This window comes from Spirulina sp. LEGE 11439 (assembly GCF_059821285.1).
In genome coordinates, this window is record NZ_JCAMRX010000007.1 from 129,987 (window position 1) to 184,877 (window position 54,891).

Here is a 54,891-nt window from a genome sequence, read left to right on the forward strand (position 1 = left end):
CGGGCTTCGACTCCTTCGACATTGGTGGTGACAGTTATAGGCTGAACCGATGCCAGTGTGCCTCGGGTTTCGACTCCCTCAGCATTGGCGGTGACGGTTATGGGTTGAACCGATGCCAGTGTGCCTCGGGTTTCGATTCCCTCGACATTGGCGGTGACGACGATCGCGGAAGTGAGATCGAGAGGATTGATTGCCCGTACTGAGTAAAAACTCACGGGTTCGGGATTGGCAAAAGCGCTAAAATTAAATCCCGATTTAATTGCCCGCCCCGCACAAAAACTCACAGCCTTGTTATAGGGTTTGGAGATCGCTTGCTCGGTCGTGTCTTGTGGGTCGGGTGTTGGCGGATCTTCGGCGGTGAAGGTTTCCACAGACCGCACCCCAGCTAAACCCATCCAAATGGCATCCGAAGCAAAAAGACATCGACCTTTTTGACCTTCTTGAACGAGGCTTAGGGTTGCCCCATTCATCAGGAATTTGTGTTCTTTACCATTTGGCTCGATCCAATGAACGGCGGCAAGGGGAGAAATCTCGAAAAGCGGATCGAAAACAGGACTGGCAAACGCTTGCCCCTTGTATTTCCCCCAGAGCATTGCCCCTTCAATTTCGGCAATTCTCCGCGCTTCTTCCTCCGAGGCAATCATTCCCGCTTCTAGGGAGTAATGCCGCTCTCGATCCCGGAATTGGGAACCAAAAACAGGCGGTTGGCGAACTTCCGCAACGATTGGGATTTCTGTCACTTCCGCATCGGCGGGAAATCTTTCTGGTGCGGGGGGATGAGCCTGTCCTGAATTGCTGCGAGTGGGATCGCGGTGCTTGACCCGGAGAGCCAACTTATTACTTAAACTTGGCTCCCGTCCGGATTCTTCCAAATCTTCTAGCGCTTCGGGTTTAGCGAGAGCCGTTGCTTCCTCCTCTTTTAAAAGTTCCTCCCAATCCCCTTTTTTGATTTTTGTCCAAGTTTGGGTTTCTTTTCTTGCGAGTTCGAGACTTGCAGGCAAAACCAAATTATCTTCTTCAGACAAAATTGCAGCAATAGGATAATAAGTTAAGGTTTTTTTCTCAACAAATTTATCTGAATATTTCCAAACAATGAGAATTTTTTCTGCGAGGATTAAACTTGTATCGCTAAATAAGCGATCTGGATTATTGCGCCGCCATTCAGCTAAAGCTAAGCCAAAAGGTTGATAACGTAAAAACTGCTGACTTTTTAAGCGTCCTTCATCAATTCCGCAAATATCTCCCGTTGCAGTTTCGTAAACTGCATCAACAAATTCTTTGACTTCAAACCAAAGCGATAGACCGGCAGTTGTTAAGTGTGGCAGTAACTCAACTTTAGGTTTCCAAACGAAATATTTTTGATGAATAGTTCGATTCGTTCTATTAATCTTTTCTTCGCGATATTCTCGCAGTGCAATGATATCGCCAAAAGCATTAGGAAGATAATATTCTGCCTTAGAATATTCCTCATTCCAATCGCTCCAACTATCCTTTGAAGGCGGCTTTTGAGTTTCGAGTTTCGTTCCCGAACATATGATTCTGTCGCAGGGTTTTTCGACTCCTGTAAGACGTTCGTAGCTAACTTCATGATGCCCAATCCAGCGAATAAAATGAGGCTTTGGACTTAAATTAATCGGTTTTACATGAATTCTACCATCGTTTCCTTGATAACAGAGCCGACCGTGAGCGTAGCAAATCTGTCCGATGGATGCAATACAACTCCCATTATGAAATTTACTTTGAGGAATGTTGGAAACACCCGGAATATTACCGATAAATCCATCGGTTATTCCAGCTTTTTCTAATAATTTTTCAACAACCCAATTATTTGTAACCTCATCTCCAATCGGAAAGCAGATTTGTTTTCCGGGCGGGGTATTAAAATCGAGTAAGGTAAGTTTGCAACCCAGTTTTATTTTTAATTCTTGTCTCCCGTCGTATTCCGAATCAATAATATAAGTTTCTCCGAGGATAGGAGCAAGTTTAAAAATCCCTGAAGTATCCGCTAACCAGAGATTAATTTTTTTTCCTCTAGCCCATCTACCGTTGCTTCTGTCGTCTAAATCTTCTGTAAATCCGAGGGCATTTTTAAGTGTAAGATTGCCATCGATTTTAATGATTCCCGATTGGCTTTCATAGTGATTAAATCCTCCTGTAATCTGGATTAATCCAGAGGAGCAATTCAAACTATCGATAATTAATTTATAATTCCGGGTAATAATATTGGCGGTCATGGTAAATCCTCCGATGGTGGGACTAAATCCATTTCTCGCGCTTTAATTTTAGTAATAAAATGATTTTTATCAATCTTACCAAACCATTCCGAAGGATTCTCAAACTTTAAAAATATATCGAACTGACACCAAAAAAATTGAAATCCAATAGGTGCAACAGGATTGGTTATAATATCGCCAATCTTTGCTCGTTTTCGAGGATTCTTTCCTCTAAAAATTACTCTTTGGTCTAGTAATCGCACGGCTAAATCGGGATTTTGTTCGCGGCTTCTATCCTGTTGTTCTTCCCAAATCGCTTCCAATAATTCTTTTTCTTCAGCATTGAGAAAAAATTCATATTCAAAGGTATGTTTAGGCGGGTAATGATTTCCTGCAATGATAGTTGCACCATCAAGCGACTCTGAAATAGTAGATTGTTGGCTAAAATCTTTGGTTCGTTTTGCTCCCAATCCATCCCCATTATTTCCGTAAAAGTTAGACCAGTCTAAATCGAGCCTCAAACTGTCAAGAATGAGGCTGAGTTTATAGCCGTAAGGAAAATCAAAATCACTCATTTATTGCTGCATCCTCCTGTCCTGCTAGTCGGCTCAAAGCCATTGCTTGAGCCATGTATGCCGTTAAATCGTCGCTTTCGAGATTAGGATATAAGGAGTAAAGTTGTTCCTGAAATTCGCTCAGATCGCCGTCAGAACTATTGAGAGTTTTCCGAATTTCTTCTACCCAATCATCAATAATAAATTGAGTATCTCCTAAGAGTTTTTGGTTGATTTGTTGAGAGGAATTCAAATCTGATTCTGCAAATTCTTGTAATTCCTCTTCTTCTATATCTTGGTTTTCTTCAGTTGGTTTTTCTTTTTTCTTTAAATCATCTTTCTGTTCGTTATTATTAAAGTTAGCTGCCGCATTCATCATTTTGTTGAGCCGCGAATTTGGAATAAAAGGAAATGCAGCCTTAATGACTTCAATTCCTGCATCGGCGGGTAATTGTTTGGCAGCAACCAGCGACAAAACCTCGACAACACTTTGAACCTGTGCGCCATTGAGAACAGTGGTGCTATCTTCGCTCTCATTTTCATCTCTATCCCAACCGTAAACCTCTTCTAAATAGTCGGGATTTGGTCTGAAGCCCCAGCCTACAATTTTGTCATCGCGATCGATCCGCTTATTTAAGTCTTCCTCATCCTCTAGCTTTCGCCAGACTTGCGGTAAAGCCGCACCCGGAAAATTAAATTCAACGAGCCATCGGATCGGACCCTGATTGAAGGATTGGCAAATTAGATCCGCGTCCGATTTGATAACCGCTTTACCTACTCGTTCGTGTACCTCGCTTTGAGATCGACTGGAACCGTTATCGGTTGTCATCGTTTGAGAAAGGACGATCTTGCTGATAGACGCATTCATGCGATCCAAAAATTCAGCATGATTGACCGTCCCACCTCGAGCCGTCAATACGTCGATTTGAGTCCCCAAAGGCGTAACAATTCCCCCGTTATTCCTTAGAGATTTAATCCCATCGGTAACATCATCAATTTCTTTTTGAGTGGGATTGCTGTTGTTGGTTTGCCCATGCAAGGGCGGGCTGGCAAATCGGTCTAGGAAGTTGAGCCAAAATTTCAAACCGTTGCGTTTGAAAAAACAAGGCCAATATAAAAAGTGAGCTAACCCTAATCCATAAGGTTCATCGTCATTGTCGGCACCACAGGAGAAATGCCAGAAATTTTTGGGCGAGAGGGTTTCTCCAAAAGGAGATTTGAATGTGAGGAGCTTTAGATTGCCGTCAAGATCGAAGGCAAAACGGCGTTGTTTCTTGACCTTGATTTTGGGAATTTCCCAGTATTTCCCCTTATTTTTCCAGATGAGTTCGCTAACGCCAAAGCCAAAGAAAACCCCAAATAACATTTTATTGGTGACATTATCAAAATCAATTTCTTTGAGCCAATTTTCGATGAATTTAGCCGCTTCTTTATCAAGTTTTCGATTGCCTCCCGGAACCACTTCCCAATCCCGACAAATCACCGCTAAACGACGCTGCTGAAAGCAGGATGCCACTTGGTCGTCTCTTAATAGTTCTTCATATATTTCATAATTTCCGCCTTTACTGGCAAGGATCGAGTCTTGAGGATCGAGGATGTCGAGAGGTTGGATGTACCCTCTCGTAATATCGCGTCCGTCTCGAATTGTCGCAATTTCACCGATTAGCGGTCTTTTTTCGGGCATGAGTGGATGATTTTAACTCATTCTTAGTGTTGCGAACGGTTCCGTAATTGGTAACTGCGAACTTTTTCGCAGTTACCAATGATGAAGTGCAAGGTTTATCTTTAAATCGGATAATCAATCTGGAATAGATCGATGGAAAAAATCAAAAACCAGCAATCTTTTTTTCAATGGTTATTAACAGTTCTAGAGAGAGAAGAAATATTTGATATTTTTGCTAACAGGAGCGGTAAGTTAATCTATGTACCTTGCTATGAGAATATCAAAGGAAAAAATCATTGGCTCGAAAAAATTGACCCGGAAATAGCGAAACAGCTTTCTTTTTTCTGGTCAGGAAACTATTATAGGATTCCAAGTAAATTAATTAGATATCGACGCAATCAAGAGATATTATCCCTTTCAGACAAATTGTCCAGTCAACAGTTGGCAGACAGGTATAAATTATCAACCAGACAAATTCAAAAAATTATCAAAAATGCCCGCTAGATCTATCGTTGAATCATTACCTGATGAAATCCGAAAAGAATTAAACCAATTATTAATTGAAAATCACTTCTCAGGATATGAAGGATTAAGAATATGGCTGTTGAAAAAAGGTTGCAAAATATCCACTACAAGCATTTGCAGACATTCGCAGAAATTACAAAAAGAATTAATCGAATTTCAGCAAATAAACGAGCAGGTGAAAACGATATGTGAGGAGATTGGAGACGATGAGAATAATCTTGCAGAAGTTTTGACTAGGCTGGCTCAAAAAAAATGCTTTGAAGTTTTGATGGATTTCCAAAACCCTGAAGAGATAAGCCTTACCGCTCTCATCCGCGCTATTTCTGAGTTGAACAGGAGTAGCATTGCTGTCAAAAAATATAAAGCAGAAGTCGCAGAAAGAGCTAAATCTGCTGCTGAAAAAATTAGAGGAAAAATTAGCAATGGTGGAGTTTCAGAAAAAACAATTAGAGAGATTGAAAGAGATGTTTTAGCTATCGCATGAGTTATTTTTTACCGTATCAAATTAAATGGCTTCAAGATAATTCTCGATACAAAATATGCGAGAAATCCCGACGAATTGGTATGACTTATGTACAAAGCTATGAAGATGTCAAAGATGCCTCAAAGAAAGAAAATCCAATGGATGTTTGGTTTTCTTCTGCTGATGAAACCGCCGCTAGAGAATACATTCGCTATTGCGAACAATGGGCAAATTTATTTAACATTGCCGCCAAAGATTTAGGCGAAAAAGTTATCGACAAACCCAACAATTTAAAAGGGAAAACAATTGAATTTGCAACAGGAAAACGAATTTATGCTCTTAGCAGCAATCCCAAAGCGTTTCGCTCAAAAGGAGGCAAATTAGTTCTCGATGAGTACGCTTTTCATGGCGACCAAGAAGCGATGTGGAAGGCTGCGAGACCGATCATTACATGGGGCTATCCTTGCCGAATCCTCAGCACTTACAACGGCAAATCAAACCGCTACTACCGAATGGTGGAGGAAGCCAAAAAGGGCAACAATTGGAGATTGCACTCGACAACGATCTACCAAGCCGTGGAACAAGGATTGGCCGATCGCATTCTCAACAGAACTCTCACTCCACAAGAACGCAACCAATGGATCGAGGAAGAACGAGAAACCTGTGGCGACGAGGAAACTTGGCAGCAAGAGTACCTCTGCAACCCGATCGATGAGGCGACTGCCTACCTCACTTGGGATTTGATTTTCAGTTGCGAACATCCAGAAGCTGGACAAACCGAATTGTACATTCCCTCACAAAACTTTTGCTTTGTGGGAATGGACATTGCGAGAAGACGCGATTTAACGGTGATTTGGGTTTTAGAGCAGGTTGGCGACGTGCTTTGGACTCGCGAGGTTGTTGCTCTGAAAAACGCAAAATTCAAGCACCAAAGAGCAGAATTAGAACGGATCATGGATCGCTACAAAGTCCTCAGATTGTGCTTAGACCAAACGGGTATGGGGGAAGACATGGCAGAATGGGCGCAAGATACTTTTGGGGCAAAAGCAGAGGGTGTTTTATTTACCGCCAATGCAAAGCAGGATTTAGCTCAGGGATTGAAACAAATCCTAGAGGATCGCAAACTGCGAAATCCTCCAGAAAAAGATATTCGAGAATCCCTCCATTCGGTTAGAAAAACAACAACAAGCTCAGGCAATCTTCGCTTTGATGCGGAACGCAACGAAATCGGTCATGCGGATTATTTCTGGGCAGAAGCCCTCGCCGTTCATGCCGCCGCCCGCCCCTTACTTCCCTTCCGATTCCAGAGTGTAGGACGGCAAAGTTGGCGAGATGAATTAGCCCTTTTCTGACACTGCGAATTTTTTCGCACTTATCAAGCGAAAATTTTTCTTTTACTCTGAAAGAAATGGACGAGAGTAAATTTTATTCCCATTTAGGAAGAAAGATGTGACCTTTTCATTACCTCTTAGTTTTAAATTTGGGCGCGACTCCGAACCCAAAAATGAGCAATCGCAATCAATTAAAGTCGCGAAAATCGAAACGACTTTAGAGAAAATCTGTCAAAGTATCGAAGATTTTTCTAATCAATTTAGCGAACTCACTCACGCTCTATCCGAAATCAAACAGAAAAATGTTCATCAGCAAACCATTATCAATGTAGCAGGTGGAATCGCTGCTGTTTTACTACCTTCTGTAATCGGTTTTGGGATTTATTGTCTCAATTCCATTTACGATTTACGAATCGCTGTTGAACTGTTAAAACATAGCTTGAATTGATATGTGGATTGAAGTCTTTAAGACAGGAACGCACACGGATATGTCTGGAAATTCCTCAACTTTTAATGAGGAAAATCTAGATGAAATTGTAGATGCGTACAATCAATCTTATCAAGAGCGAATCAACGATGCTCCTTTGGTTGTAGGTCATCCCAAGCACAATCATCCGAGATATGGCTCAGTTCAGAAATTAAGAAGAGTCGGTCAAAAAATTGTAGCGAAAATAGGGAATCTCAATTCCACTTTTGCAGAATGGTTGAAAAACGGGACTTATAATCGAGTTTCTTCCTCATTATTCAAGCCAAATTCACCGAGCAATCCGACTAAAGGCAAGTGGAATTTTCGCCATTTAGGATTTTTGGGCGGGGCTGCTCCTGCAATTCCGGGTTTGAAGATTCAGGATTTTTCAGAGTCAGATTCAGAAAATTTTGATGTTGCTTTTGCTGATTCAGAAGGATTTATTTCTTTTACAGAAGAAGGAATAAATTTTGCTACACCATTAAGTTCTCGGCTCAATCAATTGGTGACTGAGAAAGAGATGGATGTTAATAGTCTCGCATCTCAAATTGGAGTTACAGCAGGCACAGCAAGAGAGATTCTCTCGGGAGGAATTAAGCGCCCTCCTGATGAACGACTCAAAAAATTAGCTGAGGCTTTAGATGTTTCTTTTAAAGACTTACAAGCATTAGCAGATGAAGGAATGGAAACTTCAGATCATAGTGAAAATAAGAACATGGCCTTAGAAGCAGAATTACAGCAAGAACGAGAACGGAGCAAACAGTTAGCTAAAAAGCTCCGAAACTTGGAGTTTTCCGAGTTTCTCGGTTCTGAACAAATGAGAGGGAAAATCATACCGGGTATCAAGCCAAGAGTTTTGACTTTTGCAGAAAATCTTGATGATTCTGTGCCAATTTGTTTTGCTGAAGGGGAACCGTCGACCACCCAACTCGAGCAATTCAAAAACATCCTCAAAGACTTGCCCGATCAGATTGAATTTGGCGAACAACTTCAAACCGAAGATAACTTTGATTTTGCTGAAGATGCCAATGCTTTGAGTAAGGCTGCGAAGGAATATCAAGCTCAGCAAAAAGCTAAAGGAGTAATTATCTCGAATAGAGAAGCTATTGATTTTGTTTTGAGCAAGAGAGGACAGAAATGAGCGCACCTAATCTAATTCTGCCATTAATGGCTGAAGAAAATATCGGCGATCGCCTATTTATTCAAGCTGGTTTACAAGATGGGCAAGGGGCTGTGGCAACGGGGCCGGGCGATCGCATTCTTGGAGTCAGCAATTCTTTACCAACAGAAACCGGAGAGTTAATCGATCTGCACGTAGATGGTCTGGTGGAAATTTATTGTGGCGGATCGGTAAATCATGGCGACTTTGTAACTGCAAATCCTACGGGACGAGCTGTAGTCGCGGCAGCAGGTCAACGCCACGGCGGTATCGCTTGGCGTAGTGGCGTTGACGGAGACATTATCGACATTTTAGTTATTAATGGGGTTGCATAAATGACAAAACGACCATTTAAGCAAGATGTTCGGCGCTCTGGAATTTCGATTATTTATCGCAATGAGGAAGTTAACCTGATTGCTGACCAAGTTTCTCCCAGAGTTCCCGTGAGTGAGCGGTTCAGTTGTCAGGTCTATGACCTCCCAGAACGCTTCACCATTCCCAACACCAGAATTAGTCGCACAGGACGAGTTAATCGGGTTAATTTTAAAGTCGATGAAATCGAATATCGCACGGAACCTCATGGTCTTGAAGATGCGATTCCTTTCACTGACATTGAAGCCGCTAAAGCAGAAAATTATGGCTACGATCCTGAAGATCATGCCGTTGAAGCTCTCACAGATTTAGTTCTTCTGGATCGAGAAGTTCGAGTCGCTAACGAGTTTCAAAATCCCAACAATTATTTACCTGCAAATACGAGAGTCCTATCGGGGACGAGTAAGTTAAGTGATTATTTCAATTCCGATCCCATTGGAATCTTTAAATTAGCGGCTCGTAGCACGATTTTAAGAGCTAATTCTATTGCGATGGGAGATGAAGTTTGGGACGTTTTGTCAACTCATCCTAAATTAGTTTCTCTCATCTATCCAAACGGGAATGGACAAGGCATGATCGAGCCTCAAGAATTCGCGCGGAAACTCCGTTTCAAAAACATTTTCATTGGTGAAGGGCAGCTTAATACCGCCAAGAAAGGACAAGCAGCCAACATTGAGCGGGTTTGGGGAAATAATATTGCGATATTCCATCGAAATATGATGGCGAATAACCAACGTGGTACTACTTTTTCCCTTACAGGGGAATATAAAAAACGCAAAGTTATGCGTTTTGAAGACCCTTATATCGGAGAAGAAGGTGGTGTTGTCGATCGCGTCACTGAAAATGTCAAAGAAGTGTTTCCCGCTAAACCATTAGGATATTTGATTGAGGATGCTGTTTGATGAAAAGATACAACGTTATTCGGTACGTTCAACACAGCGGGAAATTATATTTACCCGGATCGACTATCGATCTAACTGACGAACAAGCCGAACGATTAAAAGATAAAATTCATCCGGCAATTGAAGGCGATGGCGTACCAATTCCCGATGATAGATCGGGAGGGAATGGGGATGAGGGATTGCATAATTTCGGCGAACCAATTCCTCTTTTCCGGATGGTTTATCAACAGTCTAATGGTCAAATTTATTTAGCCAATAATGACCAAGAAGAGCAATGTCGAACTGTATTAGGTATTGCTACGTCCGACGAAAATGAACAAACTCGAGTGAAATACGAAGGAAAAATAGTGAACTCCGACTGGAACTTTAGTCGAGGCAAACCATTATTTTTACATAGGAATGGGCAAATCAAACAAACCGTTCCGACATCAGGGCATATCTTACAAATTGGCGAGGCTTTAGGAAAAACCTCGATTAATTTGGAAATCAAAGAAGTCGAAATTCGCAATTCACAATCTTAGGAGAATAAATGGCTGAATTATTTGCAGTACGTGATACTACTACCGGAAAACTAATCCTTAAACCTCTTGAGGGAACCGGGACAATCACGGCATCAGAGGCTCTTGTGGCTAACGATCTAGTCAATATTTTTGATGATGCCGGAACTTTAAAAATACGTCGGGCTGATGCAGCAACAGGGAAGCCCGCTCATGGATTTGTTACAGCCAACGGCGCGCAAGATGCAGATGCAACGGTTTATTACAAAGGAGTTATTCCAATGGTGGCGAATGAAGGCTCTTACTTTACAGGAGATGCCGGAGCTTTGACCCAAGCGCCGACTTATGACGTAGGACATATGGTTCAATATGCTGGCTATGGCAGCCCCGACGGAGTTTATTTCGAACCGGATGAAGACGCAATTGTGAGTGCATAATGGCAACTTATTTATTAGGTATCAATTCTGACACTCACAAACTTATCCTGCAAAAAGCTCCCGATGCTGCGCTAATGGTGCCGATGATGGTGGGCGGAATGATAGCTGTAATGAGCGCTATTTTGCCCAATACTGATATTGTTGCGAAAAATGGTTGGTATTGGTTGCGATTGGATCGTGCCTTTGGGTCGATCGGGAGAGCATCCAGTAATGCTCAAATCAAGAGCGATTTATTAGAATATCTGTTCCTTGAATTAGGTGGATCGCAAGCGAATTGGGATGCAGGAGTTGCTCTCCCCATTCCCGATTATCGCGGGCGGGTTATTGCTGTATCAGGTCAAGGTAGTGGGTTGAGTCCAAGAGAATCGGGGGATATAGCAGGGGAAGAAGTCCACTTACAGACCGAGCAAGAAGTTGGGCCTCACGCCCACGTCTATTCTGATTGGGGATATAGCTGGGGGTCTGGTTGGCCTCCCTCTTTCACATCACCCGGGGGTCGTACTGGATTTCGATATCCATCCACCAATCTCAATAGTGGTGGGCAACCTTTTAATGTCATCCAACCCACCATTTACCACTCTTATCTCGTTTTTTTAGCGTTTCCAGTATGAAGATTTTGATTATTCAGACCGAAGGGGATATTAATCTTTGCGGAAAAAATTTCCCCGCACAATTTCTCATCGATAAGGGATTTTTTGCTCTTCCCTTTTTTAGTGTTTCTAATCAGGCGATACAAGCTAAAAATCTCATTGTTTACGAAACTTATTCGGTCTATTCTAGTGGCAGTTCTGTTTTAGGGCAACTCGCGGAAAGTGATCGCCTAACAATGATAGAGACATGGTGCGAGAATGTTGATGATTTCTATCAAGAATATCTGAACTCTCTACCAAAGCCAGAAAATATCGATCCACTACCAGAATCACCAAATTGGTCAGAATTTTCAGTTCGGGCTGCTGATTCTGATTTGTTTGCCATTGTAGAAGATTCTGGGAATCAAATATCTTTGAATATTTTAAATCTCATCATTGGGATAACGAATAATCCGGGACTCCAGAATGACCCAAACACCCTAATAGAAAATGGAAGGTTGCAGAAACGATTACAAATGCTAATTAATACAATTGATAATGATTTATCCGTTGCTATTTCGCAATTTAATGTAATTCTGAAAGAAACGTTAAACGCGAATTGGATTCTATGAATTACGCTAGAGAAACAGACTTAATGAACTGGTTAGGAGAAGGCGAAATCATCGCGCTTACGAATCCCGACGATCCGAATGCCAATGCAATTAATCAAGCCTCTCTTAATGAGGCTTTAACCTTTGCAACCAACCAAATCAACACTCATATTTACAGGCATTATTCATATCTTTTACCTTTTGATGATGTCATTAACCCTATTCCCTCAATTTTAGTAGAATGCGCTAAAAACTTGGCTCGATATCATCTGGATCGCCGGGATGATTTTCGCGAGGGATTGCAGGTAGATTTTGACCATTGGATAGCTTGGCTAAAGGATATTGAGTCAGGGGAGAGGATTTTACCCGTTCCCCAACCATCAAAAATCAAGGTATTCTACACCCCTGACGTATTTTCCGAAAACAAATTGAAAAGTTTTTGACACTGCGAATTATTTCGCACTTACCAATTGAATTTAATTGACTCATACTGAAAAAAGAGTTTTTAAATCATTAATGAAAACTTGGATTGCTGAAATCGCCTATAGAACTTTATTTTTCTTAATTAGAGAAGATAAACCAACGGCTAAACTTATCAAAGAAATGGCGGCGGCATTAGTCGCCATTTTAGCCACCCTTTGCATTGTCAGTATTTTGTTATTCTTCGTTAATTTATGATTGAAGAAATTGAAAATGCCATTGTGCAAAGATTGACTAATGAATTAAAAGTAGATAATGTTCGTGTAGTTTCCTTTGCTGATAGCATTGAAAGTTACAACAAACATAAAGGAGAAAAATTAATAATTGTTGGCTTTGCTGCTGCTAAATCTGACCCTCCGGCAAGCAAAATCATGCACGGAGTGACAATTCAAGATGAGAAGCTCGAATTCGATTTAATTTTCCGCCTGAAAAATCTGCGAACCCATCAACCTGCTTATAATATAGCGAACAAAATTCGCAATGCTCTAACTAAGTTTGCTCCTCTTCAAGAACGCAGAGAATGGCTTTATCAAACTGATTTTAGATTCCAAGATTTAGATGGGAATCGAGTCTGGAACTATACTCAAACGTTTTCTATTGAATTACCTTATCAACAATACAGGAGTTGATCATTTATGTTTTCTGGTGCCGGTGGATTATTTTTTGAAACACAAAATCTCTCTCTCCAAGGGATTGTCGATCTGTTGATTGCTGCTGAACTTTATAAGTTTTCTTATGATATTTCGATTGATTCCAAAAAAGCCATGAGTTGGCGCAATGGTGAATTGGTAACGGCGGCGGCGACAAAAGGTAAGCGGGAAAGCGAATTTACGGTTTCTTCTCAATACATGGATTGGGCGCACTTGCAGTTTTATTTAGATGAACTTGCGGCGGTTTCTAGTAATGTCATGCTGCCATTTCTGGAAACTGTTTTTGTCCCAGCTATTACACCTTTTGAGCATACCGATACGCGGCTCAATGCGACAAATGCTCCCAATGTCAAGATTTACTTAAATGAGTCTCCTTCGGTCATTCTCGTACCGGGTTGGCTGACGCAAGTGAATGCGATCCAAGTCGCCGATAAACGCAGTTTTGCGGTGGATGCCATCACTCAGAAAATTACTTTCTCGTCCGATCTCGCAGGTGCAACGGTCAGTTACTCGATCGGACGCGAGGCGGCTTCGGTGGAAAGTATGGGCTACGAAACGAACCCAATTTCTTTTGGGCGGATGAGTTTTTGGGGGATTGGCTATTTCTCCAATAAGACCGATGAAGATCTGCTCATTGGATTCCCCAACCTGTCTCGGACTTCTGTGGCTTCTCTGAAGGCTGAGGATGGGGTGGTGGAATATGAAACGAAATTTGAAGCCACGCCACCATCGGGTAAGTCGAAATCCTACCAGATATTTAAACTCTCAACGGTGGAATGGGCATAGATGAAATCTAAGTTTGTCGCGATCGAATTTGATACGGTGGATTTTCCGGGTGCAGATGGGAATATCCACACGATTCGGCAAGCGCCTCTTTCTCAGCGCGAGAAACTTCGGGACAGGCTCAATGCGCTTTACAAATTGGTTCAAGATTCCGAAGACGAACAGTTAACGATTGTTGATTTTTACGATTCTAATGAATATTTCCGCTTTCTCTGTAATCGATGTTTGGAGTTAGCGGGAATCGCTTTGGATTGGGTTAATCCCAATATGCTACTCTATTTTCTTTTTCCTCATAAGGAAGAAGAAAAATTCATTCCGGGTCATTTAGTGAGCTTGAATTTTCCTCCATCTAAAAAAACGGGAGATGGGTCAAGTTACGAGGAAGTTTTAGCTGTTTTATGGGCGGTAACGGGGGAACTAGAAAAGGCTTTGGAGTTGGCTCAATCTCATCCTGCCAATGAACTGCTAGAAATTCTTAATGCTCGCAATGAACTACAGAAAAAATCTACTCCTGAAGGTGCTAAAAAAGCGATGATTGAAACAGGACAGAATCGCGCTTTGGAGAAGATTCAAGAGATGAGAAAGCAGAAAGGGATTGATTGAAAATGGCAATGCAAGCAAGCATCAATTTTAGCGCAACTGGAGTCTCGGCAATTGTTGGAGATATCCGACAGCTAATTTCTGGAATTCACAATATTCCCAGCCCAACCATTAACACAAATGGAGTAATTGCTCTAGCTCAATCCCTCAATCTTAGTTATACAGAAGCACAGCGATTTGCTCAAAAATTAGGTCTTAGTGAAGATAAGATTAATAAAGCTGTTCAGCGCATTAAAGAACTCAATTCTGTTAACGCTACTAGCGCTCAAAAATTTGCAATTTTATCTCAAGAATTAGGAGTTACAGCCGAACAATTTAAAGAACTAGAGAGAGCCGCAGCACAAGCCCAAAATACAGGAGAGGAAGGAAATAAAGGATGGTTTTCTAGTCTGGGAGATTTTGCCAACAATTTTAATGAAATCCTCGGTTTTGTATCAACACTCAAAGATACGCTAACCCCTGCTTACGATTTATTAATTGGTGCTAACGAAGAACTCAACCAACAATTACTCGCATCTCAAGCCAATATCGCCTCATCTACCCGAATCTTTCGAGATGGCTTGGAAATTACCGATCCACTGGAGAAAGTTCAAGCAACAGAAGGAAAGCTGCGATCGTCGCTCAAAGAATTAGCAAAACTCACCCAAGATATTAGCGGTGTTACCGATGCAGACACTAATAATATTTTCTCCACAATCCTACAAGATATTGGTGAGTTAAATGGGCAGTCAAAGGTTTTCACCGATTCTTTAGATTCTGGTACGCAATTGGCGGCTGGATTCACTGCGACACTTGGTACACTAGGCATTCCGTTAGACGAAGCTAATCAAGAAATCGGCTCGATCTTAACGGGTCAAATTACCAGCGATTCATTACTTGCAACCGCATTAAAAATTAGCGGTAAACAGGTTGCAGAATGGAAAGCTCAAGGGATTTTAGTTGACGAACTCAATAAAAAATTCGAGGTATTTGTTGAGGCGAATGCGCTCGCTTCTCGGTCAATTACTGGGATTTCGAGTAATATTCAAACCATCTTTGAGGACATTGCAAGGCAAGCAGGTGAACCTCTCCTAGAACCGATTATTAATGGCTTGGCTCAATTAGAAGGATTTTTGAATGCGAACAAGGATAAAATTCTAAGTTTTTCTGAAGGTGCAATTCAAAAGTTTTTAGTTCTCGCCAAAAATATAACTGATGAAATATTAAAACTTTTTGACGGCTTTTGGTCTCTCGAACCCTCTTTAAATAACATATTAGAAGCTGGAAAAACTGGAACGACATTGTTAATTGATAACCTTCACTCTGCAACGATAGCAGTGGTTGCAATTACCAGAGCATTGTCGCCATTGCTGCATTTGGTAACGGGATTAGTTAACCTTGGGGTTAAATGGGTCAATACTTATCAAAACGTCATCCACAGAATTACAGGAGGATATAAAGCTGCAACAGAAGCAGTTCAAGCTTACAGTTCAACAACCGAACAAATGGGGATTCAAAATATCTCCATTCTCAAGAAAGTTAAAGCAGCGATTGAAGCACGTCAAAATGCCGAGAAAAACGGTTTAGAACTGACCGAACAACAGATTCGGAAAGAAAAAGCAGCCAGATTATTATTAAATGGTCAGATCGAGGCACTTAAAGAACAGAAAAAAGAGCTTCAAGGGGCTACCGTTGTAGGAAAAGAAAATAAGGAAGAATTACAACGAAATATTGGCGCATTAGAAAATCAAATTAAACTCTTAGAAGAGCAAAAAGAAGCCTTTGATAGCTCCTCTGGTTCTATCGAACTGCAATCGAAAGAACTGGAAGATTTAGGGAATTCTTATGAACAACTGGCAAGTAAAGCAGAAAACGCTAAGCGAGTTTTAGAACAAGGAGCAAATGGAAATTTAGAAGCAGCCACCGAAGCCGCCAAAGAACTCTTAGATGTAACCGAACAGCAACTCGAACTAGGACAGCGTAGCAGTGAACAAGCAATCGAACAATACGAAGCTATCGCCAGAAATACTCAACTCAGTTACGAGGAACAATTAGCAGCAGAAAAGGCGATTACCGAAGTCAAGGAACAGGAATTAGAAAATCGTGTTGAGGCGATGGATATTTCGGTTTCTGAAACAGAAGCTCTCATCGAAACAGGTCAACTCGATGAAATTGAAGGTGAAAAAGCAATTACCGAAATTAAGAAACAACAGTTAGAAATGCGCCTCGAAGCCGTGCGCGAAGCCCTCGCAAGGGAACAAGCATTAGGGCGCGGTGATGGTCAGCGTGCGCAAGAGTTAATATTAGAAGAAAGAGAATTACAAGCAGATTTAGCTAAGGAAGCTCAAGAAGGAGCAGAACGAATTGCAGATTTACAAAAAGAAGCTCTTGAAGAGCGATTAGATGAAGTACAACAAACCATCGAAGATGCAGAAGCAGAAAGGAATTTAGCACTCGCTAAAATGAAGCTAGAGGGTGCTTCTGAGACTGATATTGACCAAGCTCGATTAGAAGGGGTTCAAGAGCAAATTCAATCTGAAATCGAATTAGAAGAAAAGCGAATTCGAGAACTCAAAAAATTAAAAGCGGCTTCCCCAGAACAAGCCGAAGAAAACGAAAAAGAAATTCGTGAGGCTAAGCGTAAAACTGTCGAACTTGAAACTGAATTAATCGAAAATCGAATCGCCCTAGAAGAAGCGGCTCGAGCTATTATTATCGAGGGAATTGAGCGCGAAACCGACCTCAAAAACCAAGCCTTAGCCGATGAATCTGCACACCAAGAACTCGCATTAAGCAAACTGAAATTGCATGGTGAAGAAACCCTTGTTATTGAACAAGAACGGCTAAAAAATACAAAAGACCGCCTTGAACAAGAACTTGCCTTAGAGCAAGATAAAGCTGAAAAACTAGCCAAATTAGAGTTTACTTCACCCGAACAAGCCGAAGAAAACGAAAAAGCGATTCGTGAAGCTAAGCGTAAAACTGTTGAACTTCAAGCTGAATTAATCGATAATCAAATCGCCCTAGAAGAAGCGGCTCGAGCTATTATTATCGAGGGAATTGAGCGTGAAATTGACCTCAAAAACCAAGCCTTAGCCGATGAATCTGCACGCCAAGAACTCGCATTAAACAAACTGAAATTGTATGGTGAAAACACCCTCGTTATTGAACGAGAACGGCTAAAAAATACAAAAGACCGCCTCGAACAAGAACTTGCCTTAGAGCAAGATAAAGCCGAAAAACTAGCCAAATTAAAGTTTACTTCACCCGAACAAGCCGAAGCAAATGAGAAAGCAATTCGTGAAGCCAAACGCAAAACAACCGAACTAGAAGCCGAACTGGTTAATAATCGAATCGCACGAGAAGAAAATGCGAGAAATGTTATTCTTGAAGGCTTCAAAAAGCAAGTTCAGGAGCAGATCGCAGCGAATGACCTCTTAAACCAATCTTATCAGCGCCAGAAATCGTTACTCGAAAGTAAATCATCTTTATTCAAAGCACAATCTCAGCTTACTCAAACTCAAACTCAAATTGAGATCGACAATCTTAACCGAGCTATTCAAATTCAGAAAGAATTAGCATCAGGAGAGATTGAAAATGCTGAGTTAGAAAAAGCATTAAAGCAAGAATTGTCATCGCTAGGCATTAAAAGAGGTGCTGAAGAACTAAAACTTATCGAACAACGACAGGAAGAAGAAAGACGACTTTTTAAAGAGAAACAGGCTCAGAATGCAGCCGAATACGAGCAGAAGCAGCAGAATTTAGAGATTGAAGTCCTGCAAAATGCACTTCAGCAGCAGCGCTTAATTTTGCAAGCAGAAGAAGCTCAATTACAAGCAGAATTAAGTAAACTTAAAGCAGAACAAGCCTTGCAAGAAGCATTGGCGCAAAAGGATGAAGAAGCAATTACTCTGGCACAAAAACAGTTAGATATTGCTAGTCGTGAGATTGAACTTAGTGCTAAAAAACTTGAGAATGCTCGGGCTGAAAATGCAGCACAGGATGAGATTTTGACCAGAAAACAGCAACAGTTAGAAACAGAACGAAAAGCCGCTTTAGAGAAAGAACAAGCCGATAAGCGAGCATTACTGAATGCTCAAAACTTAGAGCAGGTTAAAGCCGGAGGGAAATCGACATCGACAAGAAATAATTTCAACAATCGCAGGACATCGACAACACGGACAAAAAATACCAGCCCTATTGTTGTAGATTCACAAGGCAATATTAGTAATATTCCTTCTCGAAATTTAGATACTTCCTTGATTCAAGGTGATATTTTCCCTCAGATTCAAGCTCAACTCAGCCAAGATTTTACTGATAAAAATATTGTTGGTAAATTAGACGAATTAGGTGGTAAGTTTGATAAACTATCAGGAGTAATGGCAAATCAATCTATCAATGTCAATCAAAACATTCACAATGTAACGCGAACGGGATCTAGTTCTGGGCGTACTGCTATTAATAGTGTAAATTTATAATATGGTACAATTCAACTTTAATCGTTTAAATTTCCAACAAGCCATTAATTTTTTTAGGCAAAAACAAAACATCCCCACCGAACGATGGGATGATTTATGGCAAGAGGAACATGATATGGCTTTTACCGTTGCTGGTGCGATGAGAGCCGACTTATTAAACGACCTCAGACAATCTGTAGATCGGGCTATTTCCGAAGGTATAACTCGCCGCGAATTTGCCCAGCAATTTGATGGAATTGTTGCACGCCACGGTTGGGCTTTTCGAGGTGAGCGGAATTGGCGACTTAATACAATTTATTCGACAAACTTGAGGACGGCTTACGCGGCGGGCAGATATGAACAAATGCGCGATCCAGATGTCTTACAGGCTCGTCCCTATTGGCAATGGATTCATAGCGATGCGCGGTTTCCTCGTCCTCTTCATAAAGCTCTGCATCGTCGTGTATTCAGGGCTGATGACCCATTTTGGGCTACAATGGCACCGCCTTGCGGGTTCGGCTGTAATTGTTACGTTGTTACCCTTTCTCAAAGAGATATCGATCGTGAAAATTTGGAGGTAGAAAATGCCCCTGCTGTTGGCTCGATTCTTGAAGCAAAAGATGAGCTTAATCGAGCCATTGCTGCTTCTGTAGAACCCGATCCGGGTTGGGGTTATATGATGGGGCAAACGCGCCCGGAACAGCGTCAGGAAATCTTACAAACTATTATTCGTAGATTATCTCCAGAACTCACTAATCAGCTACGGGAGAATTTACGGGATATCCTACCAATTACTAATGCTCAAGCCTTGGTTGGTGTTATTGTCTCAGAGATGAAAAGACAGAGTAAAGAGGAGTCTGAAAGTAATCTTCAATTGGTTATTGAGAGAGTTCAAAATAATCCCACTAGAGCAATGATTATCAACGCAGTACAGGAGCTATGAGCGTTAATATCCAAGTTGATACGAGAGACGTTATTAGAGTTCTCAATCGAGCCGCCCGCCGCGTCTCAAATTTGCGTCCTTTGTTTTCCCAAGTAGGGGAATATGTTGTTAGAAAAACTCAACTTAAGTTTGATGATGAGCAAGACCATCGGGGTAGACCGTGGGCTGCTCTTTCGCGTTTTACGATCGCCAGTAAGCAACGACGACGTAAGCGCTCTAAGATTTTGCAACAGGATGGAGATTTGCGGCGATCTATTGTCTACCGTTCCAGCAATCGTGAGGTTGAGATAGGGAGCAATCGTGTTTATGCTGCCATTCATCAGTTTGGTGGTCGGGCTGGTCGCGGTCAGTCTGTCACGATTGAAGCTCGTGAGTATTTGGGGGTAAATAGTGAGGATGAGGGAGCGATTCAGGAGATGTCAGAGGATTATATTGATGTTCAGAGGCGATGACAGATGGTTTTAGATCCAAAACCATGTGGCGTAAAGTCAAATTAGATCCAAAACCATGTGGCGTAAAGTCAAATTAGATCCAAAACCATGTGGCGCGCTACAATAAGGCTTCACGGAATGCTGCCAGCCCGGATAGAAATGGTCATATTGAACGGCGATATTCTTTGGGTTTATCTTCTGAGATTGCAAATAATTCGCCCAGCATTTCCCGACGCTGATATCTGGGATGGCATCGTCTGGCAAGATGTACCCTTTCGCTTCCAAGTCGGAAACGAGGTCGATGGTTTCACCGTAAATGCTGAAGTAACCATCGGGAACGACAGAACGAGCTTTGAATAATTTGAGCCGCCGGTACCAGTAAGGCTCGTAAGGATTTTGAATGGCGAGTGCTTGTTTGGCAATTTTCTCGCATTGGATAAAGTAGCGTCGGACTTCCTTCCCTTTAGAAGTACCCGCCATCATGCAGAAAGATTTGAAGGCATCGACGGTTAGCTTTATTTCGTTGTATCGCGTAGAACCCCTACCACGATTGCCTTCTACGCGCTTAACCATCTGGGTAAGCCGATAATCCGTACCCTCAATGAAGTTGTTGATAAGTTTGTTTTTTGCCTTTTGCTTTGTTGAATACCCAACCCAACGCCAGACTTTCTCAAAATCAACGGGAAACGGATCGTCCGAGTTGATAAGAACAATTGCATCATCCTGAGAGATGATATCGTGATTATCAGCCATTGCGTTACCTCTAATAACAATGTGGTCAGCAGTCGTTCGGTGTTCCCGCACCGTTCGGCTGCGTTATTTATTAGGGAATCGTGAGTAGCGGTGCGACCCCGATGAGGTTTCCTCATCTAGGGAACGCGCACCAAGAGAGGGAATCGGGAATTGTTGACTCCTTACGATTCCCTGTTGCCGATTCCCAATTCCCTCTATTCTATCACTAACTTCAGAAATTCAAACAACAAAATACTTACATCCCTTCGCATCCTTACTGCATCCCTGAAAAGCCTAAATTAATCCCATTGACTCCCCACAAAAACCAAAGTAAAATAATAAAAATAGTGAAATTTTGGGGTGAAAAAGTAGTAAAGGAAAGCGAAGAAAGTGACGGCATTAACGATTACAGAGACCGCAACTAAACTCGATACTAAACCCGAATGGACGTGGAAACGATGGAAGAAAGAATTTCGCACGGCAATCCCGTGGGACGAATATCAACTGCTGTCTTTCGAGATGGTCGAGCATACATGGGATAATCTGCTCATCGGCGCGGTTGCGGGGTCTGGAAAATCTACATTGCTAACCGGATGCGTGCCGCTTCTCCCGGATAGCATAGTCGTTGAGGACATTCGACGACCCATCAAAATAACCATACTCACCTTCAACCGCCATAATGCCGATAGTCTCAAGAAAAGTGGTAAATTACCGAGCCGGGTTACGATGAATACGGCGCACGGTATGGCGTTATCGCTACTGCAAAGACGCTTTTATGGTGCATTAGAAATCGACGACAGAAACGAGATATTATTTCGCTTAACGAATCGGTCTTATCAGAATATTTTGAGGTTGCGAAGCGACTATCTTATTTTACAGCAGAAACGCGATAATTCTGAGGAAAAAGTGAGGCACTATTACCAACAGCAACTCGATAATAAATTCCCAGTCAAACCGATTTATTTTGATGAAACAAACGAAAAGCAACGGCAAGAGCAATACGATTTCTTGGCACTCATCAGGAAACTCGTGAGTTTCGCTCAGAAATGTCTCGTCGAGCCGAACCTCGAATCTTTGACCGATCTCTGCAATCATTTTGGCTTCCTCATTCCCGACGAGGAACAGTTTTACTGGATAACCCGCAGCGTGGCATGGATTCTCAAGAATATCGAGCGCATTGCCGAATGCGAATGCCGCGTTAGCTTTGATAGCTTGCTGTGGCTCTGTTGGAAATGGCAGATTATCCCGCCGGCGAGGGATGTGCTGATTGTTGATGAGGTGCAAGATACTTCTCCGGCACAGAATGCTTTGTATTTGAGCTACGTGCGGCAAGGCGCGAGGTTTATTGGGGCGGGCGATGAATTTCAGGCAATCAATTCATTCAATGGCAGCGATCCTTATGCGTGGCAAAAGTTAGTATCAGATTATGCTCCAATGCAATTGCCGCTCAGTGTCTCTCACCGTTGTTCTAAGAAAATCACGGCACTGGCGCGACGCATCGTTGCCGATATTCAAAGCGAACCCGATGCACCCGAGGGAAACATTGAAGTTTGCGATGCCGATACCATGCTCGATCGCGTCACCGATGGCGATTTAATATTATGTCGCTTTAATGCGCCGTTATTGGGAATGTGCTTGCAATTGATTAAACAAGGCATGAGTGCGAAGATACGCGGTCGCGAGATTGGTAAAGAATTGGCGAGTTTTGCCCGGCGCTTCTACGATCGCAATTATTTCCCCGGTAATTTTCTGAATAACTTGAGTGAATATTGCCTGCCGCGCATTGCCGAACTTCAAGAGTGCGAATGCGATTTAGAGGCGCAGAACTTGCTCGATCGCTATCATGCGATTCTTTTTTGCTACGAGGAATTCGGCGGGTTATGCAAAGGTGGCAAAGAATTTGGCGATCGCATTCAGGCATTGTTCGACGACAATGGCAAGGTTAGCGTGTGGCTCAGTACCATCCACCGAGCCAAGGGAGACGAAGCCAAACGGGTTTTTATCTTGGGTTCGCAGGATATGCCGTTCATGGCAAAAGCGCAGGTTGATTGGCAAGTACGCCAAGAATGGAACTTATTATACGTTGCGATTACGCGGGCAATCTTCTCGTTATTCTTTGTTCCCTATGGGTTTGATAAGAAAGCAGTCCTCGAGGCGCTTAAAAAGCTCTACGGCGGCGCGTCGTTTCCCAAAGAACCCTTGCAGTCTTGGGTGACGGTAGAGGCTGAGGAAGTCGTTGAAGAAACCGAAGGCTTTGATTTTTGTGTTATCTTGCGACAAACCAATCTCGAACTCGATCGTTTGGGCTGGACGAACGAGCAAGGACGGCAATGCTTGCAAGAGCTCTATGGCAAGTCGTCGCGACAAATGTTGAGCGATGAGGAATTATTGGATTTTGTTGAGTATTTAAAGAAAGAACAAAGAAAATAGCGATCGCAGAAATGAAATAGTTACAAGAAGTCAAACAATGAAAAATTACAAAGGCTGGTGATATCAAATCTTTCCTAATCCTGCGGGTTATCATACGATTCGGATTCAGAAGAGGCGATTACGAGAGAAGTAGGGCATATTTCCGAGCAAGGATTGTAGAGATATTAAGTGATTATTCTGTGAGAAAAATATTGTTGTATTGCTGAGGAAGCCGACAAGTTAGGGTGATATAGAGATTAACGAAGACGCAAGCGTCTTATACATATATCATCCGCGTCGCTTGGGGGGGCTTAACCCCCCTGCACTCTTTATCGCCTCTTTCACTAAAGCGAAAGAGGCTAAAGTTGCGTGAATATATCACACACACAGGTTATTCCAGTATAGCACGGGCTAATAAGGACGCTTTGCGGTTTGTTATCTGGGGGAAACCCCCAGACCCCCATCGGGCTGTCAAGGGCAATGCAAGCGCGGGTATTAACTGTTATATCGAACATTTTCTGTGAGTAGCCCGCGCCCTTGACAGCCCATCGCCCGTGCTGCTTTTAACAGTGTTGTGTTTGCTGTTGGGGGTTGCCGTGGCTGTTTCTGCGTTTGTTGTTCCTGCTTCTCTTTCTCGGTTTTCGGTGGTTGGGTTTTCGGGGTCTCGTTGCTCTTCCGGGGGTGCGGCTTTGGTGGCTGCTTGCGGTGCGGTGCGTCCGGGTGCGGCGGTGCTGGTCGGCTGTGCGGCGGGGGTTGACTCGCGGGTTCGGTCTTTCTTTCCGGGTGCTTCGGTGTTTCGGGCTTCGTCGTTCGGTCGTGGGCGGTCGTCGTTTGCGCGGCGGTCTGCTGCTTTCGTGCGGGCGCTGGCGGCTCGGCGCGGTCTGCTGGTGTCGTTTCCGGGGCGGTCTTGTCCGGCGGGGTTGGTGCCGTCGTCTTGCTCTCGGTCTTGTTTCTGCGGGTTGGGGTCCGGGTCTTGGGCTTCGTTGGCTTTGGCGCTGGGGTTGGGTGTTTCGTGCGCGGTCTGGTTGCCGGCTGGGGTCGTGCCGCCTGCGTCCTTTGGCTTGGTTTCGGCGGGGGGCGGTTGGTGGCTGTCGTGGTGAGTGGTGTGGCGGGTTTTGTCCCGCATGGTTTTTTGATGATAGCGATCGCTTTTCCATCGATCGCTAAATTATTTCCGTTTGAAGAGAAGCAACGGCACGATCGCTAACCGACGAAGCAGGCTGGTGGGCTATATAAGTTAGGTTGGGATCGGCAGCAACACAGCTTTTTTTCAGCCTTTCTCAGTATAGCATGGGGCAAATTTAAGGATGCTTCGCGAATGTTGCTGGTGTCAAGGGTGCTGAAATTGCAAAAAGAAACCGTATTTTTGAAGAAGTTCTAAGCTCGTTCCTCACTAAGAAATGCTAGGAGAAATAGGCTTTCTTCGCAATTCCTAGCATCCCAGAGCATAGCTCTGCGAAAACCCTTGACATTTTCTTGCCCCATGCCGATCGGGTGGCTGAAGAAAAAAAGCGGTCGAGAGATGCTGAATTTAGTTCAGCTTATCTAATCGACTAAGACGAATTAGGAGAAATTACAATGTTTAGAGTTATCGTTGCAGGTTCGCGAAATTTCAATAATTACAATTTAATGCAGCAGAAACTAGATCATCTCTTGCAAAATAAAAGTAACATTTGCATCGTATCGGGAGCGGCGAGAGGTGCAGATAAACTCGGCGAATGCTATGCACGCGATCGCAATCTGAATTTAAAGCAATATTTCGCGAATTGGGATCTCTATGGCAAAAGTGCGGGTTATAAACGCAACGAAGTTATGGCGCAGAATGCAGATGCTTTAGTAGCATTCTGGGATAGGCAAAGTCGTGGCACGAATCATATGATCGATTTAGCGAAACAGTATGGTTTAGCAGTGCGAATTGTAGAGTTTTAAAGCGTTTTATCAAATTCGATGAGCCTATTGAAAGATAGGTTTATCGAATATTTTCTTTTTATAGCGTAACTCATCTCGTCGGGCAGGGCTTGTCCGCAAAGATGCGAACAAAACCCCGCCACTCCAAGATGAGTATGGTTTGGCTGGTGGGCTATATAAGTTAGGTCGGGATCGGCAGCAACACAGCTTTTTTTCAGCCTTTCTCAGTATAGCATGGGGCAAATTTAAGGATGCTTCGCGAATGTTTGCTGGTGTCAAGGGTGCTGAAATTGTAAGGGAAACCGTATTTTTGAAGAAGTTCTAAAGTCTTAAAAGAGCGAATAATAAAATCGTGCTTCTTACTACAATCCTTCTCGCTCTTTCAAGCCAAGAACTACTAAATCAAAAATAGGCTTTCCCAACAATTTCTAGCATCTCAGGCATAGCCTGCGAAAGCCCTTGACACTCTCTTGCCCCATGCTGATAAAAGGCTGAATAAAAAAAAGCAAAGAGGTGATTATGCTATTAATTAAGAACGGTAAAATCGACGGCTGGCTTGGGAAAAACAAAGTTTATATTGGCAGGAATAGCTATGGAATGCAAGGCAGTATTTTAGGCAATAAATTTAGCGTAAAGCAATACGGAAGGGAAGGATGTATTGAATTATATAAAAAATGGCTTTGGGAAGAAGTGAGGAAAGGAAAAGGCGAAGTCTATGATGAGCTAATCAGAATTGGCGAGATGATGCTAGATAGTGAAAACGATATTGAATTAGTGTGTTGGTGCAAACCGTTAGGTTGTCATGGGGATATCATTAAAAGTTGTATTAATTGGATGATAAAGGAAGGATTAATTATCGAGTTTTAAAAGAAAAATAAAGAAGAAAAAAGAAAAACAAAAACTTAATTGAAAACAAAGATAAACGGAGTCTACCATGCTCGATACTACATTACTCAATTCCTACAATCCTCAAGCTAACCCTGCCAGCGAAGCAGAATCGGCATTGCAAGAAACGCTCTCGCAATATAAATCATGCTTTTACGCGCTACGGCAAGTCATGTGGAAGCACCGCGATCGCAAGGCAACTTTCTGGGAAGCCTTGCAAGCCGGCGAACTCAATCAATTTAAAATCGCACCGGGACGGCGACAAAATGACGGCAGTTATTCTCAAGATGAATGGGATACGAACGCCTTGAATCTTTATCTCTACAATAAATTCAATGCAAACTTCGAGCAAGCCTTCGCTCTCGAAAATATTCAGAATCTTCGCAGTTTTAAAGAAGTCCGGCTGGCACTCAACGAACTACTCGAATATACGCTAGAGAACTACGGCAATCTACTCCTCGGCGACCGACGAGAAACCGAAGAGCAACCCGATAGCTTGCAAGGAATCGTGCAGTACGCGGCAAAGATCGGAGTGATTCAACTGCAAGCAACATTACGCGAGAACGAACGGCAAATTATTCTTACTTCTCCTAAAGTACCCGATGTCATCGTGATGCAAAAGCGCGGACGACAATCTTGGCAGGGCAGTATCAACCTCGATTCGTGGGGCATTGATAGCCTGCAATTTAACTCCCAACAAGCCGAGACATTCTCGCAGATGATGGCACTGGCAGCGAAGATTAACATCGGCATCAAGGATTTTATTGCCAATCCCGAAGCATTCTTGGGAATCGATGACACGAAGGCGCGAGTGCGAAATCTCCAGCGCATTAAAGAGATTCTCTTGCAAATGAACAAGGATTATCTCGAACGCCGCAACGCCCAAAAAGCACAGAAGCAAGCGCGAAAGCGTTACAACGATGCCACCGATGCAGCACATATCGCTGGCGAGCAATACCAAGCAGGCGAGATCGGCAAGGCAGAATTTGAGGCAGAAGCGAACAACGCCGATCGCATTGCTTCCGAGACAGAACGCGAGCGTCAGGCAGCACCGAAAGCCAAGCCGATGAGCGTGACTCGCATTAAGCGACAGCGCGAATCAGAAGCGCAACAATGGCTCAAACGGAATCCCGAATATGCAGAGGATATTGACCTTAATAACGGTTTTCAAGTTGTCGATGTAAGCGATGCAAACAAGATACCATTTTATAACAAATAAAACTAAAGCAAAACTGCACCTGCAAGGAATGAAAATAAAGAATAGGTGCAGTTATGATACTCCACGGGACAATTGGCTTTCTCATCGTTAATCTCGGCGATCGCATGAGATTTTCTTTGCAAACTAAAGATGGCTTTATAATTATCGACTCCCCGCTCGCTTCGGTTAAATCGGGAGATGAAATTTACGCTGCAATTGATTCGATAAAAGCTGGTTATTTCGTCGCCAGCGAAGTAATTTGAATGCAATAAAACAAGAAAAACAAGAAAATTAGCAATGCCTTGGGTGAAAACCTAGGGCATTTTTAAGTACCATGAAAATCAATACAGAATCCGGATTTACGCTGCTCGAGCAAATAATTATCATTATAATCATTGGAATTCTAGGAACGATTGCCGCAGCTTCATTTATTGGCATCGTGCAGCGCCAAAAAATCATTTCCGCTAACGACACAGTGCATCGCATTTTGATTAATGCCAAACACGAAGCCCGCAAGCAATCCCGCGATTGGCAAGTCAGTATCAAGCCCACCGATAGCGGCTTTGTCATCGCATCGCATCCGAAGAAAATGAATCCCCTCGACCTTAACGATGCCGCATGGCAATACTTTTACGGTGTTTACCTCGACCCTAAAGATACTACGGTTTATTGCCATCGCACAACGAAAATATGCCGCATTCAATTCAAATGGTACGGCGCGACCAACGGCAGGCTCGGTAAAATTACAATCAGCGATAAAAAACATAAAATCAAGCGCTGCATTATCATCTCTACACTTATCGGCACGATGCGCCAAGGGCAAATTAAAAGGATAACAAAGCACTATTCAACCTGCATTTCTTTCGGACAATGAAAGTCAAAATAAAATAAAAAGGCTTCCGCATGGGTAAAAAATAGGAGGGAACTCATGCAGAAGTCTACAACAATTCACAAGTCTAATTCTACTGCAAAAGCCGACAAAATTACGATGATTTATCTCGATGATTCTGCTAAACTAGAAAGCGTTAGCGAAGCTCTCCTGAAAGGAGCAGATAGCAATATTCAACGTCGCTATCAAGAGTATTTAGACGAGCAAGATTGGCAGCATTGTTGCAGTGATTCGGAGTATTAAGAAAATGACATCAGGACGATTATATCGAGAGCTAACCCTAGAAAAATTTCGCAATTGGTTGGAAGCCAAAGTCCCCGAATTATTAGTTGGCGATTACTCGCGAAGCATGGGCATTACGGCAGAAGTTCATCCTCTCGTTAAATACTTTGACGAGCAACATTGTATCGATGTAGAAATCGATGAAGATGACTTAATTTTCAGGAATGACTTATTGATTTGCGGATATGAATCTTGTGAATTGCCAGACTGGGCAAAGCAGTTTTGCAAATACGTTGATTTGATGCGGTCGGATCGAGCGACCATGAGCGTTGGAGAAGCCTTGGCATTTCTTGACGTATAAAAACCAAAGAAAATGACAAATGCTCTGGGTAAAATAAAAATGGAGAGAAGCAATGAAAGTGAAATTAACACCCGTCGCGCCTGAAAACTTGCATCAGTATCTTCAATATCATGTCATTGCCGGAGAATCTTTTAAAATTCTCTGCAATGATTATGTCATTTGCAATATTTATTCGAGCCATCAAGCGCAATGGTATTTGTGGGCGGTTTGTACGCCGTGGGATAGCCGGGGCGATGGCTTTACGATGCCTTGTTGCGAACAATTTTATCGCAATCCATACAAAGCCGATCTCGAAGATTTAGTGGAATATATAGCAGGCTGAATGTTCGATAAGTCCGATGTATTTCAGCATTAAATTTTTTCATCATCGCATTATACTGGGAGAATGAGAATGAGCTTGGAAAGAATTAGAAAGCTATGCGATCGGGAGTTAGCAAATTTGCATTGCTGGTGCGAAGAACGCCGCGAATTACTAACGCCAACGATGAGCGGCTATGCTAAAGGACGGCGAGAACTCTGGCTGCGTCGAGAATGCGATCTGCGAAAGAATCCTACGATTATCGAAGGCTATCGCGATAAATTCATTGAAGCATTAGGAGAGCAAATTTTGCCGGGATTTCACATTGGTTTATTGTTACTCTATGCGCCCGATATTTGCATTAAATTGCACCGCGACCATACCGTATTTGCGCCAATCGCAGCGAGTATTAACTTAGGCGATGCGACATTTTTGATGACAGAGAGCAAGCAAGATATTCCAGAACGTTTTATCCTTGAAGATGGCGAAATCGTTCGGTTTAATTCTAAGAAACTTCACGGCATCGAACCCGTCGCGTCGGAACGTTGGAGCATTATTTTTTGGCCTCTCAAGGAACAATATGTGGAGCTTTGTAAGTTATGAAAATAATCCACTGCAATCTCCTCTCGATTCAACGCGGCATCCTCGTGCATCAAGTGAATTTGCAAGGCAAGATGGGTGCGGGACTGGCCAAGCAACTTCGCGATCGCTATCCCATTGTTTCTCAAAAATATCGCGAGCATTTAACCCACTTCACTCTCAGCAGCGTCCAATTCGTTAAAGTCTCTGACGCGCCCTTGTATGTTTGCAATCTCGCAGGGCAGCAAAGTTATGGCAAGGGACAGCGCCATACCGATTACGACGCAGTGGCAATCGCATTCCAGAAAATCCGCGCGACCAGCAATTGCCTGAGTTTGCCAGTATATTTGCCTTATGGCATGGGATGCGGCTTGGCGGGCGGCGACTGGCAGATTGTCTCTGCGCTCATCGATCGGCATTGTCCCGAGGCAGTGATTGGCAAGCTGTGAGTTCGGCAGGTTTCAAGGCGGGTCGCAGATATCGCAGCATTGGACTTGGAAAAAATCAGATTCCAAGTAGAAAATGAAAATAAAGGCTCTCGCAGGAGGTGAAGAAAAATGAGGAAACCCAAAGAACATGAGCTTGACCCGACACCTCAAAGACCCGAATTCCCCCGTGCGGCATTGGTTTGAAATAAACTGCAACATTCCCGCCGCCCTCGCCATCATTCAGCATCACAATGCGCTCATGCCGCGAGTGCAGTATCGCGAAGTAGATTTTGCTCTCGTGGGCTTGGCGGTCATCCAAGGCATTCGCTATGCTATCGGGGGTTGGCAATGTTTTGAGGGAACTTTAGTATACGATGGTGCGATTGCTTTCCATAAGGATTTATGGAGTTGCTTAATCTCCTCAGAACCCACCCCGCTTCACTTTGCAGTCATGGCGGGATTAGAGCAATACGGACGCAATGATACTCGGCATCCCATACTTTCGGTGTTGCAGGGCAAGGCATTAACGGGCGATAAGATTCAGCGATCGCTCGAGGATATTGAAAATCTATTGAACGGCATTCGACCGCAGTTGGTGGCAGACCGTGCCATGAGGCGCTTCGTTAATAACCCTGCCTTCGAGGGCAGTGCGTTGGTCGGTGGTGCGGACGCGCAGTTTATCTATGGTAACGAGTTGTACGATATTCGCACCAGTTTCAAGCGATCGCCAATGACATTGGAGAATTATTGGCAGCAGATCGGCTATTTCCTCTTGGATTTCAACGACGAATATCGAATCCGAGAATTAGTCTGGATTTATTCGCGGCAGCGTGCGGCAATTTCTTATCCGATTGAGAAACTCATTGAATCTCCGATGGAAAAGCGAGAGAAGTTTCGGGAGTTTTTAAATTTTCAATTAGAGCAGCGTTTGGAAAAGTTAAATCCAATAATAAATTGAAAAATAAAGGCTCTCGCAGGAGGTGAAGAAAAATGAGAAAGAACCATGAAGCACTTACTTCCTCTATTTTCCCTACTGCTTGCAGCCCCCTCGTTCGCGTTAGCGTTCCCGTTAGGGAGTATTGCCCAGCCCGCATGGATTTCCCTTGAACAAAGTGAATCCAACATTACCTTTGCCCAACTCGACGACAACAGCATTCTACTCGGTCATCGCAGCCAAGACTTCGGCGCATATATCGGCTATGATAGGCACTCCACCGACCGTAATGAATTCGAGCAAATTGGCGTTGGTCTTGAGTTTCTGGGTTCTCTTGAATTTCGCGCTAATGCTTATCTTCCCATCGGTCAAACGCGGCAACTCGCGTATTCCAGCGACACTTTAACCCACAGCACCATCCGAGGCAACCAGTTAATTCTGCGATCGCGACGAGATATGCTGTACGAACGGGCATTGCTTGGAGTTGACGGGGAATTGGGATTGCAATTGTTTCAGGGAGTTAAGGGGTATTTGGGACTCTCTTACTTCAACGAACTCAACGGTGCGGCGCGGCTGGAAATCAAACCCCATGATAACACCACGATTAACCTACAATATCAAAGTGACGATAATCTCCTTTTTGCCAGCATTCGCATCGGCATCAATAATAAACCAGTGCGACGGCGCAACCGCATCGCGATCGCGGAGGAATGGGAAACCCTCGATAGCGAAACAATTGCCGTTCATCCAGAAACCCAACGACCTTATCACGTACTTTTAGTTGCCACGACCGGCGAAGACGATCGAAATATTCCCTTCGATTTTATCTATGTCGAAGATAGCCGACTTCTCAGTATTGAAGATGGGCTGAACCAAGCAAAGCCGGGAGATTTGGTATACGTTCACGAGGTCGATGCCAATCGCAATCTTATTATTCCCGCAGGCGTGGCGTTGATGTCCAGTGCATCTAGTGTAATTCCGATACTATGGCAGGGCAAGACAATCCTCGCACCTTTACCTCATCGCGGCACGGGACGGCGGCCAAATATTAATGGCAGCGTGACGATGAATAATAACTCTGCACTATCTGGATTTGCCGCGAGTCAAGGAGTTTTTGCCACGATTACCGATGGCACGTTAAACATTGAGAACAATCGCATTACCAACCCCAACGGCGACGGCATATTCGTTGACGCTCGCGGCAATAACCAGATTGCGATCGCCAACAATGAAATCTCGAATACTCGCAGTAACGCCATTGAAATTGAAGCCAACGGCATTGCGCGGGTAAATCTGGAAATCCGAGGCAATACCATTGATAATACTCGCCATGCGGCAATTTATCTCGATGCCAATAATAACTCGCGCGTCGTGGCATTGATAACCGATAACCGAATCGCCAATGTTCCCGAAGGTATTAGCATTGACGCGGCGAACTTTGCTTTTGTTGAAGCCGAAATTGCCAACAATAATATTGATGCAGCCAATAACGGCATTTTCATCAACAACCGCGATTGGGCGCGAGGGAATTACGAGATTTTGGATAACATCGCGATCGCTAACGACGATGGCATCGACATCAACCAAGCCAGCCGCCGCGAGGTTTGCGTTAATTTATCGGGAAATACCGCGAGTGCAGGAGATTCAGGCTACGAGTTAGACCCGAATGGCTGGAGCTTCAAGGTTGAAGATTTGAGCGGTGTTGAGGCTCGCAATACTGGGGATTTCTTCTACGAGACGGGGATTGCGGGGATAACTGATGTTGCAAGTTGTCCGTAGAAGAAAATTAAATTCCATACAGAAAATGAAAATAAAGATGGCTCTCGCAAAGAGTGAAGAATTGGAATAAGTCCCATGAAATTCTATTATTCCCTTGCGTTAGCCATCGTTATCGGCACGAGCGCGTCGGTATTTTCTGAGAACTTGCTGCACTTTTGGCTGCTCGGCATCGGCATTGCGTTCGTCTCTGCCATTTGCTGGCAATCCAAACAAGGCATTGCACTCACTCTGGCATTTGCGATCGCATTGGGTTGGTATCAAGTTCGCCTTCCTTCACCATCCAACTCTGATATTTCTCATCATCTCGGTGAAGAGCAGTTCGTTAAAGCTGTCGTGGTTGGCTATGTTACCAGCGAACCCCGGCGCACCTCAGAAGATCGCGTTAAGTTCTTCTTCAAACCCGAATATTTCTTCGATAATCGGGTCGATGGCAAACTTTACGTGACGATGCCCGCCGGGAAACTCGAAGAGGATTTGGTTGCCGGACAGAGCGTTAAACTCATTGGCACGCTGTATCGCCCATCATCAGAGGGAGAGTTCGATTTTGCCGCTTATCTCGCCCGTCACGGCGCTTTTGCGGGATTGTCGGCATCGCGTGCGAGCGAAGTCGGCGAGAAACCTAAAGGATTGTGGATGTTGCGACAGCGCATTATTACCGCACAATGCAACACAACTTTATCCAGCATCGTTCTCGGTCGCAAAGCAGTGGACTTAGAGGAGTTCGTGCGAGACTCATTTATCAATGCGGGTATGGCGCACGTTCTGGCTGCATCGGGCTTTCACGTTTCGCTGTTGCTCGGGGTGGTCATGGCGATCGCGAAAAAGCTGAACCTTTCAGATTGTCAAAATCTCGTTGTTGGCATTGTCACCCTCGTTATTTACGTCGGACTGACTGGGTTGCAGCCTTCAGTTTGTCGTGCCGCATTGATGAGCATTGCAGGATTGGTGGCACTGATGCAATACGAACTGCCGGGAGAACGAAAGCCCAAAGATTCTCCCTTATGGACTTTAGTTAGCATTGCTGCGATTTTGCTGCTTTGGAATCCGCTATGGATTCGGGATTTGGGCTTTCAGCTAAGTTTCTTGGCAACTTTAGGACTATTGGTAACATTGCAGCCCATCGTGAAGAAGCTGGATTTTGTGCCGCCCACCATTGCCACGGCGATCGCGATACCCTTAGCCGCGCAGATATGGACGTTTCCCCTCGCTATCTGCGTGTTTGAACGCTTTCCAACGTACAGCATTTTTACCAATATTCTCTCGACTCCCTTGGTTCTCATTGTCTCTTTGGGCGGCTTTATCAGCGCGGGATTTTCGTTAATTTTACCGCCTTTGGGAAGCGCGATCGCGTGGGTTGTCGGAATTCCTTTGAGTTGGCTGATGGCTCTGATTAATCTGGCGAATGCGCTGCCATTTTCGAGTCTGGAATTATCATTACACCCAGTGATGGTTGTGGCAATTTATGGGCTATTCGGTGCGGTTTGTTGGATTAAAGAACTACGAAAATATTGGTGGCTCGTTGGGCTTGGGAGTGTAGTTTTAATAGCAGCGTAATTTCATTGGCTTTCTCTAGAAATAAAGAAGAAAAGAGAAAGCCAAGAGAAAAAGGCTATCGCGAAGGTGAAACAATTAAAGAGGTCAGGAAGATGACTGAAGAAAATCAAGAAACTATGAAAGTCACTGCAAAGTTAATCTGCTTTAAATCTAGCGGTAAATATTACGATCAAAGCGAGTTCGAGATAGAAGCTCGATGTTACGATGGTAATCCTTTTATGCCCGATATTTTTGATAAAGTCGAGCAAATGCAGAAAAATGAAGAATTACCAAGTGGACATATTTGCGTCAGCGTTCGCGAAGGCTATCCGGGCTTAATTCCATCCTCTGATATTTACTGGTACGTTCGCAAAGTTCACAAATTTATGCCAAATTATCTCGTGGATTTTTCTCTGGCAGCACTGGAGGAATTACTAATTTGGCTTCCACAACATAATGCTTTCAATCCAAATAAGATAAAGTCGGAATCGTTTGACTTTGAAGAACAATTTCCCGATGTAGTTTATCGCTTTGGCCGAGATGACATGAAAGGCAATAACAGTACCGTACTCGATATCTGCTTTTATGATAATGCTTGGGTTAAAGGATTGCCATTGCTCGAAGAGTTAGCCAGCAAAATTAACGCTGAATTCGAGCTTTTCCCAGAGCATCATAAATATTCTTTTATCTTTCGCTTCTTCTGGAAATTCTAAGAAAGTAAGAAAGACAAAGAAATAATAAAGAAAATCAAAAAAACAGCTTTCGCATGAAGTGAAAACAAAGAGAATTAAGGAGTTACTGTCAATTATGACCGCACAATCTACCGCTAAATCCCAACAACCCAAACTCGACCGCATCGAGCAACTCAATCAGTCTCTCGGTCACTACGGCATTCCCGATTTCGACCCCGAAAACCACTTCAAACGCTGTTACTACGGCTTGCAGCAGGCTCTCGGTTTTCAATTGAGCCAGCAAGCCAAGGAACGCGGCGAAGAATTTTCGTGGACTCGCTTTAAGCATTACTTCGGACTTACCTTTGGCATTCCCGAAGATCCGAAAGCGACCCTCGAAGAATTGCTTGCCTTTGCAGAACGGAAACTTGGCAAAGATCGGACGATGCTGATTATTGAAAACAAGGAATCTTGGAAGCGCCGCGAAAGTTACAGCAGCAACGGTAATGCTACAAACAGTTATTACGCTCAACCCCAAGTTCGCACGCAATATCCCGCGAATTCTCCCGCTCCCCAAAGCACTAATAGTTTTGTTAGCGAGCGTCGGCAATCTCAGCCCGTGGCTGTTCCCGTAGCCATTGTTGACGATTACGGCGATACTAACTACGACGATATTCCTTATCAATAATTTATTCTTCTCGGTACTGTCTTAAGTCTGGTAGTACCGAGTTTCTCTTGCTTTCCTCTAAGTTAGAGTAATCATAGCGCTTGACTGGGGTTTGCCGTCCGGCGCGGGGTTGGCTCTCGAATATCCAAGGTTATTCTTCTTAGCCCGCGCCCGACTGGGTTCTTGTCGGTAAGCGTCCGTCGCGGCGGGGATTGCTGGCGATCTCGAAGGTGCTGAGTTCTTAGCCCGCCGCGACCGACTAGCCGCCTTGGTTATCCGAAAGGTCAGGGCAGTATAGAGGTTACTGGTCGTATCATCGCGCTAGACTTGGGAGTGAGGGAGTGGGGAGTCATGAGGAGTCATGGGGAAGAAAAAGAACAAAAGAACTAAGAAAAGTAAAGTATGGGGTGAAATCAAAGTAAATCCAAGCCATTCAAGGAGTCTCGATGAAAGCCAAAACATCTCCTGCACCGACAAAAACCCCTGAAACCCCTGAAGTCGAAGTGATTGCCGACGAGCCTATCAACGAGCCTCAGCAAATTCCTTCAGCCCCTCCAGAACGCGACGAATTCTGCGACCCGTCGTTCATTGATCCGAACGCCAAGCTCCCTCGCATTCAGGCATTGCGCGGCACGAACAAGAATAATTGCGGCTACTTTATCCCTGAAAGCCAACTGGCGATCGCGGGCTGGCTCGATTACGACCCCGAACAACTCGTGACCTACGCTTTCGAGTCGTCGGGCGAAGAGGAACGCGGGTTACTCCTGAAACAACCTCGAATGCTTGTCATGCCGCGCACGCCAGTGATGGCACTAGACCGCGAGCAATCGCAGGAACAAAAGACCACCGTACTGCTCGGTCGCTACTACGAACACCGCGATAACTCCAACGCCCAAAATATTCAGTATTACGAAGTCGTACTATTGAACCAAGACAACCAACCCTGCCACAGCATTCCTTTTGTCTATGCCGCTAAGGGTGCTAATCAAGCCACCTTTGCTCAACACTGGCAGGAATTGTGCCAAGAGATTACCACCTGCCACGCCATCGCCAATGGGATTTCGGCGCGGGGCAAAGATGCACGATTTAAAGCCTTGTGCGTCTTCGAGTTTGAGGTTGCCCGCGAACAAGCCGGGGACAAGCAGAAGAGCTTCGCTTGCAAGGTGAAGTCTCATACCAAAGCCACCTTCGATAACTGGAAAAGCCTGTTCCTCGGTTATTCTGAAGAACTCAAAGAACTAGCTTGGAGCAACTTGCAGCCCCAACGCCCCCTGTTACTTCCCGAAAGCCAAGCTCCTGCTGCTTTGCCGGAAAGTTAGGAGAAACTAAGGAGTGCGATGGAGTTGCAGAAGATGCTGAATTCCTCGCAAAGCTAGACATACCAAGCTCTTTGGGGTATTGGAGGGGCGAGAGATTTTCAATTTCTGTATGGAATTTGAAATAATCCTAGGTGTTTGTATGCAAACACCAGTACCATTAGTACCATAACCTGCACGGTTTCTTTGGTACTTGCAGCCCATCGCAGGCTCTTCTGATATGACCGTGGATTGTATGGCAGATAGATAGCGCATGGTTGTCGTCTGAATATCGCTGGATGTGCAGAGGTTTCGTTGCCGATTGCTGCTTTGCGGTGGCTTTCGATGAGGTTGCCGAGAGTCGAGCATTGCTGGGTATTACGTTGCATTGCTATTGCGGGCGATGGCTCTCCCATGCTTCTATGTTTCTTGTTGTTTCCGTTTGTTCCTTTGTTATGCGGAGGAAGTCGCTGAAAACTAGGAATGGCAAGGAATACGAGGTTTCTTCCGCGTGCGCTATTCTCTCGGTAGAATACCTCGTCGTCTCTGGTGTACGGCGATCGCTCAGTTAAGCTGTCGCACGCTTTAAAAAACAAAGATAGTTGCGGCAAAGCAAGGCTCACTGCATCCAAGGGAGTGATAAAGCTGCCCAGAGGCGCTTCAAGGCGGTTCTAAGGCTATTCGAGCTTTGTACCAATGGCAGGCGCGGTTGGCAATGTGGAGCAAGGAGATGCGAGAGAATGGAAGAATCAAAGGGGCGGCGAAACTGCTTTTGCTCCTATGCCTTGCCCGCGTTGTGTTGCGTCTGATAGAATCGGCGGGCTGCACCAGAGAACGCGAGATACCGAGGTTTCAGTGTTTTTACGGAGTGATTATTTTAACCTAGATGTTTTGGTGCAAACCCACCCCAGCAGGGCAGTCCAACGGTAGCACGGATTTCTTTCATCTCCTTGGTCAGACCGCGAAGTATAGGGGATTGTATGGCAAGCCTGTCCTTGTGGCGCATATCCCGGTGATTGACTACGCGATCGCAAAGAAAAACAATATCAAATATCAATTAAAGTCCCGTGCTATGACCCGCCGCGCTGCTTTTGCTATCCCACGCCTGCCGTGGGAAGTCAGGGGATTATCTGTGCTTGATGCTCTTGCCTCCAAGCGTTCTCGCGAGTCTATCGAGGGGATGTAGCTCTTACTGCTTCTGGAGCGGTCTGGGTTGTCTTTGGGTTGCCACGGGACGTGCTGTAGGGCTGTGGTTGCTGGGATGTGATGCTATGGCTTGGCTCTTTTTGGTTCTATTGGAGACAGTGGCGTTCGCGTAGCGTTCCCGGAGGGAGTATCGCGGTTGTTGCTGCGGATTGTTGGAGACAGAGGCATTGCTGGTTTTCTTCGGTTCTTGCGGCTCTATCGGGTACTGCGAGGGCGAGAGAATAGCCGAGATTTTCAATTTCCAATTGGAATTTATTTTAATCTAGGTGTTTTCTTGACACTAAGGATGCACTAAGAATACGCTAAGGAGAGCGCTAAAGCCCACCGCAACCAACCAAGACAGCAGGGCAGTCCAACGGCAGCGCGGTAGTTCTGCGTGTTTCTTCTGTCTACCCCGGTCAGACCGTAAAGTACAGGGCATGGTAAATGTCCTTGGCTGGCAAAGAGAGCAGCATATCTCGCGTGGTGACGAGGGCGGTTTTCTGGAGACTACGCGATACCAAGAAAAGCAATATCATTCAAAGTCCCGTGCTACGATCCGCCGCGCCGCCTCTGTTATTCCGCGTCTGCCGTTGAGAATCGTGATGTCTTTGTTTCTTGCATTCGCACAGAGTTCGAGCGTTTGATGAGCTTCGCTTTGTTGGAGCGATCTGGGTTGCCCTTGTTGCCACGGAAAAGCGATGTAGAGCTTTTGCATTGCTGTGATTGCCGGGATGACCGTTCGCGCAGCGTATCCGGAGGGCGTAGGGATGCTGTGTGGTTGCTGGTTCTCTTCGGTTTCTCTCGGTTCTATCGGGTGCAGTGGGGACGAGGGGATTTAGTTTCCATACAGAGTTTTATTTAACCTAGGTTTTTTCTAACACTAACCCTGCCCACATCATCCCTTCAGTTTTGCCAGCGATCGCCGATAAGCCTCATCTTCCCTATTCTCCTCGCCTTTCCTTGCAGCCACCGATAGCCACGATTCCAATGGCTACTCTGGTATTGTTGCTATCTCTTCGATGTTTTTGTTGGGTTTGCAACGTTCCGAGGAAACATGGGAAACATCGGCACAACCAACGGGACGAACTTTGTTCGCACGGTTCTCCGTTGCTCGTGTATTGCCGTGCCGAAAAAGAATTTTCTGGAAATTAATACAGCGCGAAATTTACCCGATAATGCAAAGATAACGACGAATAGCGACGCAATCGGCATGAATGAGAGTTTATATTGTTCTGAAGCGTTCGGCATCTTTACCGCAAATTCAACTGTATCGACGGCAATCGAAGCAGAACAAAAGGTAATGTAGAGTGCATAGATGGAGCGGGCTTGCCAGTGGTATGCGGTGAATTCTGCTAAAATATTTGACAGGCATTGCGACAATCGGAATGTATCGCATACATGGAGTAATTAGTTGAGAATGACGGCGGTGTAATGCCTGTTAAACAGATTGACAACTGAGCCGATCTAATTTACTTGGAAAGGACAACAAATAAACGAGAGTATTCTTGAGGTTTTCCCTGATATTCTGGGATTAGCGCGGGATTTTCCAGATAAGATATACAGCATCGATTGCTTTAAAACTAGAGCATACGTGGTAAACTTTAAGTTGCAGTTTGTGTATTAATCTTGCTTGACTTACCGAGTACAACTGATATTCCCTAGATTTTCCTTGGATTTTTCATTGTAAGCCATGAAAAAGAAAAATATATTGCTGAAACTGCGGTGGCAATGGTCAAGCGAATCCCGTATTTTTCCTCTGTGTTATCTTTGCCTTTCCGAAGCTACGCGCGACCTTGGTGCGGTACGGAGTGAGAGGGGAATAACAGGTTTCGAGATGCTTTGCGAACGCTTTGGCTCTTTTGCATTCGGTATGAACCGAACTGCCTCGGAACGTCGTGGCGAACGATGATGGGCTACGTGTTTGTTATTTCTTGCTTCGAGCAACTTTTTCCTTCAAGGTTTTACTGGGTTTGAATTCAGGAACTTTGGTTGCAGGGATGACAAGGATTTCTCCCGTCACGGGATTGCGCCCTTCTCGGTCTTTGCCACGTGCCTTGAAAGTGCCGAATCCCGCGAGGGTGACTTTCTCGCCCCGCGCAACTGCGTCTGCGATCGCTTCGAGGATAGCATTGAGGGCATCGTTGGCTTCTGCCTTGGTGATGTTGAGTTTTGTCGCGACTTCTTCGGTTAGGTCTTTTTTGTTCATGGTTTTCCTTGGAGTTAGCTTTCGATCTGAAAAATATCATGCACAGTCTTCAGAGATTTCCCAATCGCAGCGCGGACAAATTTCTATGCGATCGCGACGGTTGCTTTCTTGTCACATCTCTTTACAGATACTCTTTAAAATTAACAGTAAGTAGCACGAACATTAGGTATAATTTGCTTATAAATCCCACATCTCGCACTTTATTTTTTAGATTTTCAGATTTTCAGATTTTCAGGGTGCGCAATACCTGTAAAAATATAATTCAACAACATATTTGGCGTGCGAAGTGTGAGAAAGATGATGTGAGGGATTCGTCATGATTTCAGTATTAACCGACGATTTTTCCGATAATTTTTCTGATGAAGTTGCTTCTCTCAACCTCGATCTCTTTCTGTTGACAACACAGAATTTGTTGCAATCTTTTATTCAGAATGAAAAATTTCACCTCGATATTCTCGCTCCCGCGTTTGGGATGGAGGTCGATCGCGAAGCATTGCAAGAGTTAGTGACCCAGCTCGGGCGGGGCGATTTTAGTTCGTTGCCCGATATTGAAATTCGCTCTCGTTCGGAGTTGGGAGGAATGCGGGGTGCTTATGCCGCAGAGCTAGACCAAATTTATTTGAGACAAGATTTTTTGGAGACAGCCAAGGATGAAGAGATTGTAGCGGTCATGCTGGAGGAAATAGGTCATGCTATTGATGCTCGTATCAATCCTGTAGATGGCAGGGGAGATGAGGGAGAAATTTTTTCCGCATTGATTCGCGGCGAAACTTTAGACGAACGACGATTGCGGGCGCTTCAAGTCGAAAACGATCTGGCGACTATCGAGATCGATGGAAAGCCGGTCGAGGTCGAGCAAAACAGTACGACCGACGCGCTGAATTTGTCCGTCAGTCTGGATGGAACGAATGGGTTTGTCATTCACGGCATCGACTTTGCCGACAGTGCGGGAAATTCGGTAAGCGATGCCGGAGATGTCAATGGCGATGGTTACGATGACGTGATTATTAGTGCCTACAATGCCGATCCTGATGGCAAGGATGCAGCCGGAGAGAGCTACGTCGTCTTCGGTCGCGAATTGGGGTTCGAGCAAGATTTCGATCTGGCTTCGCTCTTGCCGAGTAACGGCGGTGATGGCAGTCGGGGTTTTGTCATTCAAGGGATTGCAGCAGGCGATCGCATTGGTATCAGCGTCAGCGATGCTGGGGATGTCAATGGCGACGGCTACGACGATGTGGTTATCGGTGCCGAAGCCGTCGATCCCAACGGTGTCGATAAAGCGGGTTCAGCGTATGTTGTCTTTGGTGGGAGTTCCCCCGATCCCATTTTGAACCTTGCCAATTTAGATGGCAGCAATGGTTTTGCTGTTTGGGGTCTGAATCCGGGCGATCGCATTGGTATCAGCGTCAGCGATGCTGGGGATGTCAATGGCGATGGTTTGGCGGATGTCATCATCAGTGCGGATGGCATTAATAATCTCAGGGGCGGTGCTTATGTTATTTATGGCAATCGGGATTTTAGTTCTGTCGTAGGTGCGGATGGCGTTCTCAAGCCCTTTGAATTAGATGGCAGCACGGGTTTTGTCATTCATGGCTGGCAAGGAGGAGAACGAGCCGGTATCTTGGTCAGTCACGGAGATGTCAATAACGACGGCTTTGACGATCTCATTGTCGGAGCGCCTTTGGCAGATCCTGGAGGTCGTCAGGATGCCGGACGAGCTTATGTAGTCTATGGCGGCAGCAATATTGCTCCTACGGGCAGCTTTTCCTTGTCCAGTTTAAACGGCAGCAATGGCTTTTTTATGAATGGTCTCGATGCGGAGGATCGTTTTGGTGGGACTCACGGATCTCGCAGCAGTGCGGGGGATGTTAACGGCGATGGCTATGAGGATGTTTTCCTTGGGGCTTATGGTGGCGATCCAGATGGCGTTCCCCGACCGCTTAACGGTGGGGCTGGCGAAAGTTACATTATTTATGGCGGTAGTAATGTCGCACCTGCGGGGAGTTTTAGTTTGTCGGGTTTGGATGGGAGCAACGGTGTCGTTCTCAATGGTCGGCAGCCTGGCGATAGTTCCGGCACGGATGCCAGCTACGCGGGAGATTTTAATCGTGATGGCTTCGGCGATATTCTCGTGGGAGCGCCCGGCGCGATCGGTTTTCAGGGAGAAGCTTATATCGTTTACGGTGGCAGTAGTATCGGCACGAATGGACGATTCGATCTTGCCGAATTGGATAGCAGCACGGGTTTAGCTATGACCGCTTTCGATAATGCCGATGGCAGTTCCAGTAATGGATTCGCGAACCGTCTGGGTCGCTGGGTGAGCTATGCGGGGGATTTGAATCATGATGGCATTGACGACATTATTATTGGAGCCTCCGGCGCGGATTCGGCGGGTAAAGCCTATGTAGTGTATGGCTTCTCGGCCAATCAAGATCCCGTGGCGGTTGATGACGCAATCTCTGCGAATGAGGACGACATTTTCATCGGGAACGTATTGGCGGACAACGGCAATGGAGCGGATAGCGACCCGAATGGCGATCCGTTGATTGTAGCCGCCATTAACAGTCAAGCCAGTCAAGTCGGACAAACGCTCGGTTTGGCCTCTGGTGCTTTGCTGATGCTCCAAGCCGATGGTAGTTTGACCTACGATCCAAACGGTCAATTTGAATCCTTGGCTGTTGGAGAAACGGCAACGGATACTTTCAGTTATGTTCTCAGCGATGGAAATGGTGGAACGGATACCGCCACGGTAGAGATTGTCGTGGAGGGAGCAAATGACGATCCGACGATTGACTTCAACGGTCTCGATTTCGGCTACCGCTTTACCAAGATTGTCGATACGGGGATGGCACTTCCCGATGGTTCGGGAACGTTTGCATCGTTTGGCGCTCCGCCTTCCATTGATGGCAATAATGTTGCTTTCTTCGCGACCGTTAACGGGCGATCGGGAATCTATGCCAGTCTTGATGGCGTGCTTACCCGCATTGCCGATACTGCAACAATGATTCCAGGAGGTTCGGGAACGTTTTCGCAGTTCGATCGATATCCATCAATTTCAGGAAGTAATATTGCTTTTCGGGCGAACAATAAAACTGGAATCTATAAACATATCGATGGAGTTTTATCGGTTGCTGTCGATCGCAATACAATCGGGAGTTTTGGCACTTTTTCCAGTTTTGCCAGTGGCGATCCGCAGATCGATGGAGATGAGGTGGCATTTTTTGGGTTCAGTTCGGGTCACGGGCAGGGCATCTACAAAACGAACGACAGCGCGATAGAGACAGTGGCCAAGCTCGGTACGCCCGTTCCGGGAGGTGGCTCGTTTACCAATATTAGCGGCGTGGGTTTTGATAGCGGCAATGTTGCCTTCTTTGCCGATACCAGCACGAGTCAATCCGGAACTTATGCCGAAATTGATGGAGTCCTGACTGAGATTGCCAACCGCAATACTCCTTTTCCCGGTTATAGCGGCTCTATTCCCGATGTTGGCGGCAGCCGAATTGATGGGGATGATGTTGCTTTTATCATCTTTGGTTCGGGAAGGTACGAAGGATGGTTCGCCAATATTAACGGGACGATTTCCAATATAGCCGATACCAATACCTCCATTCCCCATGGAGTGGGTACGTTTGCAGGATTTAGCATCGCAGCGATTGATGAGGAAGCTGTTGTCGTCACGGGTTCGGGCTCGGGGCAACGAGGGACTTACACGACATTTGGTGGTACTTTTCGCGAAGTCATCAATTTTAACGATGTCCTTAATGGTAAATCTCTAGTATCGGGAGGGACTGGTGGCGAGGCCATTAGCGGTTCGTCGATCGCTTTTCTTGCAGTCTTTACAGACGGCACGCAAGGGATTTTTGTGGCTAATCCGATATTGGAATTCGAGACTGGCGAAGACGATGCCACCTTCAGTATCGATTTGTTAACTGGCGCTTCCGATCCCGATGCGAGCGACATTCTCAGTATCGATAACCTCAATCTTATCTCTGGCGACGCATCTGGGGTTGTACTCAACGGCAACAATCTCGATATCGATCCTTCTGCTTATAATGCCCTAGCCTCGGGCGAACGAGCCGCGATCGAATACAGTTATGATATCGTTGATGGTAATGGCGGTAAGGTTTCTCAAGCGATCGCGATCGCCATCAACGGAGCAAACGACGATCCGATCTCGCTGGCGGTTGCCGATGCCGCGATCGAAGACGGCGTGATCGTCGCGGGGAATTTAATCGCAATTGATGTTGATGCCACCGATACCATGATCTATTCCCTTGCCGACACCGCACCCGCCGGATTGACTTTGAATGACGATGGCAGCTATCGTTTCGATCCCGGTGATGCCGCCTATCAGTTCTTGGCGGCAGGGGAAACGGCGGAAGTTGTCGTTACTTATCGAGTCGATGACAGGAATGGCGGTATCGATACCAATACTCTGACCGTGACCGTGACAGGAGTTAACGATCTCGCTACCATTAGCGGCAATGCTTCGGCTTCCGTAACCGAAGATGCCAGCAATCCGGATCTGACGGCATTCGGGACTCTTAACATCAGCGATGCGGATGCTGGGGAAGCCTTCTTCAGCACCCATGTCGTTTCTGTCGGTAATAATTTGGGTAATCTCGCCATTTCCGAGGATGGTTCTTTTGACTATCGCATTGCCAATAGTGCCGTACAGTTCCTCGGTGCGGGAGAGAGTCAAACTGAAACCTTCGCCGTTCGCTCCTTGGATGGCACTGCCAGTCAACAGATCGCGATTGCCATCAATGGTATTAACGATGCGCCCGTGTTGGTGAGTGCTATTGAGGATCGAATCGTTGCGATCGATGAAACCTTCAACTTGGAGATCGGCAACAACTTTGATGATATAGATGCCAGTGACGTGCTGCATTTCTCGGCTGTTGGCTTGCCCGGAGGAATCGTTCTCGATGCCGTTACCGGGGCTTTCTCCGGCAGTTCCGGCAGGTCGGGCATCTTTGATGTCACTGTCACGGCTGTCGATAATGCTGGAGTTTCTGTCAGCGATACCTTTGAGTTGATTGTGGCTGACGGTATTGGCGGAAATGGCAACGATCGCCTATCGGGTGGTTTCGGCGATGATGTCCTACTTGGCGGAGTTGGTCGCGATCGCCTATCGGGTGGTTTCGGCGATGATGTCCTACTTGGCGGAGTTGGTCGCGATCGCCTATCGGGTGGTTTCGGCGATGATGTCCTACTTGGCGGAGTTGGTCGCGATCGCCTATCGGGTGGCTTCGGCGATGATGTCCTACTTGGCGGAGTTGGTCGCGATCGCCTATCGGGTGGTTTCGGCGATGATTTGCTCGAAGGCGGGCGTGGCAACGATATTCTGATTGGAGGTATTGGTTCCGATATCTACGTGCTGGCATCCGGTGATGGCATCGACACCATTCTTGGTTTCCGGCAGAATGTTGACTTGATTGGTTTGGCAGAGGGGCTTAGCTTTGGCAGTGACGTGACGGTAGAATTGTTCCGAGGAACTACCCAGATTCTGTTTAATAATACTGAAGTCTTAGCAGAGTTAAACGGACGTTTTGACCTAACCGAAGCAGACTTTATCGTAATTTAGGTTTAAAGCATTTGAACTAAGCCTGGGCGTTACCTCGGACTATTTCTCCGATGAAAGAGTCTCCAAAGTTCCCGGATTCGCAACCATTGCGAAGTATTTCAATTGACCTATGGTATCCCAAATGCTTCGCAAGCCCGACAGCACTCTGCCTCATCATCCTCCCAGCCGCAACGCGGGCAGTACCTCCCGCCATCTCCTACTACCATCCCCACGGCTTCCCTGCCCTCCACCGCCCGCACCAACTGCCTCTCAAAAAACCGCCAGCCTGTCGGACTCCACTGCGCTTGTTGACTTTCTTCGCGCTCTTGGTAGTCCGGACAATCAAAGCTATTTTGGCTATCCTCGCGACTGGGATGCACGGTGCAGGTGAGGTAGGCATTGAACGTGTAGAAGCGGCATTGGGAGCAGGGCATATTTTCAATTTCTGTAGGTCACTCAAAATCATTTAGCAATCTCGCGGCACTCAACTTCAAAGGGATACTCGCGATATTCGCCCTGTAAATCCTGCTCCCGCAGCGTCTTGTGCCATTCCTTTTTCTCGCCGTCCCACCAAAATCCCTGCTCCTTGGCAAGGTCTTTGGTGTGGTAATCTACTTTGGCGACCACATAATACCAAGGCTCTTTTGAGCGCTCGATGGCTGTTTCCAGAATCTCCTCGAATCCTTCGACGCGATCGAATAACGCCGCAATCAGTTGGCAATCTGCGAGGGCGCGATGAGCCATGCTAACCCCGATACCATGATTGAGCGCCGTGCTAACAAGAGAAGTTGGCTTGGGATTGCGCGGCCAAACAAAGTCATCGTAGGTACACAACCAAGGTTTGTCTACGGCAGGGAGCGGGTCTTTAAACCATTGCTTATCGAATTTTGCATAGTGAGCCACGACATAATCGGCACGCTCGATCCAAAATTTAAACAAGGTAATCGCGATAGCTGGCTCGCTGTCAAACTCGGAAATTACTTGGCTGGCGGCGGCGCTGATATGATTAATTGCTTCTTGAGGATTCTCGCGAACAGGGAAAAGCATCGAGAGTTGTTGCAGGGTGCAGCGATGCGGGACGCTGTAGAGAATCGCGCCGAGTTCGATGACGTGGTGCTGCTCGGGGTCGGCTCCAGTGGTTTCGAGGTCTACGATGAGGAGAATATTGGGAAGCATGAGATATTTTGGATACTAATGTTACGATTTCTTCACCCTTGCGAAGCGCTATTTTTCTGAGTTTTGTTTTGTCTTCCCATACGCGATCGCGCTGCTTTTCTCAAACCCAGAAGTTCTGCAAGCAGTTGCGCTCGTTGGCTTTCGTCGTCCCAGTCGCGGACGAAGTGCTTGACAGCCAGCGTTATCATATCTTGCAAGCTCGGCGTGGCTTGACCGTGCTGGAGTTCGAAAGAAAATTGGAATTCTTGTAATTGGCGATAAAGTTCGTCGGGCAGGCGCGTGGAATGAGGCATGGAATGAGACATAGTGAAGGAATGAAGAAGAAGTGGATGGCGATCGCTAACCTTTTTGTTCCAATGCAGTCACTCTCTCCTCGAGGGCAGCAATGCGTTCGGCTAAGGAAATATCGGCTGAAATATTGGTATCGTTTTTTGCCTTGAGATATTGCGAGAGCGCGGCAATGACGACTTCAGTTTGCGAGAGTCCCGTCGCGTGCAAGTGTCGGTCTAGCTTCCAATGCAGCGAACGAGGAATCCTCACGGAAATTTGCGATTTCTTCTTGGGATGCCAGCCGTCTTCACCGGGTTGTATTGTGGCAGTTTCTCGAGCCTCGCCGGGGTAGCGCCCTTCTTCGTAGTCTCGATAGTCGTCGCGTTCCGAACCTTCGTGAAGTTCAAAAGCACGCCTGTAGTAATATTTTTGTCCTGTTAAGCTGTCAATGAAGCTGTATGGTGCATCGCTGGCTAATTCACCATAGCCGATGAGCTTCCTCGTCGATGCCTCCATCCTCTCTAAATCTTCCTTGACAATCCCTTGCGGCGTGGTGAAGTCCAGCCAAACCCAGCGTACCCAAGGATACTGCGTTATATCCTTGCGCCAAACAATATTGGTTTCGTACTTCAGGCCTCGCGTGTCCGTCCCGCTCTCGTCGGGTACTGGGTCGAACAAAACTTTGCGCGGGTGCTTGCCTTCCATTGTTGGCTCGATGGTTGCTGTCGCTTTTGCTTCAGTTGGATACTCTCCGTTGTTGTAAGCTGTATAGTCGTCGTGGTGAAGGGTGAAAAGTCTTCGATGATAGCGCTTTGTGACGGCATCTTTCGGTGCGTCGTCAGCGAGTTCTGCATAGCCGATAAGTTTTCCCGATAGTTTTTTGATTTGAGCGAGGCGAGATTTGGAAATAACTTTGGGCTTGGTGAAATTTGCCCATTGCTGGCGCACCCAAGGGTATTTTTCGGGATCTTCGAGCCAGACAATGTTGATTTCATTGTCGAGTTGCATGGGTCTTGTTGCCTCATAGTTTTCTTGCTCTCATCATAACACAGATTTTGAATGGCAGGCGTATGGCGATTGTATTTCACTATTTTATTTTGGGATTCTGTATGGAAATTCAAATTACTGCCACGCCTTATAGTCCTCAATCAGCCAATAATTCGGCGAATCTTCCGCAACGCTGACGAACAGCAACGGCGCGGTCATGGTGTCGGTGTTACTCTCGAAGATGCCGTTAATTCCCGATACTGGATCGAGCTTATTGGCGATTGCTACGAACCGATAGGGGCTTTCCTCGGCTGCTGCAAAGTCTTCGTCATCTTCGAATTCATCTTCGTATTCTTCTTCATCAACGACCGGACAAGGCAACTCGAGGCGTTCGGCGAGGTAATCGCGGTAGAGCGCAAGGTTTTTTTTGTTTTTACCGAGGGGAAATCCTTGGGGATCGGCTCCGACGATGGCGGCAATGCGCTGTTGTTGCTCGGTGGGTTCTTTGGCTTGTGTCATGATGCGAGAGGGATGCGCTGGATTGATTATTGTTGATTTTTTCCGGTTGGCATCACAATTTTATAGTTTTTGATTTCTGTAGGTCATCTCAAAATTTTCGCTCTAATGGTAGGACTTTGGCTTATAGATAAGACTGGCGATACTGTTCTAACATCATTTTCCTTGCTTCTTCTGCCGTCCAATGTTTAATCGCTGGAGGGAATGAAATTTCGCCATAGCTTTGCTGGCCTTGAAATGCCGCGACGACTTCTGCAATCGTTTGGCAGCATTGGCGAGGATAGCGAACGATCTGTTCTTCGGCAAATCTCAAGACGATCCAACCTCGTTCTAAAAAGATGCGATTGCGCTTGTCATCCAAGCCAATATAATGAGTTAGTATATGTTTATTATAGACATAAGGTTCGTCAATCTCGATGTCGATATGCAGCCCCGATGTTTCATCAATATAAGCAAAATCTGCGGTATAGGGATATTCTCTGTCGTACTTTGGGAATGAGCAAAATAGGTTAGTTTGCATTGGTCATAGGCAGTTTGGAGAAAGTGCGATTGCGAGATCGAGAATTTTAACCCACATTCCGCACGACAAAATGTAATACAGAATTTTTCCTTCCCTTTGAGTCACTCAGAACCTCGATTCTCTCCTCAGATCATTTATAGTATGTTTGAAGTGCGGAATGTGGGATGTAAAGTTTTGTAATTGTAGGGGAGATGGAGTTGAGAACGATCGCGTTACGGTAGGCAAAGCGATCTCATTTATGCTAAATACTACGAAGACGAGATCGCTTTAATCACGACAATGGACTAGGTTCAATCTTTTGGCAGGTACTTAATGTCTACCACTCAAACCGTCACAATTCACACAATACTAGAAGAACTCAGAGATGCTGCTACATCTGAACGCGACAAAGGCGATCGCTTTGAGCGGTTAATTCAGGCTTATCTGAAAACTGACCCTATCTACCAAGACCTCTTCAGTAATGTGTGGATGTGGATGGAATGGCCCAGGCGTGGTGATGAGCCAGATACAGGCATTGACTTGGTAGCAGAGGAACGCGCCACTGGGGAATATTGCGCCATTCAATGTAAATTTTACGACCCTAAAACAGTTCTAGACAAACACCACATCGACTCCTTTTTTACGGCATCGGGACGTTCACCCTTCACAAAACGATTGATTGTTTCAACAACAAATCGCTGGAGCAAACACGCCGAAACTGCACTCAAAAATCAAAGTATTCCAGTGACTCGCTTAGGTGTGCGGGACTTAAACAGCAGCCCAATTGATTGGAGTCAGTTCAGTATTAAGCGGCCCCAATCTCTTAAGGTCAAAGCCAAAAAACAGTTACGCGACCATCAGCAAACAGCTTTAACGAAAGTAATGGATGGGTTTAAGAAGAGCGATCGCGGCAAGTTGATTATGGCCTGTGGCACGGGGAAAACCTACACCAGCCTCAAGATTGCAGAACAATTTGCTCAGGACAAGGCAGCCCATGTTCTCTTCTTAGTCCCTTCAATTTCATTGCTGTCTCAGACCCTACGGGAATGGTCAGCCGAGGCTGATGTGAGTTTGCATAGTGTGGCTGTCTGTTCCGATACCAAGGTGGGCAAGCGCAAGAAATCAGACGATACGGCGGATATTGACATTCAAGATTTAGCTTTCCCCGCCACCACTGATGCCGAGGTGATTGCAGCACGGGTTAAAGCCTTTGCTGGTCAACGGGCTTTAACCGTGGTTTTCAGTACCTATCAATCGATACAAGCAATCGCCGATGCTCAGGCCAAAGGATTGCCTGAGTTTGACTTGATTATTTGCGATGAGGCTCACCGCACCACTGGAGTCACGGAGCAAGGCAAAGAAGCATCCTACTTTGTGCGCGTCCATGACCAGAACTTTATCAAGGGCAAAAAGCGACTCTACATGACCGCCACGCCGCGACTCTACGGAGATGGAGCAAAAACAAAGGCTTTGGAGAATGACATTGAAATTTGTTCGATGGATGATGAAAACCTTTACGGGAAAGAGTTTCATCGTTTGGGATTTGGTGAAGCGGTGGGCAATGGTTTACTGACGGACTACCGGGTGATGGTGTTGGCAGTGGATGAAAAGTATGTCAGTTCTGCATTTCAGAGACAATTGGCTGACAATAACAATGAGCTAAATCTTCAAGATGCCGTCAAAATCACTGGCTGCTGGAATGGCTTGTCTAAGCAGATGATGACTGATGCTGATGGAGATGAAATTGAAGGCGATCGCCAACTCATGCGCCGCGCTGTGGCGTTCTCTAACTCAATCAAAGACTCCAAAAGCATCGTGAAACTGTTTGGTGAGATTGTCGCGGAGTATCAGCAAAATCACCCCGATGAAGACATTCTACACTGTGAACTTGACCATGTGGACGGCACGCAAAACTCACTGCAACGCCACGAAAAACTAGATTGGCTCAAAGCCGATACGAGTGATCGCAACCTGTGCCGCATTCTCTCTAACGCTCGGTGTCTCTCGGAAGGTGTGGATGTGCCTGCTCTAGATGCGGTGATGTTTCTCAACCCGCGTAATTCTGTGGTGGATGTGGTGCAATCCGTGGGACGAGTGATGCGACTTGCTCCGGGGAAGAAATACGGTTACATCATTTTACCCGTGGGCATTCCTGCTGGGGTCAAGCCAGAAGACGCACTAAAAGATAACGAGAGGTACAAAGTCATCTGGCAAGTGCTGCAAGCACTCCGCGCCCATGACGACCGCTTTAATTCCACCATCAACAAATTGGAGTTGAATAAAGCGCGACCGCCTGAAATTAGCGTGATTGGCGTGGGCGGTGATGCGAGTGATGATACAGAAACCGTTGGAGGAGATCGCCCTTCACCTACAGCCATTCAACTAGAACTCAATTTCCCTGAACTCGAAGAATGGCGCAATGCTATCTATGCGAAGATTGTCAAGAAGTGTGGCGATCGCCGTTACTGGGAAGATTGGGCGAAAGATGTGGCCACCATTGCCGACGGGCATATTTCTCGCATCAAAGCACTCCTCGATAATTCCGAATCCGAAGCGCGGCAAGCCTTTGATGACTTTCTCGCGGGACTGCATAAGAACCTCAACCCAGCCGTGAGTGAAGCGGATGCAATCGAGATGTTAGCTCAACACTTAATCACTAAGCCAGTTTTTGATGCCTTGTTTGAAGGTTATGCCTTCACCGAACAAAACCCGGTTTCTCTGGCTATGCAGTCAATGCTGGATGTGTTGGAAGGGGAAGCACTGAGTAAAGACACTGCCAAGCTGGAGAAGTTTTACAGCAGTGTGAGAAAACGCGCCAGTGGAGTCGATAACGCCGCCGGGAAGCAGCGCATCATCACAGAACTCTATGACAAGTTTTTCAGGGGTGCATTCCCTCGCCTGACTGACCGATTGGGAATTGTCTATACTCCCGTGGAAGTGGTTGACTTCATTGTGAACAGTGCCAACCAAGCCCTCAAGCGGGAGTTTGGCGTGGGCTTAACTGATGCAGGGGTTCATGTTCTCGATCCGTTTACTGGCACAGGAACCTTCATGGTGCGATTGCTGCAAAGTGGGCTGATTAAACCAGAGGATTTAGAGCGGAAGTTTCAGCAAGAGTTGCACGCCAACGAGATTGTACTACTGGCTTACTATATCGCTGCCATCAACATTGAGGAGACGTTTCACGACCTCAACGGCGGCGACTATCAACCGTTTAACGGCATCGTCTTGACCGATACGTTTCAGATGTTTGAGAACGAAGGAACGACAACCATTCCTGTGATCGCCAACTGGGAGAACCAGTTTCCTGAGAATAACGAGCGGGTCAAAAGCCAGAAGCAGCAAGACATTCGAGTGATTATTGGGAATCCTCCCTATTCGGCGGGACAGAGTAGTGAGAACGACGGCAACAAGAATCTGAAGTATCCGCAGTTGGATGGCCGCATTGGGGAGACTTACGCGAAATACTCTACTGCGACCCTCAAGAATAGTCTGTATGATTCCTACATTCGGGGCATCCGGTGGGCAAGCGATCGCATTCAAGATAAAGGTATTGTTTGTTATATCACCAACGGGTCATTCATTGATAACAATGCGATGGACGGGTTACGAAAATGTTTTGTCGATGAGTTTAGCCGCATCTATTGTTTTAATTTGCGAGGGAATCAACGAACTTCTGGCGAAACGTCACGACAGGAAGGGGGAAAAATCTTTGGCTCTGGCAGCCGCGCCCCTATTGCCATAACATTATTGGTTAAAAATCCCGAACACACTAGAGCCTGTGAACTGTTCTACCACGATATCGGTGACTATCTTAGCCGTGAGGAGAAGCTGAAAATTATTGCAGACTTTGGGGGAGTTGGGAGTATCCCGTGGAGTGCGATCGCGCCCAACGACAGCCACGACTGGATTAATCAACGCGACCCCAAGTTTGATGAATTTATTTCCTTGGGCGATAAGAAGGATTCAATGGCAAAGACCATCTTTGATATGTATTCCAGTGGTGTTAAAACTAACCGGGATGCGTGGTGCTATAACTTCTCCCGTGATGCAGTGGCGGCGAATATGAGCCGGATGATTGAGTTTTACAATCAACAGGTTGAGGAGTATCAAGCCCTCAATAATAAGCCTGCTGTTGAAAAGTTCATTAACACCGACCCCACCAAAATTAGCTGGACACGCGAAATCAAGCAAGACTTATCACGTCACAAGCTAGGAGATTTTCAAGACTCTCATATTGTCGAGAGTGTCTATCGTCCATTTTGTAAGCAGTCATTCTATTTCGATAGGCAGTTCAATAATTGTGTCTATAAGATGCCAGTCATTTTCCCGATCGCACCTCTGGAAAATCTAGCCATTTGTGTTACTGGAATCGGTGCAGGAAAAGGTTTTTCAATACTAATTGCAGATATTGTATCAAATCTTCATTTTCTAGATACAAGTCAATGCTTTCCCCTCTATTCCTACACCCAAGACTCTCAAAACTCTATCCCTGGCCTAGAGTCTCAGCAATACACCCGCACCGAAAACATCCCCGACACCATCCTGAGCGACTTTCAAACCACCTACCGCGATCGCACCCTCACCAAAGAGGACATTTTCTACTACGTTTACGGCATCCTGCACAGCCCCGAATACAAGACCCGGTTTGCTGCTGACCTTAAGAAAATGTTGCCCCGCATCCCCTACGCTGAGGACTTTTGGGTATTCAGTAAAGCCGGACGGGAACTGGCTCACTGGCATCTCAACTACGAAACCATCGAGCCGTATCCCGTGGAAGAATTTAAAGCCGAACTGTTCTTAAATGATGAGGATTACCGGGTGAGCAAGATGACCTTTGCCAAACGGCAGCGACAAATAGACAAGACCACGATCATCTACAACAGCAAAATCAAACTCAGTGGCATTCCCCTCGAAGCCTATGACTACATCGTCAATGGCAAGTCTGCCCTCGACTGGATTATGGAGCGTTACCAGTTGAAAACAGATAAGAAAAGTGGCATCACGAACGACCCCAACGATTGGAGCGATGACCTCCACTACATTGTGAATTTGGTGAAGCGCATTGTGCGAGTGAGTGTGGAGACGGTAAAGATTGTGAGAAGTTTACCGCCGTTGAATGAACTTTAGCGGCGGATATGTAGAGCGATTTCCAATGTGGGTTTCCAATGTGGGTTACTGAATTGGTTTTCTAGAGTTTGGCAATTTTCAAATTCCATACAGAATCTCAAATTAGACAGTCCCAAACTACAAAGTCTCGAACCAAGATTCATCGATCTCCACGACCTCAATGGTTTTGGTGGCGACTCCGATGCCGAGGTCTCGCAGGAGATAGCAAAGCTGTTCGCCATCGACGAGATCGAGGACGGGCGCTCCATCCCGCGTGGCTTCTTGTTGGGCAGCCCGCGTGAAAGTTCCGGTGGTCAAGAATAATCCCTTGTCCGTGCGACCGACCATTGCGCCTCGAAAGTCTCGAATTTCCTTCGCTCCCACCGCACCGGAGTAGCGCTTGCACTGGAAAAATACGAGAAAAGAGCGGGAGATTGATAGCCCCATCTCTTTAGAGCGGGGTGGAAAATCGACACGGCGAATTTATTCGCCCGTATCTTA

At 45.5% G+C, this 54,891-nt stretch carries 53 protein-coding genes and 2 pseudogenes; 42 read left to right on the forward strand and 13 right to left on the reverse strand.

The annotated features are described in order from the left end of the window. The 3 genes from AC6RV6_RS07500 to AC6RV6_RS07510 all read right to left on the reverse strand — a co-directional run. The coding region (locus tag AC6RV6_RS07500) for a hypothetical protein (protein ID WP_500240093.1) at window positions 1-2,234 on the reverse strand (2,234 nt) is incomplete at its 3' end. Next, entirely contained in the window at window positions 2,231-2,788 is a 558-nt protein-coding gene (locus AC6RV6_RS07505) for a hypothetical protein (protein ID WP_500240094.1), read from the reverse strand. The genes AC6RV6_RS07505 and AC6RV6_RS07500, both read right to left, overlap by 4 nt. Next, entirely contained in the window at window positions 2,781-4,451 is a 1,671-nt protein-coding gene (locus tag AC6RV6_RS07510; protein ID WP_500240096.1) for a DUF935 domain-containing protein, read from the reverse strand. The genes AC6RV6_RS07505 and AC6RV6_RS07510 overlap by 8 nt, the downstream gene beginning before the upstream one ends. Window positions 4,452-4,583: 132 nt before the next feature. Between AC6RV6_RS07510 and AC6RV6_RS07515 the strand changes: the two genes are divergently transcribed. From AC6RV6_RS07515 to AC6RV6_RS07605, 19 genes are all read left to right on the forward strand, one after another. Continuing rightward, on the forward strand, window positions 4,584-4,934 hold the full coding sequence (locus tag AC6RV6_RS07515; protein WP_500240098.1) for a Mor transcription activator family protein: 351 nt from the start codon (window positions 4,584-4,586) through the stop codon (window positions 4,932-4,934). Continuing rightward, complete coding sequence (locus tag AC6RV6_RS07520) at window positions 4,924-5,439, forward strand: phage protein Gp27 family protein (RefSeq protein ID WP_500240099.1); 516 nt, start codon at window positions 4,924-4,926, stop codon at window positions 5,437-5,439. Before AC6RV6_RS07515 ends, AC6RV6_RS07520 begins: the two co-directional genes overlap by 11 nt. After that, window positions 5,436-6,770: a phage terminase large subunit family protein gene (locus AC6RV6_RS07525; protein WP_500240100.1), complete on the forward strand. Its 1,335-nt coding sequence runs from the start codon at window positions 5,436-5,438 to the stop codon at window positions 6,768-6,770. The genes AC6RV6_RS07520 and AC6RV6_RS07525 overlap by 4 nt, the downstream gene beginning before the upstream one ends. Before the next feature lie 97 nt (window positions 6,771-6,867). Continuing rightward, window positions 6,868-7,197: a hypothetical protein gene (locus tag AC6RV6_RS07530; RefSeq protein WP_500240102.1), complete on the forward strand. Its 330-nt coding sequence runs from the start codon at window positions 6,868-6,870 to the stop codon at window positions 7,195-7,197. 1 nt (window position 7,198) lies between these two features. Then, window positions 7,199-8,356 (forward strand): helix-turn-helix domain-containing protein, encoded by a 1,158-nt coding sequence (locus AC6RV6_RS07535; protein WP_500240103.1) that lies wholly within the window; start codon window positions 7,199-7,201, stop codon window positions 8,354-8,356. Further along, window positions 8,353-8,709 carry a capsid cement protein gene (locus AC6RV6_RS07540; protein WP_500240104.1) on the forward strand — a complete coding sequence of 119 codons (357 nt, stop codon included), beginning with the start codon at window positions 8,353-8,355 and terminating at the stop codon, window positions 8,707-8,709. The genes AC6RV6_RS07535 and AC6RV6_RS07540 overlap by 4 nt, the downstream gene beginning before the upstream one ends. Then, entirely contained in the window at window positions 8,710-9,648 is a 939-nt protein-coding gene (locus AC6RV6_RS07545; protein WP_500240105.1) for a capsid protein, read from the forward strand. It abuts the gene before it with no gap. Then, on the forward strand, window positions 9,648-10,169 hold the full coding sequence (locus tag AC6RV6_RS07550) for a DUF7210 family protein (protein WP_500240107.1): 522 nt from the start codon (window positions 9,648-9,650) through the stop codon (window positions 10,167-10,169). Before AC6RV6_RS07545 ends, AC6RV6_RS07550 begins: the two co-directional genes overlap by 1 nt. Before the next feature lie 104 nt (window positions 10,170-10,273). Further along, window positions 10,274-10,582, forward strand: coding sequence for a hypothetical protein (locus AC6RV6_RS07555; RefSeq protein WP_500240109.1), 309 nt, complete (start codon window positions 10,274-10,276; stop codon window positions 10,580-10,582). Further along, window positions 10,582-11,193, forward strand: coding sequence for a hypothetical protein (locus tag AC6RV6_RS07560; RefSeq protein ID WP_500240110.1), 612 nt, complete (start codon window positions 10,582-10,584; stop codon window positions 11,191-11,193). Before AC6RV6_RS07555 ends, AC6RV6_RS07560 begins: the two co-directional genes overlap by 1 nt. Window positions 11,194-11,198: 5 nt before the next feature. Continuing rightward, window positions 11,199-11,783, forward strand: coding sequence for a hypothetical protein (locus tag AC6RV6_RS07565; protein ID WP_500240111.1), 585 nt, complete (start codon window positions 11,199-11,201; stop codon window positions 11,781-11,783). Beyond that, complete coding sequence (locus tag AC6RV6_RS07570; protein WP_500240112.1) at window positions 11,780-12,205, forward strand: phage protein Gp36 family protein; 426 nt, start codon at window positions 11,780-11,782, stop codon at window positions 12,203-12,205. Before AC6RV6_RS07565 ends, AC6RV6_RS07570 begins: the two co-directional genes overlap by 4 nt. A gap of 73 nt (window positions 12,206-12,278) precedes the next feature. Continuing rightward, window positions 12,279-12,440: a hypothetical protein gene (locus AC6RV6_RS07575; RefSeq protein WP_500240114.1), complete on the forward strand. Its 162-nt coding sequence runs from the start codon at window positions 12,279-12,281 to the stop codon at window positions 12,438-12,440. Beyond that, a complete protein-coding gene (locus tag AC6RV6_RS07580; protein WP_500240115.1) occupies window positions 12,437-12,871 on the forward strand; it encodes a Gp37 family protein in 435 nt (144 codons plus the stop codon). The genes AC6RV6_RS07575 and AC6RV6_RS07580 overlap by 4 nt, the downstream gene beginning before the upstream one ends. A 6-nt stretch (window positions 12,872-12,877) precedes the next feature. Next, on the forward strand, window positions 12,878-13,678 hold the full coding sequence (locus tag AC6RV6_RS07585; RefSeq protein WP_500240117.1) for a hypothetical protein: 801 nt from the start codon (window positions 12,878-12,880) through the stop codon (window positions 13,676-13,678). Next, the gene (locus AC6RV6_RS07590) at window positions 13,679-14,278 is read left to right on the forward strand and encodes a hypothetical protein (RefSeq protein WP_500240119.1); all 600 of its coding nucleotides are present in this window, start codon (window positions 13,679-13,681) and stop codon (window positions 14,276-14,278) included. Between the two features lie 2 nt (window positions 14,279-14,280). After that, window positions 14,281-18,732: a coiled-coil domain-containing protein gene (locus tag AC6RV6_RS07595; protein ID WP_500240121.1), complete on the forward strand. Its 4,452-nt coding sequence runs from the start codon at window positions 14,281-14,283 to the stop codon at window positions 18,730-18,732. A 1-nt stretch (window position 18,733) separates the two neighbouring features. After that, window positions 18,734-19,654 carry a phage head morphogenesis protein gene (locus AC6RV6_RS07600; protein ID WP_500240123.1) on the forward strand — a complete coding sequence of 307 codons (921 nt, stop codon included), beginning with the start codon at window positions 18,734-18,736 and terminating at the stop codon, window positions 19,652-19,654. Continuing rightward, entirely contained in the window at window positions 19,651-20,106 is a 456-nt protein-coding gene (locus tag AC6RV6_RS07605; RefSeq protein WP_500240125.1) for a phage virion morphogenesis protein, read from the forward strand. The genes AC6RV6_RS07600 and AC6RV6_RS07605 overlap by 4 nt, the downstream gene beginning before the upstream one ends. 36 nt (window positions 20,107-20,142) lie before the next feature. Here the strand turns inward: AC6RV6_RS07605 and AC6RV6_RS07610 are convergent, their stop codons facing one another. Further along, window positions 20,143-20,838 (reverse strand): BstA C-terminal domain-containing protein, encoded by a 696-nt coding sequence (locus tag AC6RV6_RS07610; protein WP_500240127.1) that lies wholly within the window; start codon window positions 20,836-20,838, stop codon window positions 20,143-20,145. Between the two features lie 369 nt (window positions 20,839-21,207). Here AC6RV6_RS07610 and AC6RV6_RS07615 point away from each other — a divergent pair, with 369 nt between their 5' ends. The 20 genes from AC6RV6_RS07615 (at window position 21,208) to AC6RV6_RS07710 (ending at window position 38,059) form a co-directional block, all read left to right on the forward strand. Beyond that, the gene (locus AC6RV6_RS07615; protein ID WP_500240131.1) at window positions 21,208-23,247 is read left to right on the forward strand and encodes a UvrD-helicase domain-containing protein; all 2,040 of its coding nucleotides are present in this window, start codon (window positions 21,208-21,210) and stop codon (window positions 23,245-23,247) included. Between the two features lie 952 nt (window positions 23,248-24,199). Then, a complete protein-coding gene (locus tag AC6RV6_RS07620) occupies window positions 24,200-24,433 on the forward strand; it encodes a hypothetical protein (protein ID WP_500240133.1) in 234 nt (77 codons plus the stop codon). Window positions 24,434-24,804: 371 nt separating this feature from the next. Continuing rightward, complete coding sequence (locus AC6RV6_RS07625) at window positions 24,805-25,155, forward strand: DUF2493 domain-containing protein (protein WP_500240135.1); 351 nt, start codon at window positions 24,805-24,807, stop codon at window positions 25,153-25,155. 498 nt (window positions 25,156-25,653) lie between these two features. Beyond that, on the forward strand, window positions 25,654-26,001 hold the full coding sequence (locus AC6RV6_RS07630; RefSeq protein ID WP_500240138.1) for a DUF4326 domain-containing protein: 348 nt from the start codon (window positions 25,654-25,656) through the stop codon (window positions 25,999-26,001). 67 nt (window positions 26,002-26,068) lie between these two features. Continuing rightward, window positions 26,069-27,238 carry a hypothetical protein gene (locus AC6RV6_RS07635; RefSeq protein ID WP_500240141.1) on the forward strand — a complete coding sequence of 390 codons (1,170 nt, stop codon included), beginning with the start codon at window positions 26,069-26,071 and terminating at the stop codon, window positions 27,236-27,238. A 53-nt stretch (window positions 27,239-27,291) separates the two neighbouring features. Then, a complete protein-coding gene (locus tag AC6RV6_RS07640) occupies window positions 27,292-27,480 on the forward strand; it encodes a hypothetical protein (RefSeq protein WP_500240144.1) in 189 nt (62 codons plus the stop codon). Between the two features lie 71 nt (window positions 27,481-27,551). Next, window positions 27,552-28,091, forward strand: coding sequence for a hypothetical protein (locus AC6RV6_RS07645; RefSeq protein WP_500240146.1), 540 nt, complete (start codon window positions 27,552-27,554; stop codon window positions 28,089-28,091). A gap of 54 nt (window positions 28,092-28,145) precedes the next feature. Beyond that, window positions 28,146-28,349, forward strand: coding sequence for a hypothetical protein (locus AC6RV6_RS07650; protein ID WP_500240148.1), 204 nt, complete (start codon window positions 28,146-28,148; stop codon window positions 28,347-28,349). Between the two features lie 4 nt (window positions 28,350-28,353). Continuing rightward, entirely contained in the window at window positions 28,354-28,689 is a 336-nt protein-coding gene (locus AC6RV6_RS07655) for a hypothetical protein (protein ID WP_500240151.1), read from the forward strand. Between the two features lie 52 nt (window positions 28,690-28,741). Beyond that, a complete protein-coding gene (locus AC6RV6_RS07660) occupies window positions 28,742-29,011 on the forward strand; it encodes a hypothetical protein (protein WP_500240152.1) in 270 nt (89 codons plus the stop codon). Between the two features lie 69 nt (window positions 29,012-29,080). Next, window positions 29,081-29,590 carry a 2OG-Fe(II) oxygenase family protein gene (locus AC6RV6_RS07665; RefSeq protein ID WP_500240154.1) on the forward strand — a complete coding sequence of 170 codons (510 nt, stop codon included), beginning with the start codon at window positions 29,081-29,083 and terminating at the stop codon, window positions 29,588-29,590. Continuing rightward, window positions 29,587-30,015 (forward strand): macro domain-containing protein, encoded by a 429-nt coding sequence (locus tag AC6RV6_RS07670; RefSeq protein WP_500240156.1) that lies wholly within the window; start codon window positions 29,587-29,589, stop codon window positions 30,013-30,015. Before AC6RV6_RS07665 ends, AC6RV6_RS07670 begins: the two co-directional genes overlap by 4 nt. A 127-nt stretch (window positions 30,016-30,142) precedes the next feature. Beyond that, window positions 30,143-30,952, forward strand: a complete 810-nt coding sequence (locus AC6RV6_RS07675) for a hypothetical protein (RefSeq protein WP_500240158.1) — start codon at window positions 30,143-30,145, stop codon at window positions 30,950-30,952. A gap of 45 nt (window positions 30,953-30,997) precedes the next feature. After that, complete coding sequence (locus AC6RV6_RS07680; protein WP_500240159.1) at window positions 30,998-32,707, forward strand: right-handed parallel beta-helix repeat-containing protein; 1,710 nt, start codon at window positions 30,998-31,000, stop codon at window positions 32,705-32,707. A gap of 75 nt (window positions 32,708-32,782) precedes the next feature. Next, window positions 32,783-34,261, forward strand: coding sequence for a ComEC/Rec2 family competence protein (locus AC6RV6_RS07685; protein WP_500240160.1), 1,479 nt, complete (start codon window positions 32,783-32,785; stop codon window positions 34,259-34,261). Between the two features lie 92 nt (window positions 34,262-34,353). Then, complete coding sequence (locus AC6RV6_RS07690; protein ID WP_500240162.1) at window positions 34,354-34,953, forward strand: hypothetical protein; 600 nt, start codon at window positions 34,354-34,356, stop codon at window positions 34,951-34,953. A gap of 94 nt (window positions 34,954-35,047) precedes the next feature. After that, the gene (locus AC6RV6_RS07695) at window positions 35,048-35,599 is read left to right on the forward strand and encodes a hypothetical protein (RefSeq protein WP_500240164.1); all 552 of its coding nucleotides are present in this window, start codon (window positions 35,048-35,050) and stop codon (window positions 35,597-35,599) included. 425 nt (window positions 35,600-36,024) lie between these two features. Beyond that, on the forward strand, window positions 36,025-36,897 hold the full coding sequence (locus AC6RV6_RS07700) for a DUF5895 domain-containing protein (protein ID WP_500240165.1): 873 nt from the start codon (window positions 36,025-36,027) through the stop codon (window positions 36,895-36,897). 672 nt (window positions 36,898-37,569) lie between these two features. Next, window positions 37,570-37,803 (forward strand): hypothetical protein, encoded by a 234-nt coding sequence (locus AC6RV6_RS07705; RefSeq protein ID WP_500240167.1) that lies wholly within the window; start codon window positions 37,570-37,572, stop codon window positions 37,801-37,803. A gap of 46 nt (window positions 37,804-37,849) precedes the next feature. After that, on the forward strand, window positions 37,850-38,059 hold the full coding sequence (locus AC6RV6_RS07710) for a hypothetical protein (protein ID WP_500240170.1): 210 nt from the start codon (window positions 37,850-37,852) through the stop codon (window positions 38,057-38,059). A 534-nt stretch (window positions 38,060-38,593) separates the two neighbouring features. On the opposite strand, the gene AC6RV6_RS07715 is transcribed toward AC6RV6_RS07710, so the two are convergent. Beyond that, entirely contained in the window at window positions 38,594-38,776 is a 183-nt protein-coding gene (locus tag AC6RV6_RS07715; protein WP_500240172.1) for a hypothetical protein, read from the reverse strand. Between the two features lie 339 nt (window positions 38,777-39,115). Here AC6RV6_RS07715 and AC6RV6_RS07720 point away from each other — a divergent pair, with 339 nt between their 5' ends. Further along, a complete protein-coding gene (locus AC6RV6_RS07720; RefSeq protein WP_500240174.1) occupies window positions 39,116-39,367 on the forward strand; it encodes a hypothetical protein in 252 nt (83 codons plus the stop codon). Between the two features lie 618 nt (window positions 39,368-39,985). Here AC6RV6_RS07720 and AC6RV6_RS07725 read toward each other — a convergent pair. Then, window positions 39,986-40,270, reverse strand: a pseudogene (locus AC6RV6_RS07725) (HU family DNA-binding protein); the annotation flags it as partial. Between the two features lie 313 nt (window positions 40,271-40,583). Here AC6RV6_RS07725 and AC6RV6_RS07730 point away from each other — a divergent pair. Beyond that, window positions 40,584-45,854, forward strand: coding sequence for a VCBS domain-containing protein (locus tag AC6RV6_RS07730; RefSeq protein ID WP_500240175.1), 5,271 nt, complete (start codon window positions 40,584-40,586; stop codon window positions 45,852-45,854). A 107-nt stretch (window positions 45,855-45,961) separates the two neighbouring features. Here AC6RV6_RS07730 and AC6RV6_RS07735 read toward each other — a convergent pair whose 3' ends face one another. The 6 genes from AC6RV6_RS07735 to AC6RV6_RS07760 form a co-directional block, all read right to left on the reverse strand. Next, window positions 45,962-46,267: a hypothetical protein gene (locus AC6RV6_RS07735; RefSeq protein ID WP_500240178.1), complete on the reverse strand. Its 306-nt coding sequence runs from the start codon at window positions 46,265-46,267 to the stop codon at window positions 45,962-45,964. A 28-nt stretch (window positions 46,268-46,295) separates the two neighbouring features. Continuing rightward, window positions 46,296-47,009 (reverse strand): 3'-5' exonuclease, encoded by a 714-nt coding sequence (locus AC6RV6_RS07740; protein WP_500240179.1) that lies wholly within the window; start codon window positions 47,007-47,009, stop codon window positions 46,296-46,298. Window positions 47,010-47,041: 32 nt separating this feature from the next. Continuing rightward, window positions 47,042-47,302: a hypothetical protein gene (locus AC6RV6_RS07745; RefSeq protein WP_500240181.1), complete on the reverse strand. Its 261-nt coding sequence runs from the start codon at window positions 47,300-47,302 to the stop codon at window positions 47,042-47,044. A gap of 46 nt (window positions 47,303-47,348) precedes the next feature. Then, entirely contained in the window at window positions 47,349-48,287 is a 939-nt protein-coding gene (locus tag AC6RV6_RS07750) for a DUF6009 family protein (protein ID WP_500240182.1), read from the reverse strand. A 114-nt stretch (window positions 48,288-48,401) separates the two neighbouring features. Beyond that, window positions 48,402-48,785: a hypothetical protein gene (locus AC6RV6_RS07755; protein WP_500240184.1), complete on the reverse strand. Its 384-nt coding sequence runs from the start codon at window positions 48,783-48,785 to the stop codon at window positions 48,402-48,404. Window positions 48,786-48,906: 121 nt separating this feature from the next. Further along, entirely contained in the window at window positions 48,907-49,302 is a 396-nt protein-coding gene (locus AC6RV6_RS07760) for a putative endonuclease domain-containing protein (protein ID WP_500240185.1), read from the reverse strand. Between the two features lie 312 nt (window positions 49,303-49,614). On the opposite strand from AC6RV6_RS07760, the gene AC6RV6_RS07765 reads away from it, so the two are divergent. Then, window positions 49,615-54,411: a DEAD/DEAH box helicase gene (locus AC6RV6_RS07765; RefSeq protein WP_500240186.1), complete on the forward strand. Its 4,797-nt coding sequence runs from the start codon at window positions 49,615-49,617 to the stop codon at window positions 54,409-54,411. Window positions 54,412-54,528: 117 nt separating this feature from the next. On the opposite strand, the pseudogene AC6RV6_RS07770 reads toward AC6RV6_RS07765, so the two are convergent. Then, window positions 54,529-54,834 (reverse strand): annotated as a pseudogene (locus AC6RV6_RS07770) (restriction endonuclease); the annotation flags it as partial. Between the last annotated feature and the right edge of the window lie 57 nt (window positions 54,835-54,891).

Bases quoted from the DNA above. Each gene is read 5' to 3' on its own strand.
- AC6RV6_RS07505 (WP_500240094.1), bottom strand. From the start codon at position 2,788: ATGAGTGATTTTGATTTTCCTTACGGCTATAAACTCAGCCTCATTCTT.
- AC6RV6_RS07510 (WP_500240096.1), bottom strand. From the start codon at position 4,451: ATGCCCGAAAAAAGACCGCTAATCGGTGAAATTGCGACAATTCGAGAC.
- AC6RV6_RS07515 (WP_500240098.1), top strand. From the start codon at position 4,584: ATGGAAAAAATCAAAAACCAGCAATCTTTTTTTCAATGGTTATTAACA.
- AC6RV6_RS07520 (WP_500240099.1), top strand. From the start codon at position 4,924: ATGCCCGCTAGATCTATCGTTGAATCATTACCTGATGAAATCCGAAAA.
- AC6RV6_RS07525 (WP_500240100.1), top strand. From the start codon at position 5,436: ATGAGTTATTTTTTACCGTATCAAATTAAATGGCTTCAAGATAATTCT.
- AC6RV6_RS07535 (WP_500240103.1), top strand. From the start codon at position 7,199: ATGTGGATTGAAGTCTTTAAGACAGGAACGCACACGGATATGTCTGGA.
- AC6RV6_RS07540 (WP_500240104.1), top strand. From the start codon at position 8,353: ATGAGCGCACCTAATCTAATTCTGCCATTAATGGCTGAAGAAAATATC.
- AC6RV6_RS07545 (WP_500240105.1), top strand. From the start codon at position 8,710: ATGACAAAACGACCATTTAAGCAAGATGTTCGGCGCTCTGGAATTTCG.
- AC6RV6_RS07550 (WP_500240107.1), top strand. From the start codon at position 9,648: ATGAAAAGATACAACGTTATTCGGTACGTTCAACACAGCGGGAAATTA.
- AC6RV6_RS07560 (WP_500240110.1), top strand. From the start codon at position 10,582: ATGGCAACTTATTTATTAGGTATCAATTCTGACACTCACAAACTTATC.
- AC6RV6_RS07570 (WP_500240112.1), top strand. From the start codon at position 11,780: ATGAATTACGCTAGAGAAACAGACTTAATGAACTGGTTAGGAGAAGGC.
- AC6RV6_RS07575 (WP_500240114.1), top strand. From the start codon at position 12,279: ATGAAAACTTGGATTGCTGAAATCGCCTATAGAACTTTATTTTTCTTA.
- AC6RV6_RS07580 (WP_500240115.1), top strand. From the start codon at position 12,437: ATGATTGAAGAAATTGAAAATGCCATTGTGCAAAGATTGACTAATGAA.
- AC6RV6_RS07585 (WP_500240117.1), top strand. From the start codon at position 12,878: ATGTTTTCTGGTGCCGGTGGATTATTTTTTGAAACACAAAATCTCTCT.
- AC6RV6_RS07590 (WP_500240119.1), top strand. From the start codon at position 13,679: ATGAAATCTAAGTTTGTCGCGATCGAATTTGATACGGTGGATTTTCCG.
- AC6RV6_RS07595 (WP_500240121.1), top strand. From the start codon at position 14,281: ATGGCAATGCAAGCAAGCATCAATTTTAGCGCAACTGGAGTCTCGGCA.
- AC6RV6_RS07600 (WP_500240123.1), top strand. From the start codon at position 18,734: ATGGTACAATTCAACTTTAATCGTTTAAATTTCCAACAAGCCATTAAT.
- AC6RV6_RS07605 (WP_500240125.1), top strand. From the start codon at position 19,651: ATGAGCGTTAATATCCAAGTTGATACGAGAGACGTTATTAGAGTTCTC.
- AC6RV6_RS07610 (WP_500240127.1), bottom strand. From the start codon at position 20,838: ATGGCTGATAATCACGATATCATCTCTCAGGATGATGCAATTGTTCTT.
- AC6RV6_RS07625 (WP_500240135.1), top strand. From the start codon at position 24,805: ATGTTTAGAGTTATCGTTGCAGGTTCGCGAAATTTCAATAATTACAAT.
- AC6RV6_RS07630 (WP_500240138.1), top strand. From the start codon at position 25,654: ATGCTATTAATTAAGAACGGTAAAATCGACGGCTGGCTTGGGAAAAAC.
- AC6RV6_RS07635 (WP_500240141.1), top strand. From the start codon at position 26,069: ATGCTCGATACTACATTACTCAATTCCTACAATCCTCAAGCTAACCCT.
- AC6RV6_RS07640 (WP_500240144.1), top strand. From the start codon at position 27,292: ATGATACTCCACGGGACAATTGGCTTTCTCATCGTTAATCTCGGCGAT.
- AC6RV6_RS07645 (WP_500240146.1), top strand. From the start codon at position 27,552: ATGAAAATCAATACAGAATCCGGATTTACGCTGCTCGAGCAAATAATT.
- AC6RV6_RS07650 (WP_500240148.1), top strand. From the start codon at position 28,146: ATGCAGAAGTCTACAACAATTCACAAGTCTAATTCTACTGCAAAAGCC.
- AC6RV6_RS07655 (WP_500240151.1), top strand. From the start codon at position 28,354: ATGACATCAGGACGATTATATCGAGAGCTAACCCTAGAAAAATTTCGC.
- AC6RV6_RS07660 (WP_500240152.1), top strand. From the start codon at position 28,742: ATGAAAGTGAAATTAACACCCGTCGCGCCTGAAAACTTGCATCAGTAT.
- AC6RV6_RS07665 (WP_500240154.1), top strand. From the start codon at position 29,081: ATGAGCTTGGAAAGAATTAGAAAGCTATGCGATCGGGAGTTAGCAAAT.
- AC6RV6_RS07670 (WP_500240156.1), top strand. From the start codon at position 29,587: ATGAAAATAATCCACTGCAATCTCCTCTCGATTCAACGCGGCATCCTC.
- AC6RV6_RS07675 (WP_500240158.1), top strand. From the start codon at position 30,143: ATGAGCTTGACCCGACACCTCAAAGACCCGAATTCCCCCGTGCGGCAT.
- AC6RV6_RS07680 (WP_500240159.1), top strand. From the start codon at position 30,998: ATGAAGCACTTACTTCCTCTATTTTCCCTACTGCTTGCAGCCCCCTCG.
- AC6RV6_RS07685 (WP_500240160.1), top strand. From the start codon at position 32,783: ATGAAATTCTATTATTCCCTTGCGTTAGCCATCGTTATCGGCACGAGC.
- AC6RV6_RS07690 (WP_500240162.1), top strand. From the start codon at position 34,354: ATGACTGAAGAAAATCAAGAAACTATGAAAGTCACTGCAAAGTTAATC.
- AC6RV6_RS07695 (WP_500240164.1), top strand. From the start codon at position 35,048: ATGACCGCACAATCTACCGCTAAATCCCAACAACCCAAACTCGACCGC.
- AC6RV6_RS07700 (WP_500240165.1), top strand. From the start codon at position 36,025: ATGAAAGCCAAAACATCTCCTGCACCGACAAAAACCCCTGAAACCCCT.
- AC6RV6_RS07705 (WP_500240167.1), top strand. From the start codon at position 37,570: ATGGCAGGCGCGGTTGGCAATGTGGAGCAAGGAGATGCGAGAGAATGG.
- AC6RV6_RS07715 (WP_500240172.1), bottom strand. From the start codon at position 38,776: ATGCAAAAGCTCTACATCGCTTTTCCGTGGCAACAAGGGCAACCCAGA.
- AC6RV6_RS07720 (WP_500240174.1), top strand. From the start codon at position 39,116: ATGGGAAACATCGGCACAACCAACGGGACGAACTTTGTTCGCACGGTT.
- AC6RV6_RS07730 (WP_500240175.1), top strand. From the start codon at position 40,584: ATGATTTCAGTATTAACCGACGATTTTTCCGATAATTTTTCTGATGAA.
- AC6RV6_RS07735 (WP_500240178.1), bottom strand. From the start codon at position 46,267: ATGCCCTGCTCCCAATGCCGCTTCTACACGTTCAATGCCTACCTCACC.
- AC6RV6_RS07740 (WP_500240179.1), bottom strand. From the start codon at position 47,009: ATGCTTCCCAATATTCTCCTCATCGTAGACCTCGAAACCACTGGAGCC.
- AC6RV6_RS07745 (WP_500240181.1), bottom strand. From the start codon at position 47,302: ATGCCTCATTCCACGCGCCTGCCCGACGAACTTTATCGCCAATTACAA.
- AC6RV6_RS07750 (WP_500240182.1), bottom strand. From the start codon at position 48,287: ATGCAACTCGACAATGAAATCAACATTGTCTGGCTCGAAGATCCCGAA.
- AC6RV6_RS07755 (WP_500240184.1), bottom strand. From the start codon at position 48,785: ATGACACAAGCCAAAGAACCCACCGAGCAACAACAGCGCATTGCCGCC.
- AC6RV6_RS07760 (WP_500240185.1), bottom strand. From the start codon at position 49,302: ATGCAAACTAACCTATTTTGCTCATTCCCAAAGTACGACAGAGAATAT.
- AC6RV6_RS07765 (WP_500240186.1), top strand. From the start codon at position 49,615: ATGTCTACCACTCAAACCGTCACAATTCACACAATACTAGAAGAACTC.